The sequence below is a fragment of the Caballeronia sp. SEWSISQ10-4 2 genome (assembly GCF_030464885.1).
Taxonomy (GTDB): domain Bacteria; phylum Pseudomonadota; class Gammaproteobacteria; order Burkholderiales; family Burkholderiaceae; genus Caballeronia.
Genome location: NZ_JALPRJ010000022.1, coordinates 56250 through 113920, shown reverse-complemented (window position 1 = coordinate 113920; position 57671 = coordinate 56250). Strand labels below are relative to the sequence as shown.

Annotated in this window: 47 protein-coding genes and 1 pseudogene (2 of these 48 cut by a window edge); 18 read left to right on the top strand and 30 right to left on the bottom strand. The window is 62.1% G+C overall.

Features of this window, described 5'->3' with window-relative positions; all coding sequences use genetic code 11:
• The 3 genes from M0D69_RS17075 to M0D69_RS17065 all read left to right on the top strand — a co-directional run.
• On the top strand, window positions 1–95 hold the final stretch of the coding sequence (locus M0D69_RS17075; RefSeq protein ID WP_301783134.1) for a glycosyltransferase family 4 protein. The gene continues 1000 nt to the left of window position 1, outside the view; the window shows 95 of its 1095 coding nt (coding positions 1001–1095); its start codon lies off the left edge, out of view; its stop codon occupies window positions 93–95.
• Window positions 92–922 (top strand): polysaccharide deacetylase family protein, encoded by an 831-nt coding sequence (locus tag M0D69_RS17070; RefSeq protein WP_301783133.1) that lies wholly within the window; start codon window positions 92–94, stop codon window positions 920–922. The genes M0D69_RS17075 and M0D69_RS17070 overlap by 4 nt, the downstream gene beginning before the upstream one ends.
• Window positions 923–1101: 179 nt before the next feature.
• Complete coding sequence (locus tag M0D69_RS17065; RefSeq protein ID WP_301783132.1) at window positions 1102–1734, top strand: histidine phosphatase family protein; 633 nt, start codon at window positions 1102–1104, stop codon at window positions 1732–1734.
• Between the two features lie 27 nt (window positions 1735–1761).
• On the opposite strand, the gene M0D69_RS17060 is transcribed toward M0D69_RS17065, so the two are convergent.
• The 3 genes from M0D69_RS17060 to M0D69_RS17050 form a co-directional block, all read right to left on the bottom strand.
• Entirely contained in the window at window positions 1762–2322 is a 561-nt protein-coding gene (locus M0D69_RS17060; protein ID WP_047849230.1) for a DUF4337 domain-containing protein, read from the bottom strand.
• Between the two features lie 409 nt (window positions 2323–2731).
• Window positions 2732–4693, bottom strand: coding sequence for a DUF6600 domain-containing protein (locus M0D69_RS17055; RefSeq protein WP_301783131.1), 1962 nt, complete (start codon window positions 4691–4693; stop codon window positions 2732–2734).
• An 801-nt stretch (window positions 4694–5494) separates the two neighbouring features.
• Window positions 5495–6727 (bottom strand): NADH:flavin oxidoreductase/NADH oxidase family protein, encoded by a 1233-nt coding sequence (locus M0D69_RS17050; RefSeq protein ID WP_301783130.1) that lies wholly within the window; start codon window positions 6725–6727, stop codon window positions 5495–5497.
• Between the two features lie 67 nt (window positions 6728–6794).
• Between M0D69_RS17050 and M0D69_RS17045 the strand changes: the two genes are divergently transcribed.
• From M0D69_RS17045 to M0D69_RS17035, 3 genes are all read left to right on the top strand, one after another.
• Window positions 6795–7232 carry a MerR family transcriptional regulator gene (locus M0D69_RS17045; RefSeq protein WP_301783129.1) on the top strand — a complete coding sequence of 146 codons (438 nt, stop codon included), beginning with the start codon at window positions 6795–6797 and terminating at the stop codon, window positions 7230–7232.
• Window positions 7233–7384: 152 nt separating this feature from the next.
• A complete protein-coding gene (locus tag M0D69_RS17040) occupies window positions 7385–8026 on the top strand; it encodes an MAPEG family protein (protein ID WP_301783128.1) in 642 nt (213 codons plus the stop codon).
• A 149-nt stretch (window positions 8027–8175) separates the two neighbouring features.
• A complete protein-coding gene (locus M0D69_RS17035) occupies window positions 8176–8568 on the top strand; it encodes a VOC family protein (protein WP_301783127.1) in 393 nt (130 codons plus the stop codon).
• A 51-nt stretch (window positions 8569–8619) separates the two neighbouring features.
• Here M0D69_RS17035 and M0D69_RS17030 read toward each other — a convergent pair whose 3' ends face one another.
• Both M0D69_RS17030 and M0D69_RS17025 read right to left on the bottom strand, forming a co-directional pair.
• The gene (locus M0D69_RS17030) at window positions 8620–9060 is read right to left on the bottom strand and encodes a TIGR02594 family protein (RefSeq protein WP_301783126.1); all 441 of its coding nucleotides are present in this window, start codon (window positions 9058–9060) and stop codon (window positions 8620–8622) included.
• A 39-nt stretch (window positions 9061–9099) separates the two neighbouring features.
• Window positions 9100–10545 carry an MFS transporter gene (locus M0D69_RS17025; protein WP_301783125.1) on the bottom strand — a complete coding sequence of 482 codons (1446 nt, stop codon included), beginning with the start codon at window positions 10543–10545 and terminating at the stop codon, window positions 9100–9102.
• A gap of 188 nt (window positions 10546–10733) precedes the next feature.
• Between M0D69_RS17025 and M0D69_RS17020 the strand changes: the two genes are divergently transcribed.
• The gene (locus M0D69_RS17020; RefSeq protein WP_301783124.1) at window positions 10734–11039 is read left to right on the top strand and encodes an NIPSNAP family protein; all 306 of its coding nucleotides are present in this window, start codon (window positions 10734–10736) and stop codon (window positions 11037–11039) included.
• A gap of 131 nt (window positions 11040–11170) precedes the next feature.
• Here the strand turns inward: M0D69_RS17020 and M0D69_RS17015 are convergent, their stop codons facing one another.
• Complete coding sequence (locus tag M0D69_RS17015; RefSeq protein ID WP_301783123.1) at window positions 11171–12307, bottom strand: porin; 1137 nt, start codon at window positions 12305–12307, stop codon at window positions 11171–11173.
• 924 nt (window positions 12308–13231) lie between these two features.
• Here M0D69_RS17015 and M0D69_RS17010 point away from each other — a divergent pair.
• From M0D69_RS17010 to M0D69_RS16980, 7 genes and pseudogenes are all read left to right on the top strand, one after another.
• Window positions 13232–13402: a hypothetical protein gene (locus tag M0D69_RS17010; protein ID WP_301783122.1), complete on the top strand. Its 171-nt coding sequence runs from the start codon at window positions 13232–13234 to the stop codon at window positions 13400–13402.
• A gap of 132 nt (window positions 13403–13534) precedes the next feature.
• The gene (locus tag M0D69_RS17005; protein ID WP_301783121.1) at window positions 13535–13993 is read left to right on the top strand and encodes a hypothetical protein; all 459 of its coding nucleotides are present in this window, start codon (window positions 13535–13537) and stop codon (window positions 13991–13993) included.
• Window positions 13994–14212: 219 nt separating this feature from the next.
• Window positions 14213–16444: pseudogene (gene bamA, locus M0D69_RS17000) on the top strand (outer membrane protein assembly factor BamA); the annotation flags it as partial.
• 42 nt (window positions 16445–16486) lie between these two features.
• Window positions 16487–18793, top strand: coding sequence for an LPS-assembly protein LptD (locus M0D69_RS16995; protein ID WP_301783119.1), 2307 nt, complete (start codon window positions 16487–16489; stop codon window positions 18791–18793).
• A 97-nt stretch (window positions 18794–18890) separates the two neighbouring features.
• Complete coding sequence (locus M0D69_RS16990) at window positions 18891–19571, top strand: ABC transporter ATP-binding protein (protein ID WP_301783118.1); 681 nt, start codon at window positions 18891–18893, stop codon at window positions 19569–19571.
• Window positions 19558–22134, top strand: a complete 2577-nt coding sequence (locus tag M0D69_RS16985; protein WP_301783117.1) for an FtsX-like permease family protein — start codon at window positions 19558–19560, stop codon at window positions 22132–22134. Before M0D69_RS16990 ends, M0D69_RS16985 begins: the two co-directional genes overlap by 14 nt.
• Before the next feature lie 83 nt (window positions 22135–22217).
• The gene (locus M0D69_RS16980; RefSeq protein WP_367619721.1) at window positions 22218–23258 is read left to right on the top strand and encodes a lipocalin-like domain-containing protein; all 1041 of its coding nucleotides are present in this window, start codon (window positions 22218–22220) and stop codon (window positions 23256–23258) included.
• A gap of 150 nt (window positions 23259–23408) precedes the next feature.
• On the opposite strand, the gene M0D69_RS16975 is transcribed toward M0D69_RS16980, so the two are convergent.
• A complete protein-coding gene (locus M0D69_RS16975) occupies window positions 23409–23798 on the bottom strand; it encodes a DUF3597 domain-containing protein (RefSeq protein ID WP_301783116.1) in 390 nt (129 codons plus the stop codon).
• A 301-nt stretch (window positions 23799–24099) separates the two neighbouring features.
• On the opposite strand from M0D69_RS16975, the gene M0D69_RS16970 reads away from it, so the two are divergent.
• The 4 genes from M0D69_RS16970 (at window position 24100) to M0D69_RS16955 (ending at window position 29512) form a co-directional block, all read left to right on the top strand.
• Complete coding sequence (locus M0D69_RS16970) at window positions 24100–25569, top strand: MATE family efflux transporter (protein WP_301783115.1); 1470 nt, start codon at window positions 24100–24102, stop codon at window positions 25567–25569.
• A 276-nt stretch (window positions 25570–25845) separates the two neighbouring features.
• Complete coding sequence (locus tag M0D69_RS16965) at window positions 25846–26124, top strand: hypothetical protein (protein WP_301783114.1); 279 nt, start codon at window positions 25846–25848, stop codon at window positions 26122–26124.
• Between the two features lie 196 nt (window positions 26125–26320).
• Window positions 26321–26983: a maleylacetoacetate isomerase gene (gene maiA, locus M0D69_RS16960; RefSeq protein ID WP_301783113.1), complete on the top strand. Its 663-nt coding sequence runs from the start codon at window positions 26321–26323 to the stop codon at window positions 26981–26983.
• A 753-nt stretch (window positions 26984–27736) separates the two neighbouring features.
• Window positions 27737–29512, top strand: coding sequence for a hypothetical protein (locus M0D69_RS16955; protein WP_301783112.1), 1776 nt, complete (start codon window positions 27737–27739; stop codon window positions 29510–29512).
• A 120-nt stretch (window positions 29513–29632) separates the two neighbouring features.
• On the opposite strand, the gene M0D69_RS16950 is transcribed toward M0D69_RS16955, so the two are convergent.
• The 23 genes from M0D69_RS16950 to M0D69_RS16840 all read right to left on the bottom strand — a co-directional run.
• Window positions 29633–30289, bottom strand: coding sequence for a hypothetical protein (locus M0D69_RS16950; protein ID WP_301783111.1), 657 nt, complete (start codon window positions 30287–30289; stop codon window positions 29633–29635).
• 29 nt (window positions 30290–30318) lie between these two features.
• A complete protein-coding gene (locus tag M0D69_RS16945; RefSeq protein WP_301783110.1) occupies window positions 30319–31866 on the bottom strand; it encodes a hypothetical protein in 1548 nt (515 codons plus the stop codon).
• A gap of 12 nt (window positions 31867–31878) precedes the next feature.
• Complete coding sequence (locus M0D69_RS16940; protein WP_301783109.1) at window positions 31879–33279, bottom strand: DUF6519 domain-containing protein; 1401 nt, start codon at window positions 33277–33279, stop codon at window positions 31879–31881.
• Between the two features lie 22 nt (window positions 33280–33301).
• Window positions 33302–35404: a hypothetical protein gene (locus tag M0D69_RS16935; protein ID WP_301783108.1), complete on the bottom strand. Its 2103-nt coding sequence runs from the start codon at window positions 35402–35404 to the stop codon at window positions 33302–33304.
• Window positions 35401–38451, bottom strand: coding sequence for a putative baseplate assembly protein (locus M0D69_RS16930; RefSeq protein ID WP_301783107.1), 3051 nt, complete (start codon window positions 38449–38451; stop codon window positions 35401–35403). Before M0D69_RS16930 ends, M0D69_RS16935 begins: the two co-directional genes overlap by 4 nt.
• Complete coding sequence (locus M0D69_RS16925; RefSeq protein WP_301783106.1) at window positions 38448–41252, bottom strand: putative baseplate assembly protein; 2805 nt, start codon at window positions 41250–41252, stop codon at window positions 38448–38450. The genes M0D69_RS16930 and M0D69_RS16925 overlap by 4 nt, the downstream gene beginning before the upstream one ends.
• A 1-nt stretch (window position 41253) precedes the next feature.
• A complete protein-coding gene (locus tag M0D69_RS16920) occupies window positions 41254–41610 on the bottom strand; it encodes a GPW/gp25 family protein (protein WP_301783105.1) in 357 nt (118 codons plus the stop codon).
• Between the two features lie 4 nt (window positions 41611–41614).
• Entirely contained in the window at window positions 41615–41938 is a 324-nt protein-coding gene (locus M0D69_RS16915; protein ID WP_301783104.1) for a hypothetical protein, read from the bottom strand.
• Window positions 41939–41986: 48 nt separating this feature from the next.
• The gene (locus M0D69_RS16910) at window positions 41987–42508 is read right to left on the bottom strand and encodes a phage baseplate assembly protein V (RefSeq protein ID WP_301783103.1); all 522 of its coding nucleotides are present in this window, start codon (window positions 42506–42508) and stop codon (window positions 41987–41989) included.
• Entirely contained in the window at window positions 42505–43662 is a 1158-nt protein-coding gene (locus M0D69_RS16905) for a hypothetical protein (RefSeq protein WP_301783102.1), read from the bottom strand. The genes M0D69_RS16910 and M0D69_RS16905 overlap by 4 nt, the downstream gene beginning before the upstream one ends.
• 3 nt (window positions 43663–43665) lie before the next feature.
• A complete protein-coding gene (locus tag M0D69_RS16900; RefSeq protein WP_301783101.1) occupies window positions 43666–43989 on the bottom strand; it encodes a LysM domain-containing protein in 324 nt (107 codons plus the stop codon).
• 11 nt (window positions 43990–44000) lie between these two features.
• A complete protein-coding gene (locus M0D69_RS16895) occupies window positions 44001–44663 on the bottom strand; it encodes a hypothetical protein (RefSeq protein WP_301783100.1) in 663 nt (220 codons plus the stop codon).
• Window positions 44660–47560 carry a DUF4157 domain-containing protein gene (locus tag M0D69_RS16890; RefSeq protein WP_301783099.1) on the bottom strand — a complete coding sequence of 967 codons (2901 nt, stop codon included), beginning with the start codon at window positions 47558–47560 and terminating at the stop codon, window positions 44660–44662. Before M0D69_RS16890 ends, M0D69_RS16895 begins: the two co-directional genes overlap by 4 nt.
• Entirely contained in the window at window positions 47557–47814 is a 258-nt protein-coding gene (locus M0D69_RS16885; RefSeq protein ID WP_301783098.1) for a hypothetical protein, read from the bottom strand. The genes M0D69_RS16890 and M0D69_RS16885 overlap by 4 nt, the downstream gene beginning before the upstream one ends.
• The gene (locus tag M0D69_RS16880) at window positions 47811–49838 is read right to left on the bottom strand and encodes an ATP-binding protein (RefSeq protein ID WP_301783097.1); all 2028 of its coding nucleotides are present in this window, start codon (window positions 49836–49838) and stop codon (window positions 47811–47813) included. Before M0D69_RS16880 ends, M0D69_RS16885 begins: the two co-directional genes overlap by 4 nt.
• A complete protein-coding gene (locus M0D69_RS16875) occupies window positions 49835–51091 on the bottom strand; it encodes a DUF4255 domain-containing protein (RefSeq protein ID WP_301783096.1) in 1257 nt (418 codons plus the stop codon). Before M0D69_RS16875 ends, M0D69_RS16880 begins: the two co-directional genes overlap by 4 nt.
• Complete coding sequence (locus M0D69_RS16870; RefSeq protein ID WP_301783095.1) at window positions 51088–52092, bottom strand: hypothetical protein; 1005 nt, start codon at window positions 52090–52092, stop codon at window positions 51088–51090. The genes M0D69_RS16875 and M0D69_RS16870 overlap by 4 nt, the downstream gene beginning before the upstream one ends.
• Complete coding sequence (locus tag M0D69_RS16865) at window positions 52089–52838, bottom strand: hypothetical protein (protein ID WP_301783094.1); 750 nt, start codon at window positions 52836–52838, stop codon at window positions 52089–52091. Before M0D69_RS16865 ends, M0D69_RS16870 begins: the two co-directional genes overlap by 4 nt.
• 11 nt (window positions 52839–52849) lie before the next feature.
• Window positions 52850–53377 carry a phage tail protein gene (locus M0D69_RS16860; RefSeq protein WP_301783093.1) on the bottom strand — a complete coding sequence of 176 codons (528 nt, stop codon included), beginning with the start codon at window positions 53375–53377 and terminating at the stop codon, window positions 52850–52852.
• A 35-nt stretch (window positions 53378–53412) separates the two neighbouring features.
• Window positions 53413–55056 carry a phage tail sheath C-terminal domain-containing protein gene (locus M0D69_RS16855; protein ID WP_301783092.1) on the bottom strand — a complete coding sequence of 548 codons (1644 nt, stop codon included), beginning with the start codon at window positions 55054–55056 and terminating at the stop codon, window positions 53413–53415.
• Between the two features lie 33 nt (window positions 55057–55089).
• A complete protein-coding gene (locus M0D69_RS16850) occupies window positions 55090–55446 on the bottom strand; it encodes a hypothetical protein (RefSeq protein ID WP_301783091.1) in 357 nt (118 codons plus the stop codon).
• A 344-nt stretch (window positions 55447–55790) separates the two neighbouring features.
• Complete coding sequence (locus M0D69_RS16845; RefSeq protein WP_301783090.1) at window positions 55791–56768, bottom strand: sigma 54-interacting transcriptional regulator; 978 nt, start codon at window positions 56766–56768, stop codon at window positions 55791–55793.
• Between the two features lie 729 nt (window positions 56769–57497).
• Window positions 57498–57671, bottom strand: the final stretch of a protein-coding gene (locus M0D69_RS16840) for a LysR substrate-binding domain-containing protein (RefSeq protein WP_301783089.1). 744 nt of this gene lie beyond the right edge of the window; only the last 174 of its 918 coding nucleotides appear in the window; its start codon lies beyond the right edge, outside the window — the gene reads right to left on this strand; it ends in the stop codon at window positions 57498–57500.

Here is a 57671-nt window from a genome sequence, read left to right as displayed (position 1 = left end):
TGCTGACCGATGCCAGTTTCACGATCGACGGCATGGCCGACGAAACCATCGACTTCTACCGGCGCGGCATTAGCGAACGGCGGCCTCAGGCGTGAGACGGCAAGCGAATGCGGTTCCTGTGCTGATGTATCACCACATCAGCACCTCGCCGGGAATGATCACAGTCTCGCCCGATCACTTTGCGGCTCAGATGGCCTATCTCGCTCAAGCGGGTTATCGGACAGTAGGCGCCAAGCAATTGAGCGCGTATCTGGCCGGGGCATCGTTGCCAGCGAAGTCCGTGGTCCTGACCTTTGACGACGGTTATCTCGACAACTGGGTCCATGCCCATCCGGTGCTGCAGCAGCACGGTTTTTCCGCCTTGTGCTTTCTGGTCACGAGCTGGCCCGGCGATGGAGCGCCACGCGCTCACGCGCACTCAGGCGATGAACTTCCTGAGTTGCTGGATCATCACGAAGGCGAACGGGCTATCGAGAACGGGGAAGCTGATCGCGCAATCCTGCGATGGTCCGAGATCGATGCCATGCGTCACGCGGGCACGTTCGAGTTTCATAGCCACACGCATAGCCACGTGCGCTGGGATAAAGTCGCGCCCAACCGCGAAGAGAAATGTGCGTCGTTGAAACGTGACCTGCTCACTGCACGTGCGGCGCTCGAAACGCGTTTGGGCGAGGCCTCCGACCATCTTTGCTGGCCTCAAGGTTACTACGACGACGACTACCGGCGAGTCGCTCGCGAAACGGGTTTTCGGCACTTCTACACGTGCGAGATGGGTCCGAATGTTCGCGGGCAGGAGCAAGCCAGCGAATGTTCGATTTATCGGCTGGAAGTGCGTAACCGGCCGCCGTCGTGGCTTGCATCGCGATTGTGGGTACATAGCCGGCCGGCCCTGAGCCGTGCTTATCTGGCAGTGAAGCGGTGACCGGTTGTGCCCCTCGCCACGTGCGAGGGATTGGGTACAGACCAAGCCTTCGGGCCAAGCCGGGGGAAGATAGCGCGGCTTGCTTTGCAATAACTCACGGTCCGCTTGGCCTCACTTAAGGGACGCCGGGCCTAGAATTGCTAGAATCGCGGCTCACACGCCACATGGCTGGACCGTTCATGAAAAATTGCAGCCGCCCGCAGTTCAGGGGTCTATCGCTAATGCTCGCCATTACGACGCTCGGGTCAATACCGGCATACGCCGCTGCCGACACCGTCGAGACAATCGTCATGGTTCGACACGGGGAAAAACCTTCTACCGGGCTCGGTCAACTGAGTTGCCAAGGTCTGAATCGCGCGCTTGCTTTGCCCCAGGTCATTAAGAGCAAGTACGGAAAACCAGACTTTATCTTCGCGCCCGATCCGGCTAAGCAAAAGAACGATAACGGCACGAAGTACGACTATGTTCGCCCGTTAGCGACAATCGAGCCGACCGCTATTTACTTTGGTCTGCCCGTGAACGCATCGATTGGTTTTTCCAAAACCGACGATCTGCGCACGACCTTGCTGGCGCCTCAATACAAAAGCAGCCTGGTCGTTGTCGCCTGGGAGCACAAGATCATTGAGGCACTCGCCCGCCAGATCGTTGGCGACGCCGGCGGCGATCCGGCAAGCATACCTAATTGGGCAAGTGCGGATTACGACAGCATCTATGTGCTGCGCCTCACGCAAAGTACGGACAAGATCAATGCGGCGTTTAGTGTCGAGCACCAGGACCTGAACCATCGCGCCGTGGCGTGCCCAGGGACCTAGCCCAAGCGGTGAACCAGGCGTACCGGTTCAGATATTCAAGAACGCGGCAATCGACACGCCGATCCCCGCAACGCCCGCCAAGCCCGCAAGCACGAACAGCTTGCGACTGCTTGTGAGCGACGTAATAGCCGCTAGCGAAATCGCCACGTTGATTAACGCAAGCGCCTGACCGAACATGTGTTGCGGATGCTCTTTGCGCTCGGATTGCAGGTTCGCTTCCTCCACCTGCTTTTCCATATCGTGCGCCTTGGCCTGGATCTCCTTCTTTCGCTGCTCGTATTTGGCGATCTGGTCGCGGTAATACGCCTGCTTTTCCGGACCGGACAACTCGGCAGCGAGCTCCATCAGGTGTCCCTTGCTGGATTGCGCCTGATAAAGATTCCATTCGTCACTCGTTTTGCTTTGTAGCAGCACGGCGTCGTTCTTGAACAGCAAGGACTTCGTTTGCAGGACCCCTTCCTCATAGTGCAAAAGACCCGATATAGCTGCAAGAATGGCGGTAAAAACGGCCACCCATCGTGAGAGTGGATCGCCTGCATGCGCAGCATGTTCAACTGCATGCTCGTGAGGGGCGTGTTCATTCGACATAGACTAGGTTCCGCCGTTAAGACTCGTTATTCGCATAGCAAGTGGGGTTTAGTGCCAGGTCCGGCAAGACAAGGACAGGCGATGGCGATGGCTTGGTGCAATCGCTTCTTACCAGGATGTCCGGGATTATCGCAGCGCTTGGCGGGTAGACAAAAAACCCGTTGGCTTTAGCGACTAAGGAATTCACTCATATGCCTGCGCCCGACGCTATAGGCTAACCGTCTCTAAGCGCACTAGAAGCTAGCAGAACAAAGTTGCGCAGGTATGACGTACTCGACCCAACGTCGACGCATAAGGCGGGGCACGATCAGCACTCGCCCCGGCTCGACCTGCACTCTCCGGCAAGCCGTCAATCATGCTCGCCGAGACGAACAAGACCGACGGCCAACCCCATAGCAGCGTTACCGGCTCACTTCGGATGCTCTTCCTTCTGTGCGGGCGGATGAGCCTCCGGCCGTGGATGCGGCGGCTCCGCCCGATGCGCTTCCTGCTGAACCGGCGGACGGGCAGGCTGAGGCCTTTCCACATGCGATACCGGCTGCGCGACAGGAGGCGCGTGCTGCACCGGATGTTCGTCGCCACGAGGCGCAGCTTGCCGCGCGGCATGCTGTTGCTGGGCATTCGGCGCGTGCGGCGGTTGCGCTTGTTGCTCTTGCCGTACATCTTGGGGCTCGTTCTGGGCAGGACGGGGAGCATGTACCGCGGGCTCGTGGCTAACGTTTTCGGCCGGCGCACGCGGCGCACTATTTTGAGCGGCCAAAGGCGCACGCTGTGCGCCATTCTCAGCGGCTAAAGGCGCATGCTGTTGCATGACTTCAGCAGTATGCGGAGCTTGCGGCGCGTGCGCTTCCTCGCGTGGCGCATTCGGTTGAACGTTCCCAGCTGGCGCGCCTTGCACTTGAACCGGACGCGCTTGCGTTCTGTTCACCAGACGATAGCCTTGCGGCGACGCAGGCGCGCCGTGGTTCAACGGACGCACGAAGGATGCAGGTACTGTCGTGCGCACGATCGGCTCACCGGCGCCTGCGATACGACCGCCGCTGCCGGCAAAGCGTTGTGCCAGCGTGTCCCGGTATGCAGCAGGCACAACCGGCGCACGGGTAGCCACGACTTGCCGTTGCGCGACCAGCGCAGGCGCACCGGCATTGGCGGGTCGCATTCCGCCCGTGAAGCTGCCGCGTACCGGCGCGATGCCAGGCGTACCCGCCCCGATCTGCGCCCGGTCAATCTGCTGCGCCGTCAGGACGTGCGACGCCCGTGCTACCGGCTCGCCATGCACGAACGTGTTTGCGGGCACGGCGGTGATGGCGCCGGGCACTCGCTGATTGATATAAGTGTTGTGTATGTTCGTGATGTTGTTGACGATGGTCGTGTTGTGCACATTCGTGATGTTCACGTTGTTAACCCGGTTGTAATAGCTTGGGCTATAACCGGATCCCGGATGCCACGGCTCATGCGGACCCAGCGCAAACCACGCCACCCCTGCGCCCACGGCACCGCCTATCGCCAGGTCGACACCCCAGTGCGAACCACCGCCTCCACCACCAACGAATGCCACCAGCGCCGGTGCATACACCGGCTGCGCGACCACCACCGGCCCCGGCACCCACGCCCAGGCATCGCCGAGATGTGCCCAGCGACCATAGTGGAAAGGCGCGAAGCCCCAGGGAGCGTCGTCGATCCAGGTCCAGCCCCACGGCGCAATCCACGTCCAGTGACCCTCGCGATACGGTGCCCATTGCGCGGATACCGCGACAGTCGGAACCCAGACCTCGCCGTACGTCGGATCACTGCGCCATGTGCCGTTCGCATCCAGATCCTCGTAACCGGGAATCTCCCGCGACACATATCGTGCGGATGCCGAAGCATCTTCCGCACGATCGCGACTCACTACCCATTGGTCGAAGCCATCGGGACCGGGCGCCGATCCACTGGCCTGTTGCTGCAGATTCACGCCAGTGAACGTGATCTGCTGGCCTGCAGTCATCTGCACCGCACCGCCGTCGCCGTAAAGTGTGGCCGTGCCTGCGCGCAACGTCACCGTGGTTGAATTGCCGTCGGGCGCGACATCAACACGAAATTCACCCGGGCTCGACGCCTGCATGGCGACGTTAGGTGTATCTATTTCGATGGTCTGCCCGGCCGGCAACGTACGGACACGCGTTGAGAGCGTGCCTTGCGTTACCTTCAACTGCAAATTCCGGTCGTCGATATTGACCATGCTCAACGCCGTCTGCTGACCCACCCGCAGAGCCGTCGATCCAACATGCAGTTCGCCGCGCGCACCACTGTCTACCCATAGTTGATCACCGGTCGTGAGCGGACGGTTCAGTTGAGCGTAAGACCAGTCGGTCGCACCAGCGGGTTCCATGGTCACGCTGCCGTCTAAGTAGTTAAGACGTGCGACGCGGCCTGGAGGGTCACCAGCCGTTGCAGCTTGCGCTGTCGGTGACGGGACCGATTGAGCCCATCCGGGAATTGAAACCACTGTTAACAATGCAATGGCAGAAAGTACGGCTGCATGGGTTCGGCGCAAGCTTACCTTCATGGGTGCAATCTCCGGTAGTTTTCAGTTTGTCAGGTCAAGCTTCGACCTGAGACACGCCTGTCTAACGCGGCCTTGGCACCGGCGGATGACACATTTCACATTACATACATTCGGTTTCAAACGATGGTGCGACTGTTACAGGGAATCGAAGGCCAAGTTGTGAAAGCAAAGGCTACCTGGCATGGAGAAGTTTGATTGCTAACACCGCTCGCCCCGCGTCGCATCTCATTCAAGCCGCTTTATTAATATCTGTAAGGACGATACAAACCATCCGTCGATCTTCGGTTAAGGCTTATGCCGTGTTACATCTCTAAAACGAAAGCGCTTGGACCGCGTAATATTTTTTACGTCATTGAGATCGTAGCGGTCAAACCGAAATCGAAAGGTTTGTTAGCTTGGCGTCGCAAACATGCGTTGACTATGGGCACGGTTCACCATCCGGCGAGATCGAGCGAGATCGGCTTGCTGGTCAAGCACCGTCTTCGCAATTCGACGAGTCAGCAAAACCCTAGCGCCCGGCGATGTGTCTATCGCGTCGTTCCAAACCGATATGCTCAGGATCACTTATCTATCGGGGAGTAGTGGAGCTCATTGAGAGCGGCGCAAGGAATCGACGTTGCCAGTTCAGCCACGCTGCTGCCAGCGTCTATACCGCCGCGTCAGCCTGTGCATGCGCAATTGGTCGATGACCAGACTCAGGACCGGCGAGTATTGGTGGTACGCTGCGTGTCCTGCGCCGAGCGCCCGTAAGCGGCGTTTTATCACTGCCATGCGGGCAAGCGCGGCCAAGGCCCGGTCCTTCCATGTCACCTGCGGTTCCTGTACCGTTGATTCTTCGTCCGAAAGCCAGCGCTTGGGCAAATCGGGAACGTGCGCAAAAGCTGTTGCAATGCCCACCATCGCAACCCCGCTCGCCACCACCTGTTCCGCCACTGCCCGGCGGCGGATACCACCCGTGGTCATGACCGGCATCCGGGCGACAGTCGCGAGTTCTTTGGCGAACTCGAGAAAATAGGCTTCGCGGGCCAGCGTCCTGCCGTCGGCGGCCTCGCCCTGCATCGCCGGGCTTTCGTAGCTGCCGCCGGATAACTCGACAAGATCGACAGGCAGTTCGTTCAACCACAGGATCACTTGCCGCGCGTCCTCCGCCGAGAAACCTCCGCGCTGGAAATCTGCGGAGTTGAGCTTCACCTCCACACAAAAATCGGGTGATACGCACGCTCGCACTGCACGCACGATATCGAGCAACAAACGAGCACGGTTGGCGAGGCTGCCGCCCCACGCGTCGTCGCGACGGTTGGTGAGCGGCGATAAAAACTGCGACAGCAGATAGCCGTGTGCGGCATGAATCTCGACGCCAGAGAAACCGGCCCGCTCTGCCGCGAGAGCCGTCGCGGCAAAGCGGCCAATCGTCTCGTGGATGTCAGCTTCCGACATGGATTCTGGTTGACCGAAGAGTTTGCTATGTTTGCCGAGATCCAGCGCAACTGCCGACGGTGCCCAGACCTTGCCGCGCATTGCAGCGCGAACCTGCCTCCCGGGATGATTTATTTGCATCCAGACCTGCGCGCCTCCCTGACGCGCCGCACGAGCCCATTCGATAAATTCGCCAAGCGGCGTGTCCGCCTCGAGCACGACACCACCGGGTCCGGTCAATGCACGTCCATCGACCATAACGTTGCCCGTAATGATCAGCCCCGCGCCGCCGGTGCCCCAGGCCCGATAGAGCCCCTGGAGAGCAGCGCCTGGCAACTGCCCTGGACCGGCCATGTTTTCTTCCATGGCGGCCTTGGCGAGACGATTCGGCACGCGGGTTCCGTTGGGCAGATCCAGTGGGGAAAATAGGGAAGAAGTCATCGTTACGCGTAGCCGGCAATGGAAAGTCCTTATACTAAGTTTCAAGTTAACTTGAAGGTCAAGCGAAATGAAGATCGGTGAACTAGCGGCCAAAACCGCCATGGCGCCTTCGGCTATCCGCTTCTACGAACAAAGCGGTTTGCTGCCGCCCGTCGAGCGCGGCGCCAATGGTTATCGGGTCTATTCGGAGGTCGTGTTAGAACGGCTTCTCGTCATTCAAATGGCGCAAAACCTGGGCTTTTCTCTCGACGCCATGCGAAGTGTCTTTGCGAATAACAAGGGCTTTCCGCAAGCGGAATTGCTGGATCGACTGGATACGCGCCTCAATGAAATCGAGCAAATGATGGCTACGCTGCGGTCGCAACGTGACGACCTTCGCGCTTTGCGTTCCACACTTCGAGACACATGGGCCGAGGGTCAATGCGTCGACGTGGCGGACCTGGCTGCCGGCGTGCGCAAGCCGGCGCAGCGAAAACCTGGCTTGAAGCGACGGATTGCCGTCTGAATAGGTACGCCAGGAAACGGCTTGGCCTCGAAACTCGAGCGTCTTGTGCGTCTCGCCAACAGCCCTCGACCGCGGGTTCTGCCGCGTTGACGCGCCTTCAAAAGGCCCTATGCTAACTTCAGCGGGCCGGCTTGGGCCTTAGGGAGGCAACCATGAAGAAAGCCCTTGGAATAGGCGCGGGTGATATTCGCCGGCACCAATCGACCTTGTTTGTGGAGATAGCGATCGCGTTTCCCGTCACTATCGCTTTGTGGCTCGGCGTCTACTATTTCCTGCCGCCGCTTAGCGGCATGGAAGATACGCTCGCCCGCCTGATGTTTGCTCTCAAATGCTGCTGCATCGCGATCCTTTTCTGCTTCCTCTCGGGCATTGAAGCAGTCGCGCATGAACGCTTGCGCTCGCCCGCCATCGATCCGTTGTCGGGTTATGAAACGCGTCGAATGACGATCAACCTTCGCTATCTCCAGCACACGCTCGAACAACTTGTCCTGTTTGTCCCCGGTCTGTTCGCGCTGGCCTTCTACTGTTCCGACGGACGCTCGATGCGCGCAGTTGCCGCGACCACCGCGGTGTGGATAGCTACGCGTTTCGCTTTCTGGATTGGATACCATTATGGGTCGCAGCATCGCGCCATTGGCGCTCCCGGCATGATGCAAAGCATGCTTGTCCTCCTTTATGTCTGCGCGAGGATCGGCTATGAGATTGCGGGACCTGCTGGTGCTATCGCGCCGCTCGTGATGTTTGGCTGCGTGGAAGCTTTTCTCGTGCGTGCAACGAGGCCGGCCGGCGCTTGAACAGGTTCGGCTTGATTGATAACGGCTGCGGCGGCAAACCACGCTCGATGGAACGCATCTCACGGATTGCAAACGCCCTGCACCGGCTTCATCATGATGGCGCTGCGTTTACTTACTGCTTACTCATCGCTTAACGAAGGAATGGCCAGATGTTTTCACACGTCTTTATAGGGGTTACCGACTTTGATCGCGCCTTGCGTTTCTACTCACCGATCATGGAAGCTTTGCGACTGCAATTAAAGTTCCGTGAAGAGGACAGGCCTTGGGCTGGCTGGGTCGCAGCCAATGCGCCACGCCCCCTGTTCCTGATCGGGACCCCGTTCGATGGGAACACTGCCCCCCCCGGCAACGGACAGATGGTCGCCCTTCTTGCACCCGATCGTGACACCGTCGATCGCTGTCATGCAAAGGCGCTGGCGAACGGAGGCCAGTGCGACGGCCCACCCGGTTTGCGGCCCGAGTATCACCCGCATTACTACGGGGCGTACTTTCGCGACCCGGACGGAAACAAGATTTGCGTGTGCTGCCACGATCCCGCGTGAGTGTAAAGCCGAGTCATGCACGCATCAAAAATGCTGGCCGCGCAGAAAATATCAGATTGACTCAGGCCAGCGGTAACCCAGCACCGAGGTTAGCGGATAGGCTTTTTCGCGGACTTCTCCAAGCTGATTGCCACCGAACAGGTAAATGGCTTCAGCGTCATGGCGAAGATAAAAGCTGACATGTCCCTTCCAGCTAGCAGGATCGTCTCGAAACAATACGACGATGCACCCGTAAACCGGCGCTTCGAGGGCTCGTCCCCACTCGAGCCAGGAACGTGCAAGGGCCGATCCCGTGCCACGGTGGCCGGTGTTCGCGAAGCACCAGTTCAGGAACGACGAGCACCACGAGATCTTGTCGTCGTAGCCGGCCAGGTTGGTGTGGCCGTTATATTCGACAATACGCGGATTACTTTCGCCCGGCCCGAAGGGCCGGACACCACGCTCGGCGAAGGCCAAAGACAGCCAGGCGGGTGCATCGATTTCGGTAGTCATGCCTGAGATCACTCTTCGCTGTAAATCGGGCTTAACAGGCTACTGCGATGCGTTCTGCCGCATCGATCCACCGCCTACGCTCTGACCGGCATCCCGAGCAACCTTGAAGTAACCCCAGACGGACAGCAGCGTCAGCAAGCCGGCGAACAGGAACGCGAGCCGGAAGTCGTCGAGTGAGAAATGCATACCTTCTGCACTCGCCGTCTCACCGTTGATAAGCGCGGCAGCCCGCAAGGCCACAGCGCCATAGGCGATGCCGAGCCCTATTGTCATCTGTGCGGCCGCACTCCATAACGTGCTCGCGGCACTCATCTGCGGGGAGCCCACGTCCGCGTAAGCGAGTGTCGCGAGCAAGGAAAACTGCATCGACCGCGCCACACCATAAACGAAGACCACGATCAACACCCATGCCAGCGGCGAAAGAGGCGTAAGCAGGCCGCATATGATCGTGAATATTCCGGCAGTGGCCACGGCGACTATCGAGACGTACCTGAAGCCAAAGCGCCGCAGAATGCGCGTGGTCAGCGCTTTCATGCCGAGGTTTCCAAGGGCGCTGGCAAGTAACAAAAGGCCTGACTTGAAAGCGGAAAGACCGAAGCCGATCTGGAACAGGAGCGGCATTAAATACGGCACGGCGCCAATGCCAATACGCGTTAGGGAACCGGTTAGGACCGTCACCGAATACGTCGGAATCTTCAGTGTCGAAAAATCGATCAACGGATGCGTGTGACCAGCCGCGTAGCGAACCGCAGCGAAGCCGATCGCGAGGCCGGCAAGAACTACGCCCCCGGCAATCCATGGATTGCTGTTGGGCTGGCTGGCCAGTTCGGCGCCATACAGAATCGCAGTCAGGGAAGCGCCGCTCAGCACGAGACCAATCACATCGAGTGGCTTGCGCTCAGCGCCGCGCAAGTTCGGAACAAGCATGGCGACGGCGATCAGCGCGCAAATTCCGAAGGGCACGTTCAAAAGGAAAATCCACCGCCACGACGCGTACGTAGTGATGAAACCGCCGATAGGCGGCCCGACGACCGGGGCCGCAATCGCGGGCCAGGTGATAGTAGAAATAGCCTGCATGAGGCGGCTTTTCTCCGTACTGCGGACCACGATAAGACGCCCCACCGGCACCATCATCGCGCCGCCCGCACCCTGCAGCAAACGCGCCGCCGTGAACTCCGCGACCGAGTTCGACAAGCCGCACAACACCGAAGCAATCACGAATACGACGATCGCGCTAAAGAACACCGTACGCGAACCAACGCGGTCGGCCACCCGGCCGCTAACCGGAATGAAGATCGCCAGCGCGAGCATGTAGGCCGTCATCCCAATGCTCAGCGCATTCGGGCCGACACCGAACGAACGGGCCATCTGCGGCAAGGCGGTCGCAATGACGGTGGTGTCCAGATACTCCATGAAGAATGTTCCCGCGACTATGTAAGGCAGCCAGCGCGCGGCAGAAGGTGCAGGCAACGAACTGTTGCTCATCGGAAATCCCGGTTGTATGGCGCCACCGCCTTTGCGATGCGCGATAGTTGACATTGACGCTGGAGCAGCGCCGATCGATCCGGCGTTTACGTCTATAGCTTACCTGGGCGGCTTGTCCAGGCGGTTAGTGCAAGTCCACCGGCCAACCGCGATATTATCCGATCAAGCCCCTCCCTAAAGGACACACCATGATTACCTGCTACCTTCGCTACATTATCGAACCGTCCAGACTCAAGGAATTCGAAGCCTACGGCAAGATGTGGATCCCGCTAGTCGAGAAATTCGGGGGTCAGCATCATGGTTATTTCTTGCCGTCGGAAGGCGCTAACAATGTCGCGCTGGCGTTGTTTTCATTTCCGAGTTTGTCGGCTTATGAAAGCTACCGTCAACAATCACAGGGCGATCCGGAATGCCAGGCAGCATTCAAATACGCGGAAGAAACGCGGTGCATTGTCAGCTACGAGCGTAGCTTCTTTCGTCCCGTCTTCGACTAAATGCGGACTGGAAATAAAAAAGCCGGGAGAACTTCCCCGGCTCATCAAACCTGCTCAGTAGGCCTATCACCGAGCTTAGGCGCTAAGTCCCGGCCTTCCGACTCACGATATCAAAGGCCGCATTCATTCGCTTAGAAGCGGTGACGCAGACCGATCGTTGCAGCGACCTGGCTATTGGTGGAAGACGCGGTCAAGCCGTTGATGTCGGCGGTCAGGCCCGAATCACCCGTACCGCTCACGTGCTGATACACGCCTTGAAGATAAACGTCGGTGCGCTTGGACAATGCATATGCCGTCTGCAGTGTCACCTGATTGTATTTCGGGCTGACGCCGTCAAGCTTTGCGTCCGTGAACGTATAAGCGCCCGACAAGGTCCATGCCGGCGTGAAGTTGTAGCGGCCGTTCACTTCATAGTTCGTGAACCGCGCGCTGCCGTTCGTCAGCGTGAGGCCATTGGTTGTACCCGAAGCCGACGCACCGATGCCCGTCGCATTGTCCAGATGCGTCTGCGAGAACACGAAACCGACGTTTGCCGCGCCGAATGCATAGCTGACACCCGCGCCATAGGTGCGTTGACGGCCCGCCAAGAACGTAGCGTCGGAGGTCACCGCACCGGACGAGTTAAGCGTCGAGCCCGCGCTGTTGAGCTGCATATAGCTGGCGGCAACATTCAAAGGACCGTAGTTATACGATGTGCCAAGGCTGTACGCACGATTGTCGGCGAAACCACCCGCAGCGTTCGAGAAGCCATACAGGCCGCCGACCTTGAGACCGCCATAGTTGACGCTCTGGTACTTGACCGAGTTGTTGATGCGGAAGGAGTTATCGAGGTTGTCGTTGTCAAACGGGTGAGCCGCCTGCGTACCGCCGAACTGCGTACCCGTCAGCGCGAGCGGGCCGAGATAGTCGACAACCGAGTCGTACTGCCGGCCAAGGGTGACCGCGCCGTACTGGTTACTCGACAAACCGACAAACGCCTGACGGCCGAACTCAGCGCCGTTCTGGCCGAACTTGCCGGTGTCGATATTAAAGCCATTTTCCAACGTGAAGATGGCCTTGAGACCGCCGCCCAGGTCTTCGGAGCCACGCAGGCCCCATCGGCTGCCATTAACCTGGCCGCTGGTTGCCTGAACGTTCTTGGATCCGCTCTGGTTGTTTGTATAGGTGATGCCTGCGTCGATCAGGCCATAGAGGGTCACGCTGTTCTGAGCGTGTGCGGCTCCGGCGAAGGTGCCCATGACACCGAGAGCAAGAAGGGATTTCTTCATTTCAATTCTCCGAAAATACGATTGAGCAACGCGGTCTGCTTGCCCAATACCAAAGGCCACGAACTCCGCGTGTCTCGTCAGATAAACGTGCATCGCTGCGCGTACTAATCGACGTCGCCGTGCGTCGGTTAGACGGGCACCATTAAACAGCAGTGTTTTGCGAGAGCCGTTGGAAGCAGACAACAAACCTCGTTACCAAGCGTTGCTTCACGTGAAAAAAGTAACGCGATGGTTTGCATCAGGCAGCGAGCCTGAGTGAAGGCTATTAGCCGGGAAACGGTTCTCTGGAAAGGCGCGCGCGGGGTAAGCCGCGCAACGATTGACAAGACGCGAGACACGATCAGCAGGTCATCACGTACCTTCCGGTCACGATGGGGAATATCCTGGAACAATTTGGTGACGAATAAAACGCGGCACGATAGCCGTTTATACAGAAGGAGAAAGGGTCATGGCTTTGTCGATTCGCCCCTGATTCGAATGCGCGATACCCGGTCCCCCCATGTCATTCCGTAGTTAACACCACCATAATTGCGCTATGGTTAAAACAAAATAAAACATAAGTATGAGATCGTGATGAAGAAGCAGCACCCGTCGCTTTGCCGACCAAGCGGACTGCATCAAGTCCTCACCAATCATTTCACTCTGTCTCTTGGCAGAAACTCTGTTTCCATTGGCACACCGTCTTGTGCGCTTCTCACTCGCGCGAAAGAGAGGCTTGAGCATCGCAACAAATCTGATCGGAAGCTTGACCCACAAGCCTGAGCGACTGCCTTACATCCAGCGTTCCTCTACACCACCAGGCAAGCTCGCCAAACCATCCCCTATTTCCGGTGAGAAATGCGGTAACGAAGCCGTAACGCACCGAGTCACATTGCGGGCTACTTTAGTGACTCGTCTAGTGACTTGCACGCGAGGGCAGCAACCATGATGAAACATATTCTTTCCGCACAAGTTCTTGCAGCGGTTTTGCGAGCCAGTTCAACACCACTGTTTTCAGAGATGCTCGTGGCCGCCTCGGCGGGGCGAGATCGCGTGGCTTTCTTCCGCGACAACGTCAAGAAGCCGGCCGCCTTCCGGCGAAACGGCAGCCGATAACGGCGGGTTTTCGGCCAACGCATCTGCCACAGGTTCCAAATCCTTCTGTAATCGAATAGCAAGGCAGTGAGCTTGCCACCAGATTGTTGCCAATCCCGGCAATACCTTACAAAATGATAAGGATTACAAAATATGCCTCTAGTGAAAGACAGAGTTGATTCCCAGCGCAACCCGGTTCAGGCGGAAAACATCGAGAAGATCGATCCGCCCGGACCGGTGCGCGTTACTTCAATCAACCGGATCGAACTGGAACCCGACGGTAAACATATGGTGGTGCATAGCGAGCAATCCACACTCACGTTCCACTACTCGGTGTTCCGGGAACTGCTTGCAGTGCTGCCCGCCGCGATCATGCAGTCGGAACGAATGCTTCGGCCAACGCCGCACATCAACTTCGCGATGGGCTGCGAAGGTTGGGAACTTGGCGCTATCGATAACGGCAAAAGCCTGGTTCTCACGTTTCGCCTTCAGGGCGGTGCGGACATCTCATTCTGTCTTCCCCGAGAACAAATCCCGCCCATGGTCGATGCGCTCATAGCCGCAGCACGACTCGTTCAGATTCCAACGCACGCCAGCGGCCCCTTGCAGTAACCAGCTAATACAGCGCAGTTCGTGAGCGGCCCGAAATAGCGAGTTCAGGCCAGACGCGGCACCGATCACGTCCGATACGACGACACGGATAGCAGAGCAACACATTCGGGCCGATATGCTCGTCAAGACCATCAAATGAAATTTAACTTCCGAAACTTACGCACCGCTCACTCAGTTGTCGCCATCGCGTTGAACGCGTTCATTGCGCCGACCGTGTTTGCCGCGACCAGCAGCTTTGTCATCAAGGATATACAGATAAGCGGCCTGAAGCGCATCGAGGCCAGCTCGGTCTTCGCCTATGTTCCGCTCAAACGAGGTGACGTCTTCTCGGACGATAAAGCGTCGGAAACCATTCGCGCACTCTATGCAACCGGCTTCTTCGACGACGTCCAGATCGAGGCCCAGGGCAATGTGGTCATCGTGAAAGTGCAGGAGCGCGCCGCCGTCTCGTCAATCGACTTCGCCGGTATTCACGAATTCGACAAAGACAACCTAGCCAAAGCATTGCGTTCGGTCGGCCTGTCGCAAGGCAGCACTTACGACAAGGCCCTTGTCAGCAAAGCCGAACAGGAACTGAAGCGCCAATACCTGACACGGGGCTATTACGCCGCCGACGTTACTACGACGGTCACGCCGATCGACCGCAATCGCGTATCCATTTTGTTCTCCGTGACGGAAGGTCCGAGCGCGAAGATTCGCCAGATCAACTTCATAGGCAATCAGGTTGCGAGCAGCACGACACTGCTCGATGAGATGCAATTGTCGACCCCTAACTGGTTCTCGTGGTACACGAAGAACGACCTGTACGCGAAGGAAAAGTTGACGGGGGATCTGGAGAAGGTTCGCTCGTATTACCTGAACCGCGGGTATCTCGAGTTCAACATCGACTCCACGCAGGTGTCGATCTCGCCCGACAAGAAGGACATGTACCTGACCATCACCATTCACGAGGGTGAGCCGTACACCATTTCAAGCATCCAGCTTGCCGGCAATCTGCTCGATCGCGACGCCGAGCTAAAAAAACTCATCTCCATCCGCGCCGGCGACCGTTTTTCGGCTGAAAAACTGCAAGCCATGACCCAGGCAGTAGTCGACAAGCTGGGCGAATATGGCTATGCGTTCGCACAGGTCAATGCCCAGCCGGGGATCGACCAGGTCCATCACACGGTCGCGATCACACTGCAGGTCGATCCGGGGCGCCGCGTATACGTGCGTCGGGTGAATATTGAAGGTAATACGCGGACGCGCGACGAGGTGATCCGTCGCGAAATGCGCCAGATAGAAAGTTCATGGTTCGACAGCGCCCGTCTCAAGCTCTCGAAGGAGCGGATCGATCGCCTGGGGTATTTCACGAACACGGAGGTAACCACGATTCCGGTTCCAGGTACCAACGACGAAGTCGACGTGGACGTCAAGGTGGAAGAGAAACCAACGGGCGCGATCACGCTGGGCGCAGGTTACGATTCGAGCGACAAAATCGTACTGTCGGCCGGGGTATCGCAGGAAAACGTGTTCGGCTCCGGAACCACGCTCGCTGTCAACGTGAACACGGCGCAGACGTACCGGACTTTGTCGGTGACCCAGACCGACCCCTACTTTACGATTGACGGGATCAAGCGCATTACCGACGTGTATTACAGAACCACCTATCCGCTCTATAACTTTAACGATACGAGTTTTCGGATCACGTCGGTCGGAGCGGATATGAAGTTCGGCATCCCCTTCTCCGAGTCGGATGTGGTTTATTTTGGCGCCGGCTTCGAGCAGGACCGTTTCAACACGGACTCGTCAACGCCACAAAGTTACCTGGACTACGTGGCCGATTTCGGGCGGGTGGTGAACAACGTTCCCGTGACAGCGGCCTGGTCACACGACGCACGCGATAGCGCGCTGATACCGAGCAAAGGCTACTTTCTCCAGACCAACGCGGAGCTCGGCACGCCGGCAGGAAATACCCAGTACTACAAATCAGATATTCAGGCTCAATACTATTACACGCCGGCGAGAGGTTTCATTCTTGGCCTGAATTTCCAGGCCGGTTACGGTCACGGCATAAACGGCCAGGCCTATCCGATCTTCAAGAATTACTACGGCGGCGGTATTGGTTCGGTGCGGGGCTACGAGTCCGGTTCGCTTGGTCCGCGCGACGCCACAACCAACGACCCCATCGGCGGCTCGAAAATGGTCGTTGGAAATATAGAAATGACCTTCCCCCTGCCAGGCACCGGGTACGACCGGACCTTGCGGGTGTTCACCTTCGTCGATGGCGGCAATGTCTGGGGCAACGAAGGCAACAGCGTCGGCGCCAACGGCTTGCGCTACAGCTATGGCGCGGGCCTCGAGTGGATCTCCCCTATCGGGCCTCTCAAGCTGGACATGGGCTTCCCGATCGTGCGCCACGCGGGAGACCAATATCAAAAGTTCCAGTTCCAGATTGGCACGTCGTTCTAACCCGTGGTGTCCGCAGAAACACCCATCGGGTTCACGCCGTGCATGCGTCATATTGCCGTTGCAGCGGCGATCGTCATGTTCCTCGCGCCTTCGCCCACTCGCGCGCAACTAAGCGGCGCGGCATCACAGGCGGAATCGATCGAACCGCCCTGGGGCCTGCGATTCGCGCCTGAAGTCACAGAACATCCGTTGCCGGCAAACTCTTCGCCCGCCGTGTTCGGTGTCGGCGATTCGGCGGACGGCGATGAGGATCGTGACATGTCGCTCAAGGGCAGCGGCGAGATACGGCGCGATACGACCCTTGTGAAGGGCGACGCTGTCCACTACGACGTCGACCGTAACGTAGCCGATGCCTACGGCCACGTGCATGTCGTCGACGGCTACGACGTTTTCACCGGTCCGGAAGCCCATCTGCACGTCGATGCCAACGAGGGCACCATGACTACGCCGACCTACCACTTCAATCTGACGGGTGGCTCGGGCAGCGCCGAGCGCATCGACCTGATCGATAACGAGCGTTCAGTTGTGCATCACGGCACTTACACCGCGTGCCAGTGCGAAGACGATCCGGCCTGGTACCTCAAGGCTTCACGTTTCGACATGGACCAGGGATCGGACGAAGGCATCGCCCACAACGGCGTACTGTTCTTCCGGGGTGTGCCAATCTTCGCCAGCCCATGGTTGTCGTTCCCGTTGTCCGGGAATCGCCAGAGCGGTCTTCTTCCGCCAACCTTCTCGCTGAGTTCGACGAATGGATTCGACCTTACCCTCCCGTATTATTTCAACATTGCGCCGAACTATGACCTGACGTTGACGCCACGCATCATGTCCAAACGGGGCGTCATGCTGACAACGAATTTCCGCTATCTGACGCCCACGTATTCGGGCACCGCGACCATCGCATATCTGCCCAGCGACGAGATCACCAAGACCAACCGCTATTCGATCAACATCCAGCACAATCAGAACTTCGGTGACGGTTTCGGTGCGTACATCAACTATTCGAGTGTGTCGGACGTCAACGTCACGACGGACCTGAGCACCAATAACGCGGCGCTGATCAACGGGCAGGACATCTTCCAGCAGGAAGCGGGCGTGACCTACAACAACGGTCCATGGTCAGTGCTCGCGCGCGTCCAGCGCTGGCAATCGTTCAGCACGTCGCCGCCCTACAATCGCGACCCCGAACTCGATGTCAAGTACGCGAAGTACAACGCCGGCGGATTCGATTTTGGCGCAGAGGCAGACGTCACGCGATTCAGCATTTCGACCGCCGACTCCACCGAAGGCAGCCGCTTCACGTTCAATCCGTTTGTCAGCTATCCGCTGTCCGGACCGGGATGGTTCATCACGCCGAAGGTTCAATGGCATTACGTTGCCTACGACCTGACCTCGATCGGAAGCAGCGCGCCGACAGGGCAGCCACATGACTTCTCGTTCAATGTGCCCACCTTCAGCCTGGACTCCGGACTCGTGTTCGAACGCAGCGTGCGCCTGTTCGGGACGGACTATATCCAGACGCTGGAACCCCGGTTGTACTACGTCTATACGCCCTACCGGAATCAGACCTTCGCACCGGTCTTCGACACGGGCGAGGAGGACTTTGGACTAGCGCAGATTTTCACGGACAACACCTTCGTCGGCGGCGATAGGGTTGCCGACCTGAACCGGCTCACTGCTGCCGTGACGACACGGTTCATCAACCAGGCTACCGGAGACGAACGCGCCCGCTTCGTGATCGCGCAGGAATACTATTTCACCAATCCGCAGGTCGTGCTGGAGTCGGGCGAATCCGTGACCGATGTCCGCGGCACCGACATCATTGTTGGAGGATCGATCAAGATCGGCGCCGGCTTCTCGACCGAGCAGGCGGTCCAGTACGACGAGCAGCATGACCGGTTCGACCGGACGACCTCCGGCTTCACCTGGAAGCCGGCGGATCGCGAGGTGGTCAGCCTTGCTTACCGGTATACACGCGCCGACGAGGACCTCGATAACGAGGCGGAGAACCAGATTGTCGCGTCAGGGCAGTGGCCGCTGAGCCGCAGGATCTACGCCGTGGGCCAGGCCAATTTCGACATAGTCGCTCATCACCTCGTGGCCGGGTTGCTCGGCGTTCAGTACGACGCGGATTGCTGGTCGCTCAGCCTGGCGGTACAAAAATATACCAACGTGTCCACCACAACGAGCGTAGCCAGCAGCGCAACCCGCGTGTTGCTACAGCTTCAACTCAAAGGGCTGACGAAAGTCGATAACGGACTGTCCTCGCAATTCCGCGCGAGCATTCCCGGCTATACGCCACTGCCCTCACCGGCTGCGCCCGAGTCGCGGTTCTCGGACTACGAATGACGATGGACTGCAGGATTGCTGTCCTGCACGCGTGCGGCACTTCTCTGTCACAGTAGAGGACTGCAAGCCAGTCCAACTCATTGACGACCCGATCCTCATGACCCTCCGTGACAATGACGTTCCTCCCGCACTCGAATGCCGCGGCTTGAACAAGGCCTACGGCGCGAGCCGCGTACTGCTGGCAAACCTCGACTTCGCACTCGAGCCCGGGGAGTTTGTCGCGATCATGGGCGACTCGGGCGTCGGCAAGTCGACGCTTTTGAACCTGATCGCGGGTCTCGATACCGCTGACAGCGGCGAGGTGCTGATCGACGGCACGTCCATCTCGAGTCTCGACGATGACGCCGCCACCCGCCTTCGACGGCAAAAACTCGGCTTCGTATTCCAGGCATTTCACGTCCTGCCGCATCTGACGCTGGTTCAAAATGTCGCGCTGCCACTACTGCTCAACAATACCGCCCCGGCCCGCGCGCTCGACTTGCTCGAGGCGGTCGGTCTGGGCGGTCGCGGCGACGACTTTCCGCGGCAACTCTCCGGCGGAGAACTGCAGCGTGTCGCCATCGCACGCGCGCTCGTACACCGGCCCACGCTGATTCTGGCCGACGAACCGACGGGCAACCTGGACCCCGATACCGCGCATGAAGTGCTCTCGTTGTTCCGTGCAGAGATCAAGGCGAACGGCGCCGCCGCGATCATGGTCACCCACTCCATGGCCGCGGCGGCCAGTGCGGACCGGATCCTTGTCCTGAGCGAGCATGGCCTGCATGCCGGTGAATAAGCCCGTGACGCAATCCTCCCGGCGTATTGCAGGCAGCCGGCTCCTCGCGCGTTGGCTGCTAGGTGCGGAGTGGCGCAGTCATCCGGCGCGCGCGATAGTGGCCATCGCTACGATCGCGCTGGGCGTGGCGCTCGGTTATGCGGTGCAGCTCATCAACAGCGCCGCATTCAACGAGTTCTCCGCGGCTGCCAAGAGTCTCTCCGGCGAGGCCGACTTACAGGTGCGCGGCGCGCAGCCACACTTCGATGAAAGCTGGTACCCGCGTCTTGCAACGGAAGCGGGCGTGGCTTTGGCCAGCCCCGTGCTAGACCTGGATGTGACCGTGCCCGGCCAGAGCGCCGCGTTGAAAGTGCTTGGCATCGACGTCTTCAGGGCGAGCCGTATCACGCCAGAACTGGTCGGCGTGCCTTCGGCGCAGCGTCCGCTCGATACCCTTTCCGACGACGCCATCTTCCTCTCGCCTGCAGCGCAACAGTGGCTTCACGCAGCGCCCGGCGAGCATGTCGCGCTGCGTAGCGGCACGTCGACCGTGCAACTTCGGGTAGCGGGCGGCATCGTCAGGACACGGTCCGGTCAACGTATTGCGGTGATGGATATCGCCGCCGCTCAGTGGCGTTTCGGTCTTGAAGGGAAACTCTCGCGCGTCGACCTGCAGCTCCAGCGCGGCGTCGATCGGGAGCGCTTCAAACGCGAGCTGCAAGAGCGGCTTGGCAGTCAACTGGTTGTAGCCGAAACGCGTGACGATGAAAGCCGGACCGATCGCTTGTCGCGCGCTTATCGCATCAATATGAATGTGCTCGCGCTGGTGGCCCTTTTTACCGGCGCGTTTCTGGTGTTCTCGACGCAAGCGTTAGCGGTCGTCCGGCGCCGTGCGCAGTTCGCGATGCTTCGCGTATTGGGTTTTACGCGCGGTCAGCTTCTACGCCAGATCCTGATGGAAGGGGCGCTTCTCGGTGTGATCGGTTCCGTACTCGGTCTGGCGCTGGGTTATGTGCTGTCCAGCGTCGCACTGCGTTTCTTCGGCAGCGACCTGGGCGGCGGCTACTTCCCGGGCGTGCAGCCCCATGTCGGCTTCGAGCCGCTTGCAAGTGCGGTGTTTCTTGCGCTGGGTATCGGCGTGTCCGTGCTCGGCAGTCTCGTCCCGGCGCTGGAGGCGGCGCGGGCAAGGCCGGCCGCAGCGCTCAAAGCCGGCAGCGAAGAAGGCGCGCTCGCAAGGCTGGCAACGCCCTGGCCTGCGCTTGCTTGCCTCGCTGCCGCGGGGATACTGACACTCTTGCCGCCCCTATTCGATATCCCCATCCTCGGTTATCTCGCTGTCGCGCTGTTGCTGATCGGCGGTATCGCGCTGATGCCGCGTTGCACGGCGATCGTGTTCACCGCACTCAGCCGCCGGCGTACGAAACACCGTACGAGCGCCACCACGACGCTGGCGCTCGCCCGGCTAGCGAATGCCCCGGGGCAGGCATCCATCGCCATGGGCGGCGTTCTGTCGAGCTTTGCGCTGATTGTCGCGATGGCCATCATGGTTGCGAGTTTCCGTGTGTCGGTCGATGACTGGCTGGCCCATCTCTTGTCCGCCGACCTATACGTTCGCGTCGCGCCCAATGGCGACACCGGCGGTCTGAGTCCTGGCGAACAAGCGGCGCTCGCTGCGGCTCCAGGCGTAAAGAACGCTGCGTTCACCCGCACGTCCCATCTCACGCTCGATCCTGCGCGTCCGGCCGTGGCCTTGCTTGCGCGCGACATCGACGCAGCCGATCCCGGTGCATTAATGCAGATGACCGGTCCTGTGCTTCCGCCATCAGCCCTGCACGACGGCGAGACGCCGATCTGGGTGTCGGAGGCGATGGTCGATTTGTATCGATACGGGCTTGGACAACGGCTTCGGTTGTCCATCGGCGCGTCTGGCGGAACGTTTGTTGTGGCAGGTATCTGGCGCGACTATGTGCGGCAAACCGGCGCGATCCAGTTGCGCCTTGCCGACTACAGACGCTTGACGGGTGATACAGGAGCCACCGACGTAGCCATCACGATCAAGCGCGGCGCAAGCGTGGAAAGTGTCATTGCGAGCCTGCGAAAACTGCCCTTCGGCGCCGCGATGGAGTTTGCTCAACCCGGCGATATCCGCGCCCGGACACTGACAATTTTCGACCGGAGCTTCGCGGTAACCTATCTTCTGGAAGCGGTGGCGATCGTGATCGGGCTGTTCGGCGTGGCCGCCACGTTCTCCGCGCAAACACTCGCTCGCGCGCGGGAGTTCGGCATGCTGCGGCACGTTGGCGTGACCCGTCGTCAGGTGCTGGTCATCCTCGCGACGGAGGGCGGCATGCTGACCGCGCTCGGGATTGCAGTGGGATTTATCCTCGGCTGGGCGATCAGTCTCATCCTGGTCTTCGTCGTCAATCCGCAGTCGTTCCACTGGAGCATGTCGATGCATATCCCATGGTCTGTGTTGAGCACGGTTGCGCTGGTGATGTTGATCTCGTCATGTGCAACAGCTGTGGTTGCGGGACGCAAGGCGGTGTCTTTCGATGCGGTGCGTGCCGTCAAGGAGGACTGGTAATGCGTGGTCTTCGAACATTGTTAAGCCAGGCGCGGCGGTGGCTTATGGTGGCGTGCGTTTGCAGCCTGGCGAATCCACCGTCCATGGCGACCGAGTTCGCCGCCGTCACGCCCGATCGTCCGCTTGTCTTCGAGCACGATACCGGCGCGCATCCGGCCTTCCGCACCGAATGGTGGTACGCAACGGGTTGGCTCAATCAACCGGACGGCAAACCGCTCGGTTTCCAGATCACATTCTTTCGCTCGGCGACCGGACATGATCCAGCGGACACGGGCGCGTTTGCGCCGTCGCAGTTGATCATCGCTCATGCAGCGCTTAGCGATCCCTCGCTGGGACGACTCGTGCACGACCAGAAGATTGCGCGTCAGGGTTTCGGCCTCGCGTATGCAAAGACCGGTAACACGGACGTCAAGCTCGATGCATGGCAACTCGTGCGAGCAGCCGATGGTCGCTACACGGTGACCGTGAATGCCGCTGATTTCACGCTGAACCTGTCACTCACGCCGACTCAAGAACCGCTGCTGCAAGGCGACAAAGGTTACTCGCGAAAAGGTCCGCTGGCGGCACAAGCGAGCTATTACTACAGCGAACCGCAATTGCGAGTGAGCGGTAAGGTCACACGCGTTTCCCACTCAAGCGATAAAGCCGGTCTTGACACGGCAGTCACCGGCTTGGCATGGCTGGATCATGAATGGTCGAGCACGATGCTTAGCGCCGATGCAACGGGATGGGACTGGCTCGGCGCCAACCTGTCCGACGGTTCCGCGCTCATGGCATTCAAGGTACGCGGACGAAATGGCGGCACCGTCTGGTCACACGCGGCGCTTCGCGAAAGCAACGGTCACGTGATGGTTTTCGATGCGGGGCAAGTCGATTTCACGCCGCTTCGAACCTGGCGCTCGCCACGCACCGGCACGTCTTACCCGGTATCGGAAACGCTCAGGACCGGTGCGTTCACATGGCGCCTCGATCCGTTGATGGACGATCAGGAACTCGACTCCAGCCAGTCGACGGGCGCAGTGTATTGGGAGGGAGCGGTAGCGGTGAGTCGTGACGGCAAAACCCTGGGTCACTGTTATCTTGAACTGACGGGATATGCCAAGGCGCTGAAGCTGGAAAAATAGCGGTGCTCGTTGCAGGGCACGGCGTCATAAAAAAGCAATATGACAAGGGCGTGACCAGGCGGTCGCACAAGCTTGCTGGCACGCGTGCTGTAGTACGGCATCTGCGCAATCACACGCGTGCCAGCCGTCACCGCAAGGGCGACGCGAAGCTTAGTTCTTCAGGCTGTCCGGCACCTTCCCGCCATTGGCCGCAAGCTGTTCCATCACGGCTTTGTGCAACCAGATGTTCATCGATGCGGAATCGTTCGTGTCACCCGTATAGTTCAACTCGCCTGCCAGCTCCTTGCGCGCGGAAAGACTGCTGTCGAGACCCAGCAATTTCATCAGATCGACAATCGATGTCCGCCAGTTCAATTGCTCCGACGTATTCGCCTGGAGCGCTGTGAGCACCGCTTCGACATCCACCGGTTCTGGTGCTGCGGCCGGTGCGGCTGCTTCAGGTGCAGAGGTTGCAGCAGGCGCAGCCGGATCGGCAGGCGCTGTGTTCGCCGGATGGCTTGAAGGGAAAATCTTGCTCAGGATAGTGCCGAAGATGCTCATGATGTATATCCCTTGGTCGACGTAGTGAACGACGTTGTGAAGCGGCGCGTTCGCCGGTTCATGCGGCCAGTGCGCAAATTGCGTTCCCGAAACATCAGCGCAATGTCGCGAGTCCAGCGCACAGCAGCAAGGACATTGTAGGCGATCGATCGGCCTCGCATGGTGATGCATGCAAGGCACGCAGGTGATCGTTTCCGAAAGACAGGTTGAACCCAGCGCTCGTTTCGACTATAGCTTCGCATCGAGCAAAAACCAGGATTATTCATGCGATTATTCGCCCACCGCGACTCCATGCTCCGCCATGACATCAAAACGCCAGGTTGACTCCGCCCGCTTCGTACACGGTTCGACCTTGCGGCATGTCATTGTCATGGCAGGAACAGGCGCGATCGGATTGATGGCCATATTCGCCGTCGATCTCGCCAATCTCTTCTACGTATCGTTGCTTGGCGACACGTCGGTCGCCGCAGCGGTCGGGTTCGCCGGGACCATCAACTTCTTCCACACGGCTATTTCCATCGGCATGACGATAGGCGTCAGCGCGACCGTCGCGCGGCTTCTCGGTGCCGGCCAGCGAACGAAAGCGCGGCAGGTTGCGTCGGCGAGTCTTGTCCTGATGATGCTGGTCACCATGGTGCTGAGCGCCGCCACGTTGCTCTTCCTGGATCCGATCCTGAACGCGCTCGGCGCTGCGGGCGAAACGCGCGTGCTGACCCGCAGCTTCCTGATGATCACCGCGCCCACGTACGTGTTCCTCGCCATCGGCATGTGTACGGCCGCGCTGATGCGTTCTGTCGGCGACGCCCGACGAGCGATGACCGTCACGCTGACCGCCGCAGTCGTGACCGCGATCCTCGATCCGATCCTGATCTTCGGGTTCCATCTTGGGCTGACGGGTGCGGCCATATCGAACGATATAGCGCGCTTCGCGCTTGCGCTTGTCGGTCTGCATGGTGCGATCCGGGTCAACGATCTCATTGGCCGTGTTCGCATTGCACGCTTGTGGTCCAACGGCCAGCCGGTCATGAAGGTTGCGCTGCCCGCTGTGCTGACCAACCTCGCGACGCCCGTTGCCAGCGCATACGTCACGCACGCGATGGCCAGCTTCGGCGCGGCGGCCGTCGCGGGGCAAGCGACTATCGACCGAATCACACCGGTGGCCTTCGCGGTGATCTATGCGCTGACCGGTGCGGTCGGGCCGATCGTTGCCCAGAATCTCGGCGCGGGCCGTGCGGACCGTATCCGCGAAACCGTTCGCAACAGCCTGGTGTTCGTGCTGCTGACCGTTCTGCTTGCGTGGATCGTGCTGGCGCTGGCTCAGGGCGGCCTGATCCGTGCCTTCTCGGCCCGCGGTGACACGGCCGTCATTATCACGGCGTTCTGTTCGTGGCTGGTGACGAGCTATGCGTTCGTCGGCTGCCAGTTTGTGGCCAACGCGACGTTCAATAATCTCGATCGTCCGTTGTTGTCGACGCTCTTCAACTGGGGACGCGCGACTATCGGCACGGTGCCGTTTGTTGCGGCCGGGATGCGGCATGGTCCGGTCGGTGTGATGATCGGACAGGCCGCCGGCAACGCAATCTTCGGCACGCTCGCGATGCTGGTGGCGTATTCCGTCGTCAAGCGCTTGCCGATGGGGGATTGCGCTGCGCTAGCGAGCAAGGACAGCAACCGGCTGGAGCAATCCGTCGTTAATGTCCCTGGCGCGGCTGCGGGAAATACGATGGCACCGGACGTGGAGTTAAAGGAACTTCCCTCGCGTGGTGGCTAGGCGGCTTAGGCGCTAAGCACTTAAGCGCGGTTTTCTCTTTGCATTCAGCTTTAATTCACCTCGCCTGACTGGCATATTCACGCCCTTATTTCCTTAGGCTTATTCAATAAGCGGCTGCGTCCGATTGTTCATCTCGCACGGATTCACCATTCCCCTCTATCGGTACAATATTTCGATAGTGCGCGCATATACTGCATTCCATCGACGCAGCACACCAACCAGCAGGACCGCTGCGTAGCCCATGAATGAAGTCATTGATACGCATCGGAGCACATCATGAACAAGACCCTTATTGCATCGTTGTTAGTCGCTGTTTCCACCGCTCTTGGAGCACCCGCATTCGCCAGCAGCGGCTATGGTCCGGCACCATCGTACAACCCGCTGGTCGGCGCACCTGCTTCGCAACGCGGCCAAAGCGCGCAAACCATTGCAGCTGAAAAAGCAGCGGGTAACGATGCGAGCGCAAGCGCGTACGGCGGCGTGAAAAGCACCACCACGCAATCCGGTGAACGCGCTCAAGCCAACGATGCACGCTCGACCTATTCCCACAATTAATAAAATCTGAAGTTTTGGCTAAGCGGAAAATCAATGCCCTGCGAATGCAAGTTCGCAGGGCATTGGCGTTTTTATGAGCTTGGTGACATGAGGAACACTCATGCTGAGGACACGGCGTAGAGAACTTTGATGCATAGTTGAGAGTCGACAACTAAGCCAACCTCCCCGCTGTCTCCACCACAAAGGAAGAACCCTCATGTCAGAGCAAGCACAATTCGAACTCTTTGCGTTCTGGCGCTCGTCCGCCGCGTTTCGCGTACGCGTCGCACTTAATTTGAAAGGCCTGAGCGCGCACGAACAGAACATCGATCTCGACGCGGGCGAGCAACGCGGCGCGGAATTCCTGAAAATCAGTCCGCTAGGGTCAATTCCCGCGTTGGTTCAGGACGGCCACGAACCGCTCACGCAATCGCTGGCCATCCTCGAATTCCTGGACGAACTCCAGCCCTCGCCGCCGTTGCTGCCAAGCGATTTATACGGTCGCGCACGCGTGCGGTCGATTGCATCGATGTGTGCTGCCGATACCCATCCGCTAATCGTGCCACGCGTGAAAAAGTATCTGCAGGAAACGGGCGGATTCGACGATGCCGAGTGGCGCGCGTGGCAAATCCGCTGGCTCGGTGCGGGTCTTGCCGCGGTTGAACAGCGTCTGGCAGGCGCGCCGGAAACGGGCACGTTCTGTCACGGCGATGAACCCACGATAGCGGACATTTGCCTCGCGAGCATTGTTGCGATAACACGAGTGTTCAAGATCGCGATCCCTGACGTACCGACTATCGACCGGATCATGACTGCGTGTGACCAGCATCCGGCGTTCATGAAGGCCGATCCCAAACGTCAGGCGGGTGCGCCTAAGTAAGCACTTGCGATGGCGGCGCGGTGGCTGATGGATCTTCGCCGCCGCACCCTGCTTTTAATAACCCGCGCCGCCGCTGGCATGCAGGTCGCAAGAAACGAAGCGTGACAAAGATGGCACGGAAGAGCAACGCGACAACAAGCATCGGCGGCTTCGAATGTTCCTATCCCGCGCAGCACATCGGGCTGATGTCTGGTCGATGCTGACACTCACCTCGCTACCTTGTTGCGTGCATCATCGTTGTCGTGTCGCGCATTGTCGCGCGTGGCGGGAGATACGCACACGTGATCGTTAGGGAATGCCTCGCGCCAGACAAAACCTTGACGGCATGTGTCCGGACCAAACGGACCACCGTTCCGTGATCGGCGGGAACCAGCGAGTCGATTGTCTTCGGCTGTCTGGTCGCGTGTGGACGGAGTGACACAGACGTGATCACGTTTCGTCGCTTCACGCCATACGTACCCTTGCTTGCAGCGGTCACGACTTGACGGAGGCGGATGAGAGGGGCCGACAGATAGTGGCTCCGACGTCTCGCCAACCGGTTCGTTCTCTGCGAAGGCCGGGATGGAGACAATGGTGGCAAGCGCGCAGGCAGTCAGCAGCGTTAAGCGACTCATCATGTACCTCGATCAAGGGAGGAAGAAGCCAATGCAACAAAGTGCTATTGCCACTAGAACGATTTCATGTTCTTCTTTTGAAGAATAATTGAGCGACGCCGTTCAAGTATAGGCGCTGCACTCTGCGCAGGAGAGCGGGATGAATCGTATGCACCGTTGCAATGCACTTTTCATTATCCGCATCCTGGCACTCATTTGTTTGGCTATGTTGACCGCTAAGAGTGACGCGTCACCTCGCGGCGGCGCGCGAGATTGCGCGACCCGCTTGCCCGGACGTGCGTCGGAATGGACGGCGCAGGAACAATGGGTATGGCAGCGCATTTGCGCAGGGCAAGTTGCAGATCTGCAAGCGTTCGGCGGAACGGACGAGCCGGCCGATGCGCTGCATTGGCCTGAGAAAAGAACGTTATCCGCCCGGTTCATCGAGACCGCTATGGCTGACGAACGATTGCGCAGCGCCATTCCGTATCGTGGCGTTGAGATTCGTGGCGCGAGATTTTCGGATGTGGTTGACTTCGAAAGCGCGCGATTGCATGTGCCTTTAACGCTAAGCCATTGCCAGTTCGACAAAGCGCTAAGACTGTCACAGGCAATTGTAGACGGACAGCTATCAATCGACCGAAGCAACTTCGAGGGCGACATCGATATGTCGGGCATCAAAACCTTCACCTCGCTGGTGCTTGACGGTGTGTCGGCCACTCATACAGTGAACCTCGTGGATGCCGATATTGGTGGACAGCTTTCGCTCAACGACGCAAAGATCAAAGGCCCCTTCAAAGCAGGTTCCGCCAAGGTTGCGAAGGGTCTTTATGCAACCGGCAGCGCATTTTCCGAGTTCAGCTTGACGGAAGCAAGCATAGGCGGTGAACTGGTGATCCGGAACAGCGTATTCGACGGACCTGCATCGTTCGATGCGGCGCAGGTGGGTCAAAGCGCGTATCTGATTCAAAAAACAACCTTCTTAAAGGACGTGACGTTCAGCGCGACACACGTGGCCGGCCAATTCGACATGAGCACCGCACAGATCGACGGACCGATTCGCATGGAGAATCTTTCCGTCGGTCGCAGCCTGTTCATGCGTGATATCTCCATCAAGACCCGGGCTTCCATGACATACCTGTCGGTCGGCGGCAATCTTGAACTGTCCAGCGGATCTTTTGCGACACTTGACCTGACAGGAGCACACATTGGGCAAGGCTTGCGCCTTGGCTCAAAGTTGCGGGCGGCTCCTCATTGGCAAGATGGCGCGCAACTGATTTTGCACAATGCTTCGGCACGCGACATTCAGGATCGTATGACGTGCCCCAAAGACCAGAACTGGACGGAATGTGTCGACGGCTGGCCCAAAAAGCTCGATCTGGTCGGATTCACTTATGAAAATCCGAGTGCGCTCGATGCCGACAAGTACAGCGATCTGTCACTGCGCTCGTCGGAATGGTGGATAGGGTGGCTTGATCGGCAGAGCGGTTTCCACCCGCAGACATACGCTCAGGTCGCCCGGATGCTAAGCAAGATCAACCAGGACGACAAAGTCATAGACGTGCTTTATGCGGAGAAAACCCGCGAGCGCGAACACGCGCATGGAATCGACCGGGTGCTGCTAACCCTGCACCAGATATTCGTGGGCTATGGCTTTCGCACCTCATACGCGCTGTGGTGGGCGATCGTTTTTATCTTCTTGGGCGCGGTGATATTGAGGGTGTCTGGCGAGGGGAAGCGTGCAGGCATACCGCTTGGAGTCGCATATAGCCTCGATATGCTTCTGCCGATCATTCGGTTACGCGAGGCACACTACGATATCGACCTGCAAGGACGGACGCGTTATTACTTCTATTTTCACAAGATCATGGGCTACGTCCTTGCGTCGTTTCTGATTGCGGGATTAGCGGGTCTCGTGAATACCACAGGGAAATAAGTACCAAGAAGACGCGAGCGCACGGTTGCAACTGCATTTGTTGTTCAACTAAATCGCGGGCGACGCTTTGCGGTCCCGATACGAATAAAACTCCTGATTTACAACGGCCGTTCATCGAAATCAAACAATCTGCAACGTCACCATTGTGCTGCCCGCCCTTTGGCGGTTGAGATAAAAAACTGTTTCTATCCGATACTGCCCTTGGGGCATTGAGGCTGGCAGCACGATAGTGAAGCTCGTCTTGTAAGCGCCGCTGCCCGGGAGCGTCGTCGCGCTGAGAGTATCCGTCTTGAACGGTTCAGTCTTGCCGTATTCGTACAGCCTGATTTCCACCGATACCGCCGACACCGGCTCACTCTTGCCCGAAACGACTTGCAGGTTCGAGACAATCGTTAGTTGCGCCCCGCGGCGAACCACGCCCGATGGATTGGCGCGAACATCCATGGTGACAATAGCGGGCTGGTCAGGCAGTTGCCCGTTATGCGCGCGCCGGTATTCGTCATCAACCTGAGATGAGTCCTGTGTCTGCTGCGTGGAGGAGTGAATTGCCACGCAGTCGCTGAAACTGACTGGCGGCGGCGCCTTCCCGTCGCTCGTATCCTTTGCCGCGCCTGTGCTGCGTGCCGTGGCCATTACGGCCGAGCCAAAACATGCCATTGTCTCCTTGACATGCATGTCATTGCAGGCGGCAAGGAAAAGCGGTGCGGCCAGCACCAAGCCTTTCAGCGGCTTGATAGCCGGAAGCGAATCGATGCGTTTTGTCTCTGCCCGCTCCACGGCAGTCTCCTCTCAGCGAGGTGCCGCTTTTACTGGCGGATGACCACGCCGTTATTCAGCAAGCGCTGCCGCTCGGTCCTGACGCCGGCAATGAACCGGTCGATACTCGCGTTGGATTCATAGCTTTGCGCCGTGACCGCAAGGTCTTCCGCGCAATCGAAGGCACTTTTAGCGCGTGCCGCTTCCGCCTTGCGCATCAGCTGTGTCATAACGCCCGTGCGTTGCTGGGCGAGTGCTGCAGCAATTGCAGCATCAGTCGACGCCAGTGTTGAGGAGGTCGGCGTCGACGGACATGCGGGCTGCCCCGGTGACTGCCGCGCGCTCGGCAACGCCTGGTTTTGCGCCGTCAGCTTCGCTTGCCGCGCGTGCAGTTCCTGCTCCGTCTTCTTTTGTTGTTCGGCGGTGTCGGACTGCTGCTGCGCGATACGTGCTTCACGTTGCGCCACCAGCGCAACCGGGCTGCGCGGGTCCATCGCGAGCATGCGCGCCGCCGAGATGCCGACGCAGAACCAGTCCTCGCTGAGCAGGCAGGTGTTGGCTTGCGTAAGCAACTGGACCATGTGCACATTGACGGGCGACGCTGCGATCTGCTTGGGCAGCAGCGCCCATGTGCCGGCAGCACCCATCGTCATGCCGGTCAGTGCGCCGATACCCGCCGTGAGCCAGCGGCGGGTGCGCGTGCCGGCCGCCACCTGCTGCGCGATGTTGATGCGCGAACTTTGCAGCGCCTCCTGGGTTTTGCCGAGCGCGGCTTGCAGGTCCGTGTTGCTGCGCTGTGCATCGGCATGAGCGATGTTTAGTTGTTCAATCTGCGTCAGCGCCTTCGCGTGGACACTTTCGAGCTCGCGCTTCGCGGTATCGAGCAACGAGTGTTTTTCGCTGATTGCCTGCGCCTTGGCCGCAGCGTCCTGCGCGGCGCTGCGCTGATTGTCCGCTTCCTGCCGGTGACTCTGCGCTTCCAGCCGCAGCTTCTCGGCCTCCTGCTGCAGGTCCGCAACTTTTTGCCGCAGCGATTCCAGGATCCGGTGGTGCACATCCAGCGCCTTTGCGTGGACGCTTTCAAGCTCGCGCTTCGCGGTATCGAGCAAGCTGTGTTTTTCGTTGACGGCCGCCGCTTCCTGCCGATGACCTGCCACCTCGCTGCGCAAGCGCTCGGACTCCTGCTGCAGGCCGGTGATCTGTTGCGCCAGTTTTTCCGCAATGCTCCGATGATCGTCGGCCTTCTTGCGTTCGGCTTCGGCCGCCAGTTGCTCATTTCGAAGACTGTCTTCCAGCTCGGCCAGGCGCTTTTGCGCGTCGAGCAGGCTCGCTTCGTTGGGGTCAGGCTTGACGGTTCCCGTCGCGGACCCGGCGTCCGGCGGAACGGGCGGCGGAACGGGCGGCGCATCGGGCGGCTCTTGCGGCTGCGGCGTGGCCGTGGTTACAACCTCTGGCGGCGCTTCCTCCCGCAACCGCCGCCACACGCACCGCTCCGGCTGCGCGTTGCGCGACTTGTCGCATTCGGCACACGCACCGTGCTCCCGCACCTGCAAAGGCAGGCGCTGGCAACCCGGACAACGTGCTGATTCGTTCGCCACATGTCCTCCTGCTCACGGCTGCCCGATATACACGAACATGTCGTCCGGAAATCCCTTGACGGTCTGCGCGCCGAAGCGACGCGTCAGCGGCACCACCAGGCTCAGCGTTTCGCCATTGGAATCGACGATCGCGAGCGGCGCATAGTGATGCTCCACGCCGTGCGGCGGCAACGCTGCGGGCTGGCGGTCTTTCTGGGGCCACAGGACATCGCCGGTCACGACGCGCGCGGGAATCAGCCAATAATCCCCGCTGCGATATTCGTGCCCGTGCGCTTTGTCGAACATGATCTCGACACCGTCTTCAAGTGTCAGCCATTGCTGCTCCACGATCAGCGCCGCACCCTCCGAGAGCTCCAGCCCGCCACGCCGCGGTTCGCCCGCAAGCTGGTCCCAGCGGCGCAGCACCAGCCGCGCGTCCTGGCGTGGTACCTGACTGAAAAGAGCTGCATCGACTTTCACTTGTCGGTTCAGCGGATCGACGAACACGATCTTCGCCAGCGCAGCCGCGCCGCGGTGGTGCTCGTGCTCGCCATCCGTCAGCTCGACGAACTGGCCCGGCGCGAGGTTCATGTTGTCGTCGCGGCCCCATGAGGCGAGCGTGACGGCCAGACCGTCGTCGGCGACGGTGTCCACGCGGAACGCGACCACGCCGTTATCGCGCGAGAACTTGAATGTCGGACGATGCCGGTCTTCAAGCTTGCCGCCCCGGTGGATCTCCACCCGGTACAACTGGTTCTCCGGTCCGCGATACGTCCGCCCCGCGCCGCTGCCGGCGTCCGGCTGGCCGTCATCGACCGTACGCGCACGTGCTTTCAGCGCACCGCGATGCCTGTGCTGCCAGCCAGCCGCCAGTTCATCCCACGGCGGATTGAGCGTGCCGAAAGTCTGCGCCGGCGCGCTCAGCCTGATCGCCCTGACCCGCCATTTGACCTGCATGCGCGCGGACGTGTCCGTGCCGCCGAGCGCGACTTCTCGGATGGCGTCGTCATCGAGCGCCGTCACTTCCTGCTCCCAGACATCGAGATAAACAAGATAATTGCCGGCTTCCTGAATGGAATGGCGCTGCAAGCGGCTGTTCTCGCATAGCAGTCCATCGACGTAATAGCGCCCTGTCGACATCAGCAGGTCGCCCGGCGGCAACTCGGCAAGTTCGGTCGTCAGTTCCTTGCGGTCTGCTTCGGTGAACTCGTCGTCGACATCGTCTTTTGTCAGCACGATCCGGAAACCGCACGCGCCGACGGGTCCGCCGAAGCGACCCGCGAGATCCATCATCATGGTGCGCAAGGTATGCAGCAGGATCGACGCGTGCTCGTTCAGGTCGGCGTCGAGCTGCGGGCGGCCTTGCTGCCAGACCAGCCGGCTGAAGCCGCGCCCAGGCTGGAAGCTGTCACGTGATATGTCGATGTTCTTCATCTTTTCCTCCATCCGCGCGCGTCTAGCTGCTGATGATGATGCCGGCGTCCACATCCGCCGGCACATATTCGTCCAGGCGCGCGAGCAGATTTGCGAAGCGCTGGGGCTGGTAAAGATCGTGGAAAACGCCCATCTCGGATTCGTCGTCGGCGCCCTTTGCGATCTCCGACGCGCAAGCCGCCGCGAGCTGACAGTAGCCGGCCGACCCGTAGCGCACGCTGTTGAACAGCGGACGCACGCGCGACGCAACCGCCGCGCGTGCGCCGCCCTGCGCGCGCGCCATGGCCGCGCCGGGCTGGCATTCGAAGCGGCGCGCCGTGCGCGACTCCGGCGGCACGTAGCAGAATCGCATGCAGCCGGTGTCGCGCCGTTTTACCATCAGCGCGCCGCTGAAAATGCAGTTTTCCGCCAGGTCGATGGCATTCACCTCCACTCGCCCGAATATCGTCGAACGCACGATGCGCAGCAGCGCGTGTGCCGGTCCGCTCTCAGCCGCGCCAATCGCTTCATGGCGGTCCGACACGGCGTCGATGACGCTATCGGCGATTTCCAGTTGCAGCGGCTCCTGCGCGGGGTCATCGGCAGTCACCATGATCGGCCCCAAAATGCTTTTTTCGATAATCACCCGCGCGTCGCTCCTCACCACCGCGAGACTCGCTTCCACGCCGCCGCGCGGCGTGCTTTCGGCAGCCTCGATGGTCCAGCCCGGCACGAACGTGCAGTGGCGGATCGTCAGGGATCCGAATGAACCCTTGAGCTGCGCGCCGCGGCCGCTGACCAGCAGGCCATCGAGCACGAGGCGGCTGTCTGCATGGCCGGTGATCGACATGAAGTCGGGACGGTTGGCCTGCCAGTCCAGCAGTCGGATCACGGGCCGCGCGCCGTTCGCCGCGCGGATTTCCAGGCTTTGGCCGGATTCCAGCGCGATCCTGACCGGCTCCGCGAAGACGTCGTTGGCGCTCAGCTCGATCACCGCGCGAGTCGGCTTGTCCTCGTGCCACGCCTGCAGCGCGTCGTGAAGGCGCTTGTATTCGCCGTCGCCGACGGGATATAGCGCCCGGTCGCCCGCCCAGTCTCGCGTGGGCCGCGCGTAAGTGCCGCCGCCCATGTCGGCCGGAAACCCGTAGTGGTACGACACGCGCAGCCCGTATTCCGGCAGCTCGCCCGGCGCGAAGACGATGCGCCCCCGTTCAGGGTCGATAGCCACTTCTCCCCGGCGCAGCGCGATCCTCCAGTTCGACAGGTCCGCCACGACCAGCCGCGCGAGCGGCAACAGTTCCGCTTCTTTTTCGCCCAGCCACAGCGCAAAGCTGTTCCCGGGCCCGTAGAAACGCGCTTCCACGCGGCCGTGACGAGTGGCGATATCCGCCCGCCGCAGCGCGACCGGCAACGCATCCGGTTCGCGCGCGGCGGCGTACAGCGGACAATCATTGCCGAGCACGCTGAACGTGAAGCACTCGGGGCTTAGTTCCTCTACGCAATAAGCCTGCGTGCGCACGACCTCATACGCGCGCAGCCGCCAGACGAAGAGACCGGCCGACATCATGTTGAAGCGCCCCGGACCGTACTTCGATTGCGGGCGGCTCAGTTCGGCCAGATGCGCGGTTTCGTCCGATGCGGTGCCCAGCCGGCCCATCAGGTCCGCGCGGCGCACGTCTGCTGTGCCACCTTGCGTGACGCGCGGATGCTGCATCGACTGGGTCGTCGCGACCAGCCGGTTGAATTCCACGACTTGCGCCGGCCAACCCGAGACGGCGGCGGCCAGATCGTCGAGCAGCGACACCGTGCCCTTGCGCCTGCGGTATCGCAGCGTATTGGCGACGTCGCGGCGCGGATACAAAATGCGGGCGCGCGCCGCGGCTTGCGCGGCCGATTCGCGCGCCGGCTCGCCTGCATCGTGAATCGGCAGATACCCGATCAGGTCGCCTATATACGGCACCACCCAGTCATCGCACGTCTCGATGAACCAGTTGTCGTAGAGCCCGGCGATGTCCTGCTCGAGCGCATCGACCTGTTCGCTGACGACCGAGAGCAGCATGCGCAGCGGCTCGCCGGCATCGGCGTCGCGCTGCCGGTAAATCGACGGCAACAGCGCGTACAGGCGGTCGTTGAACGGCGTGCTCATGACGTGATCTCCGTGAGCGTGAGGGTCGCGGGAATGTCCGCGCTCAGGTAGGCGATCTGCGCGGGCAGCACGGCCGCCGCGCCTTGTGCGGTGTTGTCGCGGCGAGCCATCCGCGCGACGATCATCCGATGCAGCGACGGCTCGCGCGCGTACGCGATGCGCTCCAGTTCGCCCAGCGCGCCTGCTTCGGCGATCCGGTCGAACACGTCCACATCCACGTAGTCGACGCCCGCAACGTTCTGCATCACCGCCAGCACTTCGCTCAGCGCGACATCCTGGCCCAGGTCGCGGCGCGCGAAGCCGAAGGCATCGAGCAACGCGGCGCTGATGAGCGGCGCGACGCGCGTCCACTCGTACGCGGGCGCGACTTTCACGCGCGCGCTGATAACCAGCAGCAGCGCCTCGCGCGGCTGCAAGCGCACGCGAACGTAGGGGTCGCCGAATCGCGCGATCGCGGCGGCCAGATTGACGAGGAGCGCCGACGCCGCGGTCAGCGGCGCGTCGTTGGCGGCGGCGAGCGTGACGTGCACGAGGCGCGTGTTATCGGCGGAAAGCTGAACCGCGCTTGCCTTGCCTACGCCCGCGAAGGTCCGGCCGAAGTCTTCGTAATCCGCAATCGACACCAGCCTGTCAAGCGATGCCAGCCCTTGCGGCGCGTGTCGGCGGATATCGGCGCCGCTTTCCGGGTCGGCGCCGCCGGCGGCGGCGACAGGATTAACCACGCCCATCACGCCGAGCGGCCGCGTGGCAAGCTGGGTCACCTGTCCCGCGTTCGCATTGCCGCCCACGCCGATGCCGCTGCGATAGGTCGCACGGACATTCTCGACGCCCGGGGGCAGGGTCGCGCCCTGCGTGCCGTTGCCGAAGGTCACCTGGGTCGTACCATCAGCGAGCTGGCGGGTAACGAACACGCGATCGTCGGGACCCGCGCCGTTGAAGCTCTTCACTTCCGCCCACGCCACGCCGTTCACGCGGACCTGAAGCGTGCTCGCGACCCCTGAAGGCGTCGCCGCCGATACATACGTGAGCGGCGCATAGCGCAGCGCGAAGCTGCGGAATGCGCTTTTGCCGTCGCCGCTGCCGAGAATCTCGGCATGCGTCTCGCCGTGTGTCGCGTTGATGACGTTGCCGTAGATCCTGACGCTGTCACGCACGTACCGATATGAAAGCGCCGACGACAGCGTCAACGTCGTGCGCATGCGTCCGCCCGGCAGCAAACTGCTGTCATCCCGGGCGGCGGGACCGGGCGTTGGCGTTGGAGCAGGCGTGCCCGCGCCCACGCCAACGCTTCCCGCCCTGCCTCCAGGCAGCGTGCGCGCGTCGTCGCCGATGGTCTCGACCGCGTGCGACGCGCTCTTCAGCATCACCACTTCCGTTCCGCTCACACCCTTGGTATCGGGAATGTCGAGGCGCTCGCCGGTGACGATCAGCCAGCGGCCCGGCGCAAGTCCATCGTGCAGGTCGTCGAGTTCGATCGACGCGCCATCGACGGACAGGGTGATCGGTGCATCGGCGAGATCCAGCGCCTCGCTCTGCACGTACACCTCCGTTCCGCGCACCACCTCGGTAAAGTCGCCGTTGTTCGTTGGATCGAACCACGGGGTGTCGAGCATCAGTCGTGTCGTTTTCGCCGACAAGCCGTAATCCGCGCGCGCCATGCCGTGGACTTCAGTGATCTGGCTGATCACCGGATCGCGCGGCGCGCCGGTTGCATCGACGCCGCGCACGAACGCCCAGCTGGGCGCGACCACATTGGGATAACTGCTGTCGAGATACAGGATGCCGGGCGATTCGAAGGCCAGCGGCACCGTGGGCGGCGCTTCGGCCGGCCTCGTGCGCGATGCCTCGACAAGCCTGGCCGATGAACCCGCCGGCACCTCGAAGGTCCATTCCTGCTGCGCGGTCGTGGCGGGCGAATGGCCATTCGCCGGCACGACGACATTCCTCAGCGGCGCAGTGCTGCCGAACGGCGCGGTGCGCACGTTGAACGCGAAGACCTGCACGGCGGACGGCGGCGCGACCGTCGTGTTGCGCAACGCGGTGCGCAAGGAGCCTTGCAGCGCGGGATCCAGCCGCGTCAGCAATTGCGGGCCGGCGTCGGTGTCGGGTTTCAGCCGTTCGGAGGCGTTTTGATGCAGGTCGAGCGCGTTGACGGGATGCTGGGCCGGCGGCAGGCTCAGCGCGCGCGTGAACGCCGGGTCCTGCAACGGCGACACGCCGGTCACGCTCGTGGCGAAAGACGCATCAGGCGCGGCAGGCGCCGTGGAAGGCGCGTCGGGTTGCGCAAGCGGCACGTCTCCGGACGCCAGGCTGGCAGTGCGGCCGCCCGGTTCGACCTTGGACGGCAGCAGCTGCAGCCCCAGTGTGATGCGCTGGCGCGGCGTGTCGATATCGACAGTAGCGATTCGCCTGAGCGTGCGCGATTTACCATCGACAATAAGCAGCGGGTCATTCGGTTTCAGCTTTGTCGACGTGCCATTCAGGAAGACGGCTGTCGAGTCCGCGCTCACCTGCTGCGCGCGCGCCGTGCGCACGCCGAGCTGGCTCCAGCTTGCCCGCGCGAGGCCGGGCGCGGCCGTCTCGAAGACCTTGGGCAGTTCGCCCGCAACCGGCAGGCTCTGGACCTTGCTGCCCGCGGGGATATCGACGTTGGCGTCGCCGCCCTGGTCCTGCACCGTATAAGCGACAGGCAAGGACGCCGCCACCCCCGGCCGCGGCACATAACCGACCAGACTCGCCAACTCCTTGAGCGAGCGGTCCTCGGTCGCGGTGCGCAGATAGCCCTCGTTCGCGATCCGCTCCTGATAGAACGTGAGCACGTCGGCGACGACCGCCCACGCGTCGAGCAGCGCGATGGCCGGATCACCCGGATCGCGCGTGGTCGGCGCCGCCGATTGCGCGGCCTGCATCGCGCCAAGCCGCGCGATCATCGCGTCGAGGAAGCCGGTGTGCGTGCCCAGCCGGTATGCAAGCGACGACAAGCCGGGACGGTTGGAAGGCTTGCTCTGATTCCCGGCCGGCCCGGGGCAGCCGCAGTCGCCGGTCATCGCCCACCTCGCATGCGCATACGCAGCCTGCCGTGCTCGGGAAAATCGGCATCGTTGTCGAGCCGCGCGATTTCCTGCGGCCCGAGCGTCAGCACGCCGCTCTCGAGCGCGTCGTGCGACGGCATGAACTGGCGCTCGAAACGCGTCACATCGACATAGGCCACGCCCTCCACCGATTGAGCCGCCGCGATGATCCGGCTCAGAAAGATATCTTCGCCGAACGTCAGGTTATCCGGCGCGAACAAGCCGCCCGTCGCGCTGCGGCGAGGCCCGGCGCCGAACGCGCTGATCAACGCCGCTTCCACATGGCCGCGCAGGTGATCCGCCGCGACATGCACCTCGATGCCGATGTCGAGCGGCACATAAACAGCCGGCGAGACCTCGACATCGTGACCCATGCGCCGATAGCGCTCGAGGAACGCGGCGACATCGGCGAGCAGGGTTTGCGGCGCGCTCTCGCTGCCATACGGCGCGATCGCCACCCGCACGGCTTGCCGGCCACAGTTCGAGCGCAACGACGCGGCCGCGCGCCGCACGCCAGGATGACGGGCCGCGAGGGTCGCGTAATCATCGGCGGTGATGGCGCGTTCGATCGTATTGAGAAACGCGACCGGCGCGTTCATGCGGACGTCGGCGAGCGGCTCAGGCGCGACGCCGCCGCGCGCCGCCAGCGGATTCCACACTTTGACGATACCGCCCGACAGCGTGCCCGAGAGCATCTGCAAATGCATGATCGTGCCGGCCCCTACGTTTCCCGCCGGCCCCGAACCGGTCCGGTACGCCGCGCGAAACACCGACCCCGCCGACGGCTGCACGCCGTTCTGGCCATCGCCGAAACGCAGGTGGGCGATCCTGTCATCGTCGACTTCCACCACATAGTCATGATCATCCGGACCGCTTTCGAGCAGGTCCGGCCGCGCCCGCCAGCCGATGATCAACGCGGCGAGTTCCTCCTGGATCAGGGTCGCGAGCGCGGCTGGCGGCGCAGCGCTGGCGTCATAGGCGAGGAGCGCCGCGCGCGCTTCGTGCGAAAGCCGGGCGAGCAGCGGGTCGGGCGCAACGTAGTGCTCCTTCGGCGCGGCCTTGCCCACACCCTCGAGCCGCTGCTTCATCTCGCCGATGAGCGTGTCAGGCGCGTCGAGGTCATCGAACGTGAAGAGCGCGCGCGAACCATCCGGCACACCCGGAATACCCGATAGCACCGTCTGCGGTTGCGCGCCGCGCGGGTCCTGCGACAGCAGTCCACGGGCGCCCGCGCCCGCCGGAACCGGCACGGCGAATGTCAGGTCGGCGTGGCGCAACGCCGGCGCGAACCGGGCCGGCTGCGTGATCGTTTCCGAAGGTGTGTTTTCTGCGTCGCAACCTTGCAGAAGCGTCGTCAGGCCGACCTGTCCGGCGAGGTCTTCCTGGAAGCGCGCGCCGTGATCCACAAGCCACACGTTCGCGCGCGCAATGCTGATATCCGAGGCCGTCCCGGCGCTGCCCGGCGGCCCGAAATACGCGCAATCCGGAGCTGCTCCGAGCGCCGCAATCACCAACGGGAACTGCAACGCGTCCTCCTGCGCCCACTCGATCAGCAGGACCGGCACGTCATAGACCGGATCGACGGCGGGTTCGACGCGCGTCAGACGCACGACCTGCCGATGCGCCGGGTCGGCATCGGCTATCGCGCCTGTAACGGGATTGCGCTCTTCCTCGATCAGCACGAAAGCGCCCGCGCGCAAATGGGCCAGCGCACGCTCGCCGTGGGCGTCCTTCGTGCCCTTCGCGTCCTTGGCGCCCTTCACGTTCTTCGTACCCTTGGCCGGCTTGCTGTCGGGCCAGGTATCGTGCAGGGCCGCGGATGTCGCGCCCGCCGGCAGCGCATATTGCCGCGCACCCCACGCGTAGAAACTGATCCGGTTATGCGCGGCGCGGAGCTCGATCGGCGCGGTGGACATCGGTGAAAATATCTCGTACTGGCTTGTGGGAACACCGGCCAGCGCGCGGGGCCCAAGCACCGGCGATGGATCGGCGATAGCGTTATGGCAGTCGGTGACGAAGCGGCAGTCATCGGGCGAAAGTGGCAGCGATTCCACGTCCGTCTCGATGCACAACCACGCGCGCGCATTGCATCCCTCGTGAATCGCATAATCGACCAGACGCGCATGCCGGCGCACCGAGATCCGTTGCCGCGCCGTGTTCAGATACGCTTCAGTCGCCACCGCGTCCTGGTAGTAGCTCAGGTAATCGCCCACGTAAGCCAGCACTTCGACCAGCGCGACGCCCTCGTCGGGCTCATGCGCCTCGGTCCATTCCGGCAGCGTCAACGCAAGCCGGTTGACGATAAGTTGCCGGAAACTCGCGTAGTCCTTCGACAAGTAGTCGATTTCCGGCGATGCAACCAGCGGCGTCGCTTCCCCGGCCGCGTCAAGGCAATCGAGTTCCTTCGGCTCGGCCGTCCTGAAGCTGAACGCGCAGCGCGTGTAATGCGGATCGAAGCCAGCGAGGCCATCGAGCGCCAGGGTATAGAGGGAATAGTCCCCTGGCCGGTCGACGGTCAGCGTGACGCACTGCGCGTCAGGACCTCTGTCGTCGTCGGGATCGCGAACCGCCGTCACGCGCAGGCCGCGAATGCGGGTGCCGCCTTCTATGGCGCAGTTCGCCACGTCCAGATCGGCCGGCGCCGAGAGAAAGAAAAATACGCTCAGCCGGCGCGGGTCCGTGCCGGCCTCAATGTAGTCGATGCCGTTCAGCCCGCGCCGCCGCGCATCGATGCGACGCTGGCGATCATCTTCCACGGACGGCGCGGTCGGTGTCATGTCAGAGCACCCGGGTGAATTGCGCGCGGCTCTGGCGCAGCGAGTCGCGGATCCGATACTGCACATCAACGCGCAGCGCGGCGTCATCGGAGCTCACGCTCAGCGCCTGGATCTCGACCACATCGCCCAGCCAGCGCTGCAGCGACGCCTGCACCGTGAACTGGAGCGCGGCGGCAAGCTCTGGACTGTTCGGCGCAAACACCATCTGCTGAAGGCCCGAACCGAAGTCGGGCAGGTTCACGCGCTCGCCTGGATTGGTGAACAGCATCTGTTCGATCATGTCGCGCACGTGGTCATCATTGGTCGCCGTGGCGGTGCGCCCGCGCGGATCGAAGCGGAATGGCCAGGCAAGGTTCATGGCATCACGTTCCGATCACAAGCAGTTGCGTCGCGGTAACAAGGAGCGGCGCGGGCGTCGGCTTGCACAACGACACGCTGTCGCTCAGCAGCACCGGTATGCCGTCTGACAACACCTGCGTCGCCGCCTTCACCCAGCTGGCGGTGACGCACGGCGGCGCGCCCGAAGTCATGGTCGGAAACTGGCACGCCGCGATGCCGTAGGTGGACGCCTGCGTGACGATCGGCTGACCGCTGACGAAAACTTGCGTGCTGACCTGCATCGGCGTGGCAATACCGAGATGGGTGCAGTTCGCCGTCGCGCCGCTGTGCAACAGAAACCCTGGCATACGGTCCTCACTATGGTTGCTGGTTTTTCGCTTTAACCGCTTCCGGCCTTACACCGGCAACACCTGCAAGGCCTTGCCGCAGATGCTCACACCATCGGCTGACAGTTCGATGGTCACCGTCGGCCCGAATGACAGCTTGATCCCGGTCAGCGACAGCGCAATGCGCGGCCCCAGGTCCGCCGCCACAGTCTCGAGCACAACGCAATCGGGACCCACTGTGTTGATCACGAGCCTGTTTCCGGCCATCGACTGCATCACGATCGGCAGGCTCGCGAGCTTCGCCGCCATGCCGAGCGATATCTGCAACTGCCCCTCGGGCCACCAGCATCCAGACCACACCGGCTTGTTGATGTCGCCTTCCAAAAACTCGATCCACACGCCGGACAGCGTCGGCGGCACGGCGAACAGTCCCATGCCGGGGCCGCCGAAGGCCATGCAGGCATCGGCGACGACCTGCAACGGCACGCCGCCCACCGTCACCGATGCGACGATCCGCCCGTCCGTCTGCGGGTCGACCGGCTGTATGACGACGCCTCTGTATTTGCCGTAGTAGCGCTGGACTTCTTTCATGTGGGCACCACCGGAGTCAGGGAACCAAAGCCGTCGCGCGTGAGCGTGAAGCGCTGCTTGTACTCACCCACTTTGATTGTGTGCGTGACGTCCTTCACGTAGTACAGGCCGTCGAACATGTAGCCCGCGCCGCGCACGCCGACCAGCCGGCGCGGCCGCAGGATGTTGCCATAGCGCAGCATGTCGAGCTCGCCCTCCGCCTTCAGCGCGTAGCTTGAGCGGTTGGTCTGAGCCTGTGCCTGCAGCATAGCCTCGACGTATTCAACGTTGTTCGCCTCGGCCGGCGACGACATCCGCATGGTCGCGCCCTGCACGACGACCGGCGGCATGACCGCGAGCGGCATACGCGTGCTGAACGCGGTGATGACAGGCAGCACGAGGCCCGTGCGCTTGTCGAGCATCATGCCGTTGACGAGCGTCGGCGCACGGCCGTCGTAACGAAAACGGATCGTGGCGTTGGTCTCCGGACCCATGTTCACCGACAACGCCGCCTGCGGCACGGACACGTTCGCCACCGGCCCCCAGTACGCCTTGTTAATCATCGGCACGGTGGTCGGTTCGACATAGAAGACGCAGTCGTACTTGTGCGCGAGCTGCGTCAGGTAGACCAGGTCCGTGTCCGCCTTCACCGGGATCCACTCGCTCGGCGGCGGCACGCTCGGGTCGGGCGACTCGACCTGCGGCGGCATGCCGAGATACATCATGTAAGGCAGCAGGATCTCCTCGATGATCGCTTCCATCGCCTGCGCCGGATAGAACATCGACATCTGCCGCACGTCCATCATCATGCGCAGGTCGAGGCCGGTCACGGTCAGCGTGGAACTGCCGGGTTCGTCGCCGGGATTGAGCGAACTCTCCGTGATGAAGCCGTCGATCAGCACTTGCGGAAACACGCCAAGCCAGACCTGGATCACGACGCGCGTCGATGGCCGCAGCAGCGGGTTCATCATCAACGTGTAGTCCATCGCAAGCGCGCTGGTGCGGCCGACCGTGAAGGTGAGCTCGAAGCCGTCGTAGTCGCCGTCGCTCAGGCGCACCTCGACGCTTGCGAGCGCCTGCACGATCACCGCCGGCGCAGGCACCGCGATGGTCGGTCCGAGCCAGAGCGTGAGACGGGTGCCGAGCAGACTTGCGGCGATAGAACTCGCGTCCATGGCTCACCCCGTGGCCGCGCCCTGCACGGGCGGGGTCTGTGGCATCGGCACGCGCACCGTGGTGCCGACTGAGGCGTCGCCGGTCAGCTCGAACGGATTCAGCCTGTGGTTGGCGTCGCAGACTTGCCAGTACTGGTCCGGCACGCCCAGCGTGCGCGCCGCAATCAGGTCGAGGCGGTCGCCCTGCGTGACGTTCACGCGGACCAGCAGCGCGAGGCTGTCCGGCTGCGGCAGAAAACGGCGCAGCACATAGGGAATCTCGCGACCGTCCGGGCGGGCCCAGGTGCTCGTCGGGAGCGCGTAGTAACGACTGGTGTGATCGAACATGGTCTGCCCTTTCAAAGAAGCGTGATGCTCGTGTTGCCGCCCAGCACGGCGCCGATATTGTTGACGCTCGCGATGGACGCCATCGTTTCCTTCACGATCTGGTGCGCGAGGAACAGGTGATAGCCGGGATTGGTCACCGACAAATCGTTGTAGCTCAGCACCCGCAGCCCGAGCGACGCCTTCGCGCGCAGCGGATTGAGCTGCGGGTCATGCGCGTCCTCGGTCACGCTAAGGTCCGTGAGCCGCACCGGCAGCACGCGCTTGAGTCCCCAGATGAAGAGCGTGAACGGCGCCATCGGCGGAATGATTTCGATGGTGCCGGCCGCAAGCAGCACGGTATTCGCGATCACCAGCGCGCTCTTCGGGTAGATCAGCATCTCCAGTTGCGACAACTGCGGGTAGATGCCAAAGGTCAGCGCGCTGCTGTCGCCAGCTTCGAGCTGGTCGGTGGCGTCGATCTCGACCTCGACCTTGATGGTTTCGATTGGCGCGCCCTTGAGCCGCATGACCTCGTCGCGATCGCCCGACTGGCCCGTCATGCCTTGCGGCTGCAGCGTGCGCGTGAGCGTCTCCGGGTTGTACTGGAACATGATCACGCTCGCGAGCGGATTAAGCAGGTCGATGCCGATAATCGCGCCCTTCAGCAGTCGCGGGCCGTTGGAATGCGTGGTCATGGCGTCCTCGCAGGCGGCGGCGTGATGGCTTCATAACCAGGCACGCCCGGCCGCCAATCATCTGGCGCCGTCCGGAACATGAAATCGCCTTCGCTCAGTTCGCGCTTGATCTTCGCAAGTTCCGCCCGCAGCGTCGGCCCCTCTTTGTTGGCCAGCCGTCGTGTCAGCGTGTACAGATAATCGTCGCGATTGCCTGCATGAAGATAGGTCGTGTGAGGGATGGTGCCTTCCGGATTGGCCACCGTCTCCATGCCCACGAGATACACGCCATTCTCGCGGGCGTTGATATCGATGCCGGCGCGGCGCAGCGCCTGCCGCAGCCAGTTCATCCGGGCGCCGCCTTCCGCTTCCGGGACGATGTGGTGCGCGTGCATGCCTTCCGCTGGCGGTTTTCCCAACTGGCCGCGCAGCACCTCCCGCGGCTCCGATTCCGCCAGCCGCTGCGTGCGCCGGCCCCGTTCGAGCACGGTGAGGCCGTCTTCGTCCATCGCCGCAGCACCGCGCGCCGAGGCCTTGCGTTGCGCGTCGATCAGGTCCTGCCTGATGCCTCGGCCCAGCGTATAGGTCCGGTCGACCTCCCGTTCGATATCGCCAAGCATGCGCTGCAACTGACGCACATCTTTTGCGCGATGCAATTGCGCGCGCAGCGCTTCGCGGTCGATCGACAACCCCAGGCTCTCTGCCCTCGCCAGCGCACGCTCGAGCTGGATCGCCTGATCCGGCGTTGCAAACTCCGGGTAACACAGCGACTTGCACAGTTTCAGCAGGTCGGCCGCACGGGGGTTGGCTTCGAGCGCTTCCTTGAGTGCGGGGTTCCTGGCGAGCATCGCCTTGGTTTCCGGGTTGACGCTGTTGACGGACGCGGCACCCGGACGCTGGCCGGCCGCAGGTTGCGATACGCCGGGCGTTTCAGGCGCGTGAACCTGCGTTCTTTCGGATGCAGCCGCGCCCTTCGCGTCCGCCTGCGGCCGCGGCCGCGGCGGCGCCGGATCTGACGCATGCACGGCTGGCGGGGCCGGCTCGGGCGCCGGGCGCGCGCCTGCGCCGCCTGCCGGCTTTGCGGCAGCCAGCTCACTGTCGTGGATCTTCTGCGCTTCTCCGATCAGCCCGTCCGCTTCATTTTCCAGCTGCACGGCAAGCGCTTCCATCTTGGCATCGGCGGACGCACCTTCCAGTGCTCCGCGCGCCCCGCGCACGCTCTTGAGGCCCTGGAAGATCTGCCAGCCCGACACAGCGAAGCGGACGATGCCGTACGCCGCCACGCCCACCTTGATCAGGTCCGCGTAGCGCAGCATCTTCGGACCCCAGTTCGGCCACCACGCGACAATGTTCAGCCGGTTTTCATCGATGAGCAGCATGGCCGCCGGCAGGATGCGCTCGAACGTGAAGATCGCGGCGCGCGCGAGCGCGCTCTCCGCCGCCGAGACGGGGATGGCGAAGGACGCGACCGTGGCGACATCGGACAGGAATTTGCGGATGCCCGCGTGCTGGTATCCGGCGAGTTGCTGCGCGACGACCGGGACAAACCGGCCCTGGTCGTAGTCGTGGATGATCAGCACCTGATCGGGCTCGTAGTCCTGGCCGCCGACCAGCAGATTGAATGGCAGATGCTTGATTTCGGTGCCGAAATCCTTTGCGTGGAACAGGCGCGTGCCGCCAAGGTACTTGATGCGGATCTTGCCGCCGGGCGTGGCTTCGGCACTGAAAGTCGCGCTGTCCTCGAAAATTCCCATGACGTCGTGCCACGGCAGGATCGGCGCGGTGGCGAGCGCGGCAGCGCCCTTCTCGACGCCCATCGCCTTCATGCGCAGCTTCGACAGCGCCTCGTGCAGCCGAAGGTTGTTGCCGAAGGTGATACGGCGATCGAGTTCGTCGAATGTGGTCCTGCCTTCGAAGCGCCGCTCGTTGAACAGCTTGACCGCTTCGGCGGCCTGTTCCAGCGGCAGGCTCTCGATCAGGCCGATCACCCGCTCTTCATCGGTCGCGCCGAGATAGGTCTCCTGCAACAGGCGGTTGATCTGTCCGATACGCATCGACAGGGGCAATTCCACGTCAGCGGAAGCAGCCGCCGACGGCAGCACCTGTAGCTGCACACGGCGCTCATATTTGAGCTGGAACGGGTCCGGACCGTTGAGTTCGATATCAAATCGCAACCCGCCCTTGACGCCCACAATGTTCCATCGATGCCTCGCCATGAGCGGAATCAAGTGGTACAGCCCTGGGCCGAGATTGGTGTTGACGGTGCCTTCATAAAGGCGTCCCGACCTGCCGTGCAGAGCCACTTTTTTCGTCGCCAGATCGATCGTCATGAGGACGATGGGCTCGCTCGACGGCGCGGGCGCCGTTGCTATTTCGTCCGTGGCCCCGGCAAGCTGGCGCGCGAGCCTCCGAGGCGCCGGCGTGATCGCCGTCGGCAGGCCGGCGGCCATGCGGCGCGCCTCGCGCTCGTGAGCGCTGCCGGGCGCTTCCATCACGGGTTCATCGCGGGCCGCTGCGCCCGCCTGCTGTACGACGTGGGTCAGTTCATGCGCAAGCAGCGCCCGGCCGCGCGCCGTCTGCGGCCGATACCGCGCCGCGCCAAAGAAGATGTTCGCGCCATACGTAAAAGCATTTGCATGGACTGCCCGGGCCACGTCGGCGGCATGATCGTCGGCATGGACGCGGACGCGGCTGAAGTCGCGCTTGAACTGCTGTTCCATCGTTGTCCGCGTCGTCTCGTCCAGCGCACGGCCGCGAGACGCCTGCGTGGCGCGGATGACCGCGGCCGCTTCTCCGCTTGGAGCAGCGCATGCCTTGCAAGGCTGCGCCTGGCCGCCGCAGCCGCAACGCTCGGGCGCCTTGGCCGCGCGATGCTGCGCGCCGGATGCTGGTGCAGTTGCCGTGCGAGTGCGAATCATGAGGCGATTCCTCCGTGCAGCGACCGGGCGATACTGCGGCCCCATGCGCGAGGTCCATCGCCTGCGGCCGGCCGGATCGGCGCGGCAGACAGCCGGTCGAGCTGATGCGCGCGCTGCAACCCCGGCGTCACGCCGTGCACAGCGAGCAGCCGCTGCAGCTCGGTCTCGATCGCGGCCTGCATCGGCTGCGCGTCGCGGTTGCCAAAAGGCGTGCCGTCGAGAACCAGTCGTTCGATATGCAGATGAATTTTCATGCGCCCGCCTCCCGCAGTTGGGTGACGCGCAGCTCCGCCTCGTTCAGCGGACGGCCCAGCTTGTTCAGCTCGGTGCGGATCGCGCTGAAGACGAGCGCCATCGTGACCGGCCCGCGCGCTTGCGCCGCGAGGAAGGCCGCGTTGAGCGCCGCGTTGTGAATATGGCCGCCGGCCAGGTTGATGCGCGCAAGGCGGTCAAGATCCAGCGGCTCGCGGGGCACGCCGGCAGGAAACGCCTTCTCCCAGATCAGCCGGCGCTGCGCGTTGCCGGGAAACGGAAAGTTGACGATGAAGCGCAGCCGCCGCACGAACGCCGCATCGAGCGCGCTGCGCATGTTGGTGGCGAGGATCGCGAGCCCGCTGTAACACTCTATACGCTGCAGCAGATAGTTGATCTCCATGTTCGCGTAACGGTCGTGACTGTCCTTCACTTCGCTGCGCTTGCCGAAGAGCGCGTCGCATTCATCGAAGAAAAGGATAGCGCCGCCGTCCTCCGCAGCGTCGAAGAGGCGGCGCAGATTTCCCTCGGTTTCTCCAATATATTTGCTCACCACCGCCGACAAATCGATCCGATAAAGATTCAGCCGCAGGTCGTTGGCGATGACTTCAGCGGCCATCGTCTTGCCTGTGCCGCTGTCGCCGCAAAAGAGCGCGCTGATGCCCAGCCCGCGATTCATCTTGCTCGCGAAACCCCAGTCGCCGTAGACCTGCGCCCGGCCGGCGACCTGCGCGCTGATCTGTCCGAGCAGCGCGCGCTGTTCGGGCGGCAGCACCAGGTCGTCCCATCCGGCGCAGGCGTCGAGGCACTGGGCAAGCCGGTTAAGCGATGGCCGCACGCTCTTGCCGCACGCGCTCCAGAGCGATGCCGCCAGCTGTTCGTCGGAGGCGTCGGCGTTTTCCTGCAAGGCCTGCCGCGCAATCCGTCCGATTTCCGCGTGATCGAGGCTGAACTGGGCAGCCAGCGCGCCATGACTCGCGCGCGCGCGGTCCTGCAGCGCGTTTTCCCAGGCGCTGCGTTGCTCGGAAGGCGTCAGCCGTTCGATATCGATCACGATGCAAGGCCGCCCGAGACGGGTCAGCGGTTCGCGGGCATCGATGAAAAAGAACCCTTCGCTGCGCGCAAAAAAACGGCGCAGCAGACCCTGCACGGTTAAGTCGACGGGGTTGTCGGCATCGGGCCATGCGAAATACAGCGCGAGCGGCGACAGCATGCGTTCGCGTTGCGTGAGGCGCGCGAGCGTGTCTATGTCGCTGGCGCGGTCGGCCAGCGTATCGATGCACACCCGCTGCAACTCGCAGCCAAAACGCGCGGCCACGTGGCCCGCGAGCGCGGCCTTGCTCGCGGCGTCGGGACCTGCGAGCTGGATCAGCGGCAGCGGCGCACCGTCCGTCGTGCCGTCCCATGCCTGCACCGCCTGCGCGAACGCCGCCTGCTGCGACGGAGGCAACGCGTCGCCCGCGCCGCGCATCGAGCCCAGCAGCAGCGCGTCGAGGCGTTCATCGACGTGATTGAGTCCTTTGATATACGACACGATCCGCTCGTCGATATACAGCGGCCGCACGGTCAGCGGCTGGCTCCGGTCGCCGCCGATCTCGATCAGCCGCCAGTAGCGCAACGGCCGTTGCGGCGACAGCACGTCCCACGCGGGATCGTCGAACAAGGCGAGCGCCAGCGCGAAGGTCGGATAAGCGCGCGCGGCCGGATGCTGCGCCCATGCGCACAGGTCCGCGATACGCGTGTCGAGTTCCATCGCTGCGCACAGCAGCAGCACCTCCTCCTCAAAACGCGACAACCCGAAGCACCGGGCCAGCATCGGCAGCGCGGGGGGCGGCTCGACACCGGAAGCGCATGCATCGGCGCGCGCCTGTTCTTCCTGCCAGAATGGCGCGGCATCAACGGACGGCTCGCCTGAACCTGCATTCCCCGCGAGGCCCGCAAGACGTTCGAGGCGCAGGCGCAGGCAGTCGAGCGCGGCGCTCAGGTAGTCCGCGTTGGCTTCGTGCCAGTTCGCCGGCGCGTTCATTTCAGCACCATCTTGTGATTGCGATACACCGGCGGGGACACTGAACGATCGACCAGCAGGCTGTCGACGCCATCGACGCGAAGCCTGATCGGATACTCGCCCGGCACCGCCTGATCGACCGGAAACGATAACGCCGCCGTCTGCGCCGTCCGAGGCGCTGCGTGCAGCTCGCGATCACCCAGCAGCAGCAGCACGCGTTGCGTTGGGGTGACTTCGGGTACGCACTTGAGCTTGATGGTGGCCGCGCCATTGGCGATCGTCGCCTTCAGCGGCATGGCGCCCACGAAATCTGGAGCGTAGGCGAGCCACAATTCATTGGTCGTCCCCGGTTTCGCCGATGGCGCGCCCGCCGGCACCGTCACCGCGACAGTCACCACATACCATCCGGCCTTCCACGGCCCCTGGCCGGCATCGATATGAACTTTCACTTCGTTGCCGGTCGACCCCGCTTCGGCCGCAACGATAATCTGCTCAGGCGGCGTGCTCTGCCCCGGCGGCGGCGGGCGCGTGAACACGACGTTGACCGTATCGCCGCCGAGGAACGCGCCTGAAATCGTCACGAGATCGCCGGCTTTCGCGGCGGGCTGATTGTCCGGTAGCGTCATTTTTTCGATGGCCGGAAACGGCGGCACCAGATTGCCCTGGACGGCCACACCGCTATCGCTTTTGCCGCGCGTGAGAACCGGCAGCGGCGCCCGCGTGGCCCGCGAGCTTTCGATCAGCACCACGGCAGCTTCATAAGAAGCCGACAGCCGATACTGAGTCTGAAAGCCCGACCACAGTCTGAAGATGTCCTCCACCGACAACGGCTGCAACGTGAAGCGAACCCGCTCGATCTGCAGATACAGATCGTTGTCGGGCAACGCGAGGCGGATCTCCTCCGCGCCGAGCAGCGGATGATCGTGCAGGACGCTCATCGCGCGACCGAGCAGGAAGTGGCTAAACGGGCTCTGCGCGTCGTTATCGCGGCCGTAGGCGGTGATCAGGTAATACAGGTTCAGCGCGAGCGGTGGCATGGCCGTTTCGAGCTGTCCGGACTGGCCCGGCATCGGCAGATTGCGCCAGGCGGCGCTGGGCATCGCCTGATAGAGGAAGACGTTGAGCTGGTTGGCGTTGTTGTTGCCGTCGCGTGCGCGGTCCATCGGCATCGTGGTGACGAAGGTGTCCTGCAACTCTGGCTCGAGCGTGACCGCCCGCGTGAGCAGGTTGCGCAAGGTCGCCGTCACGGCGGCGATGGCGTTTGCGCCGCTCATGTGCCGCTCCCGTCCGCGCGCCGCCGCAAGTACGTTTCAAGCCGGCTCGGCTGGCGTTCCTCCCGCTCGGCGGGCCGTGCGGGATGGGCGGCGGCGGGCGTCGCGCGGATTTCAACCCGGCCGATGCTGACGTGAATCGTCAGTTCGGGATCGGCCCGCGCTGGAGCGCCCACGGGTTGCCTGCGGGTATCGCGGAGCTGCCGGGCGTCGGGCGTCTCGCGGTTGTCTGGTCCGTCGTGTCTGTCTCGCTTGGCCAGTACCGCGCGGCGTGGGGGCATCGCGAGCCGAGCTGGCGTGGCCGGTGCCGGGTCCTCTGCGGTCTGGTTCTGGCCGCTTGCTTTGGAGCCGTCTTGTGCGTGCTGTTTGATCGGGTCGGTTGATTTTGAAGCCGCATCGACTGCCAGCGACAGATGACCGAAGACATCTCTTTTAAGTTGCTCGGGCGGTTGGTGGGGAACGCGCATCGATGCGAGGGGTTGCGTGGGGCGTTGACCCGGGCGCCTGACGCTGTGGTGCGGTTGCGGGTTCGCGGGAAGGTCTCGTGGCGCGGACACGATGGGTTCGCCGTGACGCGGCGGCGGCGATGAGCGCGACGCGTCCCCGGAAGTTTCAGTTGCGCGCTGGACGACGGCTGGTTCGCGCGCGATCTCGATATCGCATTCGCGCCCAACTGATGACGGCGTCGCAACGTTCGCGTCCGCGTGAAGTGCAGCGCGCGGCCAGACCTCGATGGGATACGGCAACACCGGGTCCGGTGAGGCAGTTGCACGGGGCATCGCAGGCGCAACTTCGCTGAGCGGGCGAACGTCGTTGTGCGGCGACTGGCTGACTTCAGCGCCATCGACGGCTTCTTGCCCTACTGGAATGGAGTCCGAATCATCCGCGCCGGCCATGACGTTCATGTCGAATGCGGGAGCCGCGAACATCGGCGATAAATACGGCCGCACAACCGGCGTGAGCCCTAGACTGCGCGAGGCGAGATGACGAAGGAAGTCGCTCATGTCGTCAGCATGTCCAGATAGCGTTGCCGGCGCGCTGGACTGAGTGCGAGAATCTGCGCTTCGCTCCATCCGTAGGCCGAGGCAAGTTCATGCACGTCGCGCAACTGCCGCGTGGCCCAGGCGCCGAGTTCCCGCCAGAAATACTGGACGATATCGAACGCCACCTGCCAGCCATGCCCGCATGCGGGACAGCGGACGTTCAACTGGATATCGGCGTGGGGATCAGCCAGTTCGAGGCGGATGGTGATATCGGCCAGAAGGTCGGCGGGCAACTGGCGATGCGCAACCCGCACGCCCTGCGCATTGCGTGCGTCCACGCAGCGTTCGAGCAGACGATCGCTGGCCACGTCGACATCGGCGCAGTCAGCGATCGCAAGCAGGTCGCCCGCCGTCACGGCGCGGCACGTCACGGCGTAGCCGGCTGCTTCAAACTGCGCGGGCGCGGGTTCATCGTCGGCCGATGGGGACCCGGCCAGCGCGTCGCAGTTCATATCGAATTCCGCAGCTGCGCCGCAACCAGGACAATCGGCCAGGCCATTGATGCTTGCGCCGAAGGTCAGCGAGCGCAAGCGCAACAGCGCCCGGTCGCGCCGCCCGACCGTCCATTGCGCGAGCGTGCCGGCCGGCGTCGAGGCACCGGCCTTGACCGTAGCTGTACGCAGGAGCCATAGCGCCCACGCGTCGGCGGACAGGCTGTGGCCGCGATCCCATGCGTCGAGGAGTGCCGGCGTATCGAGCGCGCGCATATTCGCCTCATTCAGGCCGATGGCACGGTGAAGGTCGGTTCGCTCGGTTCAGTCACGCTCTCGTCGCGCTCCCAGCCTTCGTTTTCCAGCTTGATATGCTGGATCGCAACCGCGTTCGCGTTTGCGTCGAAGTCAGGGAGCGCCTGGTATTCCGACACCCAGCATCGATACACCTTGTAAGCGATGGCAAGCTGCCCGGCTTCGTTATAGATCTCGATGATCAGGTCCTTGCGAAAGTCCTTCAGCGATACCTCCATGCCCAGCCCCGAGCCATACTGGAAAATCTTGTTGGCCCACTTCTCGAACTCGGTGTCGTGGGTTACGCCGCGCTCGAGTGTGATCGCGTCGTACTCGTTCTTTCCGGGCGACTTCCGACTCGAACTCGGGTCACCTCCCTCGCGATGCTTGACCACTTCCGTGGTGCGTTTCAGCGCGCTCATCTTGCTGATGCCGGCAACATACTTCGCGTCCCACTTGATGCGAAACTTGAAGTTCTTGTACGGATCGAAGCGCTGCGCGTTGACGGTGAACTGGGGCATCATGGTCTCCGTTGCGGGTTGTCCTGAACGCGGTCCTAAACCTGGATCTGGCCTGCGATCTGCTGTAGCGTAATTACTACGAATTCTGCCGGCTTGAGCGGCGCAAAGCCGACCACCACATTCACGATGCCCAGATCGATATCGTTTTGCGTCGTCGTTTCCTTGTCGCACTTCACGAAGTAAGCGTCCTTCGGCGTCTGGCCCTGGAACGCACCCTGGCGAAACAGGTTCTGCATGAACGCGCCGACATTGAGCCGAATCTGCGACCACAGAGGTTCATCGTTCGGTTCGAATACGACCCATTGCGTGCCGCGATACAAGCTCTCTTCAAGAAAGAGCGCAAGCCGGCGCACCGGGATGTACTTGTACTGATCGGCCAGCACGTCTGCGCCGCGCGTCGTGCGCGAGCCCCAAATCACCCGCCCCACGATCGGAAACGCGCGCAGGCAGTTGACGCCGAGCGGATTGAGCTGACCGCTTTCGCCGTCGTGCAGGGACACGGATAGCTGCGGGACGTTGATCAGCGTCGCGTCGATGCCCGCAGGCGCCTTCCACACACCGCGCTGCGCGTCGGTGCGCGCGAACACGCCGGCGACCGCACCGCAGGGGACGAACTCCTGCATCTGGCCGTTCGCCACGGGATTCGCCTGGATGATGCGCGGAAAGAACACGGCGGCGTTCTTGCTCACCGCGCCAATGCTCGCCTGCAGATCGGTCGCGCCCGCGACGGCGGATTTCGCGTCGATCCACGTGGTCGGCGGATCGACGATCATAATCGCGCGGCGCGTTTCACAGTAGCCGACGGCCGCGGTGACCACGGCGGTCGGCAGCGTTGAACCGGGCGTGGGCGGCGGGATGCACAGCATGTTGAAGATGTCGGCTTTTTCGAGTGCGAAAAGACCGGTTTTAGAGGCCTGATCGCCTTGGATGTCCTCCGGCCTGGGAGGCGGGCCTTCTTCCCCTCCGCTAAGGTTCGTAGTGGCTTCGGGAGGCACCGGCAGGGGGTTCGGCAGGCCGTCGTCGCCCAGGACCGGCATTTTCTGGTCGGGCGAAAGGCGCACCAGCGCTGACTGATTGGCGAGCACCTTCGCGACAAAAAAGTTGCTGCGCGGATCAACCGACAGGTTCAGGAACTTCTCTATGTTGACCTTCGAACCATTGCTGCCGTTTTCGATGATCGTCAGGTTGAACGTCAGGCGCTGATCGCCCGCAGGCGCGGTTTTGTAGTCGACGATCGCGGTCAGCGCATTGCCCCACGCGCCAGGACTCGCAGCCTGCAGTTGCAGCGAGGTCAGATCATTGGCCTTCAAACTTGCCGTGGCGGGTCCTGGGAGTTTGACGGCCGGTGCTGGCGCCGGTGCTGGCGCTGCTGGCGCTGCTGGCGCTGCCGGCGGTGCTGGCGGCGGGGGCACGGTCCCCGTCACCCTGACGATGATCGCCTGGCTCCCGCCGTTCAGGAAGAAGTCGCGCACCGCAAAGCCCAGCGTCTTGCCGGCGGACAAACCGCCGAAGGCCTGCTCGAAGTCGCCGAAACTGAACACGGTGGTCGGGTCGTTGGCGGCGCCTTTCGCGGTCTGTCCCACGAAGGCCGCAATCGAGGTTGACACGCCGGTGATCGTATGGACCACGCTCGGGGCTTCTTCAATGTAGACGCCTGGGTAAGTCAACGTAACGGGCATGGATTGCTCCCGGTTATCTGCGGTTATCAACGGTCACTTGCGGTTGGCTGCCGAGCGCCGGCCGCGCGCCGGGCCGCTGACCCGCGCGTTCCTGGCGCGGCGCACCAGCGCGCCGCGGATGCGGCGCCGCTTCCGTAGCAAGCCCGGCTGCCGCCCTTCACTGCTGGCGTAAAGAATCGTACCGTCCAGAAGCGCGTACCGCGTCACGCGCCCCTGCCCGACAAGCCGGTCCAGCGCCCGCTGGAGCGCCCTTGCATCCGCGTGACAACGAGCAACGGGCAACCACCAGTTTCCGATTCCGCGGACGGTATCGGCCGCTTGCGGGTGCCGCTTCAGGTAGCCCACGACGGCGCTGCACAGCTTCGAAAGAATGACTTCGTCAGGATCCACTCGTCGCACCCGCTTAGGCGCCCGCTAAGCTGACTCTGCGGCGGTGCGCGACATCAATGCAAGACCCGTACCGGATGCGCCGCGTCTGACGCGATACGACTCGCATGACTGCACCGCCTTGCTGTCCAGGACTTGGCGCCTGACGTCAACAACTGTTCGACAAGCGATGCGGACGCTGGAACGCGCACGACGCGACCCGGCGCCGGGTGGAAAATGACCCGCCCGGACGTGCAAAAACGAGCGTCGGGAATTCATTGAAGCGGCAGGAAAAGCAGACAGGATGAGGTATCGAGAAGCTGCGAGCGGATGGCGCTCGTGCAAGCACGGGCTGGGTCATTGCGGTCCTAGTCGAGACCGCTCCCGGCCCGCTCTATGCCATGCTTCTTCAGCAGCTTGCCGAACGCGCGGCGCTCCTTGCCCGCAAGCGTGGCAGCACGCGTGATATTGCCGCCCGCCGCATGCAGCGCGTAGGCGAGGTAACGGGACTCGAACTCGGCGATCACGCGGCTCTTTGCTGTCTTGAAGTCTTCATAAACAATCGATAATGCCGGAAGGTCTACGCGAGCATTTGTCGCAACAGCGGTGTCGCATCCGGTGGGAGGATCGATGCGGATCGTATGTTCGTCGGCGAGAAGATATTCACGGCAGATCAGGTTCTCGAGTTCGCGGATATTGCCGGGCCACGCGTATGCGTTCATCCAATCGAGCGTGACAGGATGGATCGCTTTCGCGCCGCCCTCGAAACGATCGACGCACGTTTTCAGGAAGGCATCGGCGAGCAGCGCAACATCACCCTGGCGTTCGCGTAGAGGCGGCAGCGTCACACACATGACGCGCAACCGGAACAACAGGTCGAGCCGAAAAGCGCCCTGTTGAGCAAGCGTCGCGAGATTCGAATTGGTCGCCGCGATCAAGCGCACGTTCGCGTACCGGCTTTCGGGCCCACCCAGCGGCCGATACTGATGATCCTGCAGAAATCGCAGCAACGACACCTGCGCCTTGAGCGGCAACGCGTCGATTTCATCAAGGAAGAGCGTGCCATTGCCAGCGTGCGCGACGAGGCCGACCTGCTCGACGTGCGCGTCGGTGAAGGCACCGCGCCGATGGCCAAATAGTTCGTTCTCCACCAGATCGCCGGGTATCGCGCCGCAATTGACTGGGACAAACGGACCGTCGCGCTTGCTTCCGCCATAGTGAATTTCGCGGGCAGCCAGCTCCTTGCCCGTGCCGGTCTCGCCCTCGATCAGCACGGGCGCGTCGCAGCGCGCGATCTTGTCGATAAGGCGCTGCGCCTTGAGGAACGCATGCGATTGTCCGATCATCGGGAATTCGCTCCTGCTTGTCGTATTCATCATCTTGCGTACGAAGCACGCTACGATTGGCGCGCGTTAAGCGCTAATCACCGCGAATGCTGTGGCCGCAGCATTAGATGTTTGTTCGAGCAAGCGAATCTTTGACCATGCGCGAAGATGTTTTCATTCAACTGATACGCGCCAAATGAGTGTAGTAGACCGGTTCGCATTTCACCAGCCTTTCGATCCGCCATTTCCGACACGATTGGTCGGCAGCAAATCAAAGCGGTCGACGCCAAAGCGGTGCTCCATGAAGGACCGCGTAGCCCTATCCAGCGGTGACCCTGGCGAGAATCGTGCTTGAGATTGAGTCGCCAGCGCAGCCGAAGACACAGGGATCTCGCTGAATCCCATGAGCAGCGGGGTAATGCTTCCCTGATGGCCAGACCTGCTTCAACCTGCTGCTCGTCGCGGCCCGGCATCTAGTTCGGGACGAGGGTTATAGCCCTGTCGGCAGTTCGCCGGTGCCCAGGCTGATTTGACTCTTGTTCGGATTGGTGGGTATTTTCGTCAGTGACTTACTAACCTTCGGAGCAAACATCGCCGCACCTCCGGCTAAGATTTGAAAAATCGACGTCATCGATTGCTGTCCACCACGAACTGGCCAAGCACCTCTGCAATTGTCGATCTGGAACGCTTGATCGTCTGTTCTCGTCGGAACGTATCCGCGCCAGCGGGCGAACACCTAGCTAAATCATGTCAAACGATTGAAGGGAGACCTCGCAAACGCGCCGCTTCAATGGCCATTGTTTCGTTGGTGAGGTCGAGGAAGGCCTTCACCAGCGGGTTCGGATGCTGCAATTGAGGACAGACCGTGAAGCCGCGAAACATCACGTCCGGCGAGAACGGCCGGAATACGATGCGAGACGGATT

Excerpts from the sequence above, each read along its gene's own strand:
- M0D69_RS17065 (WP_301783132.1), top strand. The coding sequence starts at position 1,102 with ATGAAAAATTGCAGCCGCCCGCAGTTCAGGGGTCTATCGCTAATGCTC.
- M0D69_RS17060 (WP_047849230.1), bottom strand. The coding sequence starts at position 2,322 with ATGTCGAATGAACACGCCCCTCACGAGCATGCAGTTGAACATGCTGCG.
- M0D69_RS17055 (WP_301783131.1), bottom strand. The coding sequence starts at position 4,693 with ATGGAACCCGCTGGTGCGACCGACTGGTCTTACGCTCAACTGAACCGT.
- M0D69_RS17050 (WP_301783130.1), bottom strand. The coding sequence starts at position 6,727 with ATGACTTCTTCCCTATTTTCCCCACTGGATCTGCCCAACGGAACCCGC.
- M0D69_RS17045 (WP_301783129.1), top strand. The coding sequence starts at position 6,795 with ATGAAGATCGGTGAACTAGCGGCCAAAACCGCCATGGCGCCTTCGGCT.
- M0D69_RS17040 (WP_301783128.1), top strand. The coding sequence starts at position 7,385 with ATGAAGAAAGCCCTTGGAATAGGCGCGGGTGATATTCGCCGGCACCAA.
- M0D69_RS17035 (WP_301783127.1), top strand. The coding sequence starts at position 8,176 with ATGTTTTCACACGTCTTTATAGGGGTTACCGACTTTGATCGCGCCTTG.
- M0D69_RS17030 (WP_301783126.1), bottom strand. The coding sequence starts at position 9,060 with ATGACTACCGAAATCGATGCACCCGCCTGGCTGTCTTTGGCCTTCGCC.
- M0D69_RS17025 (WP_301783125.1), bottom strand. The coding sequence starts at position 10,545 with ATGAGCAACAGTTCGTTGCCTGCACCTTCTGCCGCGCGCTGGCTGCCT.
- M0D69_RS17020 (WP_301783124.1), top strand. The coding sequence starts at position 10,734 with ATGATTACCTGCTACCTTCGCTACATTATCGAACCGTCCAGACTCAAG.
- M0D69_RS17015 (WP_301783123.1), bottom strand. The coding sequence starts at position 12,307 with ATGAAGAAATCCCTTCTTGCTCTCGGTGTCATGGGCACCTTCGCCGGA.
- M0D69_RS17010 (WP_301783122.1), top strand. The coding sequence starts at position 13,232 with ATGATGAAACATATTCTTTCCGCACAAGTTCTTGCAGCGGTTTTGCGA.
- M0D69_RS17005 (WP_301783121.1), top strand. The coding sequence starts at position 13,535 with ATGCCTCTAGTGAAAGACAGAGTTGATTCCCAGCGCAACCCGGTTCAG.
- M0D69_RS16995 (WP_301783119.1), top strand. The coding sequence starts at position 16,487 with ATGCGTCATATTGCCGTTGCAGCGGCGATCGTCATGTTCCTCGCGCCT.
- M0D69_RS16990 (WP_301783118.1), top strand. The coding sequence starts at position 18,891 with ATGACCCTCCGTGACAATGACGTTCCTCCCGCACTCGAATGCCGCGGC.
- M0D69_RS16985 (WP_301783117.1), top strand. The coding sequence starts at position 19,558 with ATGCCGGTGAATAAGCCCGTGACGCAATCCTCCCGGCGTATTGCAGGC.
- M0D69_RS16980 (WP_367619721.1), top strand. The coding sequence starts at position 22,218 with ATGGCGACCGAGTTCGCCGCCGTCACGCCCGATCGTCCGCTTGTCTTC.
- M0D69_RS16975 (WP_301783116.1), bottom strand. The coding sequence starts at position 23,798 with ATGAGCATCTTCGGCACTATCCTGAGCAAGATTTTCCCTTCAAGCCAT.
- M0D69_RS16970 (WP_301783115.1), top strand. The coding sequence starts at position 24,100 with ATGACATCAAAACGCCAGGTTGACTCCGCCCGCTTCGTACACGGTTCG.
- M0D69_RS16965 (WP_301783114.1), top strand. The coding sequence starts at position 25,846 with ATGAACAAGACCCTTATTGCATCGTTGTTAGTCGCTGTTTCCACCGCT.
- maiA (WP_301783113.1), top strand. The coding sequence starts at position 26,321 with ATGTCAGAGCAAGCACAATTCGAACTCTTTGCGTTCTGGCGCTCGTCC.
- M0D69_RS16955 (WP_301783112.1), top strand. The coding sequence starts at position 27,737 with ATGAATCGTATGCACCGTTGCAATGCACTTTTCATTATCCGCATCCTG.
- M0D69_RS16940 (WP_301783109.1), bottom strand. The coding sequence starts at position 33,279 with ATGAAGAACATCGACATATCACGTGACAGCTTCCAGCCTGGGCGCGGC.
- M0D69_RS16935 (WP_301783108.1), bottom strand. The coding sequence starts at position 35,404 with ATGAGCACGCCGTTCAACGACCGCCTGTACGCGCTGTTGCCGTCGATT.
- M0D69_RS16930 (WP_301783107.1), bottom strand. The coding sequence starts at position 38,451 with ATGACCGGCGACTGCGGCTGCCCCGGGCCGGCCGGGAATCAGAGCAAG.
- M0D69_RS16925 (WP_301783106.1), bottom strand. The coding sequence starts at position 41,252 with ATGACACCGACCGCGCCGTCCGTGGAAGATGATCGCCAGCGTCGCATC.
- M0D69_RS16920 (WP_301783105.1), bottom strand. The coding sequence starts at position 41,610 with ATGAACCTTGCCTGGCCATTCCGCTTCGATCCGCGCGGGCGCACCGCC.
- M0D69_RS16915 (WP_301783104.1), bottom strand. The coding sequence starts at position 41,938 with ATGCCAGGGTTTCTGTTGCACAGCGGCGCGACGGCGAACTGCACCCAT.
- M0D69_RS16910 (WP_301783103.1), bottom strand. The coding sequence starts at position 42,508 with ATGAAAGAAGTCCAGCGCTACTACGGCAAATACAGAGGCGTCGTCATA.
- M0D69_RS16905 (WP_301783102.1), bottom strand. The coding sequence starts at position 43,662 with ATGGACGCGAGTTCTATCGCCGCAAGTCTGCTCGGCACCCGTCTCACG.
- M0D69_RS16900 (WP_301783101.1), bottom strand. The coding sequence starts at position 43,989 with ATGTTCGATCACACCAGTCGTTACTACGCGCTCCCGACGAGCACCTGG.
- M0D69_RS16895 (WP_301783100.1), bottom strand. The coding sequence starts at position 44,663 with ATGACCACGCATTCCAACGGCCCGCGACTGCTGAAGGGCGCGATTATC.
- M0D69_RS16890 (WP_301783099.1), bottom strand. The coding sequence starts at position 47,560 with ATGATTCGCACTCGCACGGCAACTGCACCAGCATCCGGCGCGCAGCAT.
- M0D69_RS16885 (WP_301783098.1), bottom strand. The coding sequence starts at position 47,814 with ATGAAAATTCATCTGCATATCGAACGACTGGTTCTCGACGGCACGCCT.
- M0D69_RS16880 (WP_301783097.1), bottom strand. The coding sequence starts at position 49,838 with ATGAACGCGCCGGCGAACTGGCACGAAGCCAACGCGGACTACCTGAGC.
- M0D69_RS16875 (WP_301783096.1), bottom strand. The coding sequence starts at position 51,091 with ATGAGCGGCGCAAACGCCATCGCCGCCGTGACGGCGACCTTGCGCAAC.
- M0D69_RS16870 (WP_301783095.1), bottom strand. The coding sequence starts at position 52,092 with ATGAGCGACTTCCTTCGTCATCTCGCCTCGCGCAGTCTAGGGCTCACG.
- M0D69_RS16865 (WP_301783094.1), bottom strand. The coding sequence starts at position 52,838 with ATGCGCGCGCTCGATACGCCGGCACTCCTCGACGCATGGGATCGCGGC.
- M0D69_RS16860 (WP_301783093.1), bottom strand. The coding sequence starts at position 53,377 with ATGCCCCAGTTCACCGTCAACGCGCAGCGCTTCGATCCGTACAAGAAC.
- M0D69_RS16855 (WP_301783092.1), bottom strand. The coding sequence starts at position 55,056 with ATGCCCGTTACGTTGACTTACCCAGGCGTCTACATTGAAGAAGCCCCG.
- M0D69_RS16845 (WP_301783090.1), bottom strand. The coding sequence starts at position 56,768 with ATGATCGGACAATCGCATGCGTTCCTCAAGGCGCAGCGCCTTATCGAC.